Origin of the sequence: Companilactobacillus keshanensis (assembly GCF_003946205.1) — a bacterium.
Taxonomy (GTDB): domain Bacteria; phylum Bacillota; class Bacilli; order Lactobacillales; family Lactobacillaceae; genus Companilactobacillus; species Companilactobacillus keshanensis.
Genome location: NZ_RHOS01000010.1, coordinates 1 through 57671 on the forward strand (window position 1 = coordinate 1; position 57671 = coordinate 57671).

At 35.1% G+C, this 57671-nt stretch carries 58 protein-coding genes (1 of these 58 running past the window's edge); 14 read left to right on the forward strand and 44 right to left on the reverse strand.

Annotated features, from left to right (window positions below; all coding sequences use genetic code 11):
- The first annotated feature begins 225 nt into the window (after positions 1-225).
- Together EKM64_RS06695 and EKM64_RS06700 are read left to right on the forward strand one after the other, a co-directional pair.
- On the forward strand, positions 226-966 hold the full coding sequence (locus EKM64_RS06695) for a CPBP family intramembrane glutamic endopeptidase (protein WP_125676890.1): 741 nt from the start codon (positions 226-228) through the stop codon (positions 964-966).
- Between the two features lie 54 nt (positions 967-1020).
- On the forward strand, positions 1021-1104 hold the full coding sequence (locus EKM64_RS06700) for a type I toxin-antitoxin system Fst family toxin (RefSeq protein WP_125677051.1): 84 nt from the start codon (positions 1021-1023) through the stop codon (positions 1102-1104).
- Positions 1105-1281: 177 nt separating this feature from the next.
- Here EKM64_RS06700 and EKM64_RS06705 read toward each other — a convergent pair whose 3' ends face one another.
- From EKM64_RS06705 to EKM64_RS06795, 19 genes are all read right to left on the reverse strand, one after another.
- A complete protein-coding gene (locus EKM64_RS06705) occupies positions 1282-2025 on the reverse strand; it encodes an SDR family oxidoreductase (protein ID WP_125676892.1) in 744 nt (247 codons plus the stop codon).
- 12 nt (positions 2026-2037) lie between these two features.
- Positions 2038-2454, reverse strand: coding sequence for a cupin domain-containing protein (locus tag EKM64_RS06710; RefSeq protein WP_125676894.1), 417 nt, complete (start codon positions 2452-2454; stop codon positions 2038-2040).
- A gap of 162 nt (positions 2455-2616) precedes the next feature.
- Complete coding sequence (locus EKM64_RS06715) at positions 2617-3051, reverse strand: MerR family transcriptional regulator (protein WP_125676896.1); 435 nt, start codon at positions 3049-3051, stop codon at positions 2617-2619.
- Between the two features lie 44 nt (positions 3052-3095).
- The gene (locus EKM64_RS06720) at positions 3096-3797 is read right to left on the reverse strand and encodes an SDR family oxidoreductase (RefSeq protein WP_125676898.1); all 702 of its coding nucleotides are present in this window, start codon (positions 3795-3797) and stop codon (positions 3096-3098) included.
- Positions 3798-3861: 64 nt separating this feature from the next.
- Positions 3862-6426, reverse strand: coding sequence for an ABC transporter permease (locus EKM64_RS06725; protein ID WP_125676901.1), 2565 nt, complete (start codon positions 6424-6426; stop codon positions 3862-3864).
- A gap of 9 nt (positions 6427-6435) precedes the next feature.
- Positions 6436-7137, reverse strand: coding sequence for an ABC transporter ATP-binding protein (locus tag EKM64_RS06730; RefSeq protein ID WP_125676903.1), 702 nt, complete (start codon positions 7135-7137; stop codon positions 6436-6438).
- A gap of 81 nt (positions 7138-7218) precedes the next feature.
- Positions 7219-8490: an MFS transporter gene (locus EKM64_RS06735; RefSeq protein ID WP_125676905.1), complete on the reverse strand. Its 1272-nt coding sequence runs from the start codon at positions 8488-8490 to the stop codon at positions 7219-7221.
- 232 nt (positions 8491-8722) lie between these two features.
- Positions 8723-10666: a M13 family metallopeptidase gene (locus EKM64_RS06740; protein ID WP_125676907.1), complete on the reverse strand. Its 1944-nt coding sequence runs from the start codon at positions 10664-10666 to the stop codon at positions 8723-8725.
- Between the two features lie 198 nt (positions 10667-10864).
- The gene (locus tag EKM64_RS06745; RefSeq protein ID WP_125676909.1) at positions 10865-11329 is read right to left on the reverse strand and encodes a universal stress protein; all 465 of its coding nucleotides are present in this window, start codon (positions 11327-11329) and stop codon (positions 10865-10867) included.
- A 13-nt stretch (positions 11330-11342) separates the two neighbouring features.
- Complete coding sequence (locus tag EKM64_RS06750) at positions 11343-12566, reverse strand: carboxylate--amine ligase (RefSeq protein ID WP_191988524.1); 1224 nt, start codon at positions 12564-12566, stop codon at positions 11343-11345.
- A gap of 224 nt (positions 12567-12790) precedes the next feature.
- Entirely contained in the window at positions 12791-14689 is a 1899-nt protein-coding gene (gene asnB / locus EKM64_RS06755; protein WP_125676913.1) for an asparagine synthase (glutamine-hydrolyzing), read from the reverse strand.
- Between the two features lie 11 nt (positions 14690-14700).
- A complete protein-coding gene (locus tag EKM64_RS06760; RefSeq protein WP_125676915.1) occupies positions 14701-15870 on the reverse strand; it encodes a metallophosphoesterase family protein in 1170 nt (389 codons plus the stop codon).
- Positions 15871-15970: 100 nt separating this feature from the next.
- Complete coding sequence (locus EKM64_RS06765) at positions 15971-16495, reverse strand: GNAT family N-acetyltransferase (RefSeq protein WP_125676917.1); 525 nt, start codon at positions 16493-16495, stop codon at positions 15971-15973.
- A 65-nt stretch (positions 16496-16560) separates the two neighbouring features.
- Positions 16561-17211: a hypothetical protein gene (locus tag EKM64_RS06770; RefSeq protein ID WP_125676919.1), complete on the reverse strand. Its 651-nt coding sequence runs from the start codon at positions 17209-17211 to the stop codon at positions 16561-16563.
- A complete protein-coding gene (locus EKM64_RS06775; protein WP_125676921.1) occupies positions 17201-18025 on the reverse strand; it encodes an ATP-binding cassette domain-containing protein in 825 nt (274 codons plus the stop codon). The genes EKM64_RS06770 and EKM64_RS06775 overlap by 11 nt, the downstream gene beginning before the upstream one ends.
- 3 nt (positions 18026-18028) lie before the next feature.
- The gene (locus tag EKM64_RS06780; protein ID WP_125676923.1) at positions 18029-18517 is read right to left on the reverse strand and encodes a hypothetical protein; all 489 of its coding nucleotides are present in this window, start codon (positions 18515-18517) and stop codon (positions 18029-18031) included.
- Positions 18518-18563: 46 nt separating this feature from the next.
- Positions 18564-19109 (reverse strand): DNA-3-methyladenine glycosylase I, encoded by a 546-nt coding sequence (locus EKM64_RS06785; protein WP_125676925.1) that lies wholly within the window; start codon positions 19107-19109, stop codon positions 18564-18566.
- 69 nt (positions 19110-19178) lie between these two features.
- Entirely contained in the window at positions 19179-19652 is a 474-nt protein-coding gene (locus EKM64_RS06790) for a universal stress protein (RefSeq protein ID WP_125676927.1), read from the reverse strand.
- Between the two features lie 80 nt (positions 19653-19732).
- The gene (locus EKM64_RS06795; RefSeq protein ID WP_125676929.1) at positions 19733-20854 is read right to left on the reverse strand and encodes a glycerate kinase; all 1122 of its coding nucleotides are present in this window, start codon (positions 20852-20854) and stop codon (positions 19733-19735) included.
- A gap of 57 nt (positions 20855-20911) precedes the next feature.
- Between EKM64_RS06795 and EKM64_RS06800 the strand changes: the two genes are divergently transcribed.
- Positions 20912-21712, forward strand: a complete 801-nt coding sequence (locus EKM64_RS06800; protein ID WP_125676931.1) for a tyrosine-protein phosphatase — start codon at positions 20912-20914, stop codon at positions 21710-21712.
- Between the two features lie 322 nt (positions 21713-22034).
- Here the strand turns inward: EKM64_RS06800 and EKM64_RS06805 are convergent, their stop codons facing one another.
- The 5 genes from EKM64_RS06805 to EKM64_RS06825 form a co-directional block, all read right to left on the reverse strand.
- Positions 22035-22223 (reverse strand): hypothetical protein, encoded by a 189-nt coding sequence (locus tag EKM64_RS06805; protein ID WP_125676933.1) that lies wholly within the window; start codon positions 22221-22223, stop codon positions 22035-22037.
- A 268-nt stretch (positions 22224-22491) separates the two neighbouring features.
- A complete protein-coding gene (locus EKM64_RS06810; protein WP_125676935.1) occupies positions 22492-24162 on the reverse strand; it encodes an SLAP domain-containing protein in 1671 nt (556 codons plus the stop codon).
- 108 nt (positions 24163-24270) lie between these two features.
- Complete coding sequence (locus EKM64_RS06815; RefSeq protein ID WP_125676937.1) at positions 24271-26628, reverse strand: phosphoketolase family protein; 2358 nt, start codon at positions 26626-26628, stop codon at positions 24271-24273.
- A gap of 102 nt (positions 26629-26730) precedes the next feature.
- Positions 26731-27459, reverse strand: coding sequence for a GntR family transcriptional regulator (locus tag EKM64_RS06820; RefSeq protein ID WP_125676939.1), 729 nt, complete (start codon positions 27457-27459; stop codon positions 26731-26733).
- A gap of 395 nt (positions 27460-27854) precedes the next feature.
- Positions 27855-28841, reverse strand: coding sequence for a choloylglycine hydrolase family protein (locus EKM64_RS06825; protein WP_125676940.1), 987 nt, complete (start codon positions 28839-28841; stop codon positions 27855-27857).
- A gap of 162 nt (positions 28842-29003) precedes the next feature.
- On the opposite strand from EKM64_RS06825, the gene EKM64_RS06830 reads away from it, so the two are divergent.
- A complete protein-coding gene (locus EKM64_RS06830; RefSeq protein WP_125676941.1) occupies positions 29004-29948 on the forward strand; it encodes a Dyp-type peroxidase in 945 nt (314 codons plus the stop codon).
- 534 nt (positions 29949-30482) lie between these two features.
- Entirely contained in the window at positions 30483-31766 is a 1284-nt protein-coding gene (locus tag EKM64_RS06835; protein ID WP_125676942.1) for an O-acetylhomoserine aminocarboxypropyltransferase/cysteine synthase family protein, read from the forward strand.
- Between the two features lie 123 nt (positions 31767-31889).
- On the opposite strand, the gene EKM64_RS06840 is transcribed toward EKM64_RS06835, so the two are convergent.
- Genes EKM64_RS06840 through EKM64_RS06850 form a run of 3 tightly spaced genes read right to left on the reverse strand, consistent with a single transcriptional unit; the run spans position 31890 to position 34062 of the window.
- The gene (locus tag EKM64_RS06840; protein WP_125676943.1) at positions 31890-33326 is read right to left on the reverse strand and encodes a PH domain-containing protein; all 1437 of its coding nucleotides are present in this window, start codon (positions 33324-33326) and stop codon (positions 31890-31892) included.
- On the reverse strand, positions 33316-33801 hold the full coding sequence (locus tag EKM64_RS06845; protein ID WP_125676945.1) for a PH domain-containing protein: 486 nt from the start codon (positions 33799-33801) through the stop codon (positions 33316-33318). The genes EKM64_RS06840 and EKM64_RS06845 overlap by 11 nt, the downstream gene beginning before the upstream one ends.
- A gap of 60 nt (positions 33802-33861) precedes the next feature.
- Complete coding sequence (locus tag EKM64_RS06850; RefSeq protein ID WP_125676947.1) at positions 33862-34062, reverse strand: hypothetical protein; 201 nt, start codon at positions 34060-34062, stop codon at positions 33862-33864.
- Positions 34063-34469: 407 nt separating this feature from the next.
- Here EKM64_RS06850 and EKM64_RS06855 point away from each other — a divergent pair, with 407 nt between their 5' ends.
- Positions 34470-35579, forward strand: coding sequence for an SLC13 family permease (locus tag EKM64_RS06855; protein WP_125676949.1), 1110 nt, complete (start codon positions 34470-34472; stop codon positions 35577-35579).
- Between the two features lie 225 nt (positions 35580-35804).
- Here the strand turns inward: EKM64_RS06855 and EKM64_RS06860 are convergent, their stop codons facing one another.
- The 4 genes from EKM64_RS06860 to EKM64_RS06875 form a co-directional block, all read right to left on the reverse strand.
- The gene (locus tag EKM64_RS06860) at positions 35805-36344 is read right to left on the reverse strand and encodes a ClbS/DfsB family four-helix bundle protein (RefSeq protein WP_125676951.1); all 540 of its coding nucleotides are present in this window, start codon (positions 36342-36344) and stop codon (positions 35805-35807) included.
- Between the two features lie 226 nt (positions 36345-36570).
- On the reverse strand, positions 36571-37437 hold the full coding sequence (gene sdaAA / locus EKM64_RS06865) for an L-serine ammonia-lyase, iron-sulfur-dependent, subunit alpha (RefSeq protein ID WP_125676953.1): 867 nt from the start codon (positions 37435-37437) through the stop codon (positions 36571-36573).
- 11 nt (positions 37438-37448) lie between these two features.
- A complete protein-coding gene (gene sdaAB, locus EKM64_RS06870) occupies positions 37449-38120 on the reverse strand; it encodes an L-serine ammonia-lyase, iron-sulfur-dependent subunit beta (RefSeq protein WP_125676955.1) in 672 nt (223 codons plus the stop codon).
- 662 nt (positions 38121-38782) lie between these two features.
- Positions 38783-40210, reverse strand: coding sequence for a C69 family dipeptidase (locus EKM64_RS06875; protein ID WP_125676957.1), 1428 nt, complete (start codon positions 40208-40210; stop codon positions 38783-38785).
- A 131-nt stretch (positions 40211-40341) separates the two neighbouring features.
- Between EKM64_RS06875 and EKM64_RS06880 the strand changes: the two genes are divergently transcribed.
- Both EKM64_RS06880 and EKM64_RS06885 read left to right on the forward strand, forming a co-directional pair.
- The gene (locus tag EKM64_RS06880; RefSeq protein ID WP_125676959.1) at positions 40342-41370 is read left to right on the forward strand and encodes a lipoate--protein ligase; all 1029 of its coding nucleotides are present in this window, start codon (positions 40342-40344) and stop codon (positions 41368-41370) included.
- 87 nt (positions 41371-41457) lie between these two features.
- Positions 41458-42024 (forward strand): LOG family protein, encoded by a 567-nt coding sequence (locus tag EKM64_RS06885; protein WP_125676961.1) that lies wholly within the window; start codon positions 41458-41460, stop codon positions 42022-42024.
- Between the two features lie 123 nt (positions 42025-42147).
- Here EKM64_RS06885 and EKM64_RS06890 read toward each other — a convergent pair whose 3' ends face one another.
- Together EKM64_RS06890 and EKM64_RS06895 are read right to left on the reverse strand one after the other, a co-directional pair.
- Positions 42148-42924: an ABC transporter permease gene (locus tag EKM64_RS06890; protein WP_125676963.1), complete on the reverse strand. Its 777-nt coding sequence runs from the start codon at positions 42922-42924 to the stop codon at positions 42148-42150.
- A gap of 18 nt (positions 42925-42942) precedes the next feature.
- A complete protein-coding gene (locus tag EKM64_RS06895; RefSeq protein WP_125676965.1) occupies positions 42943-43878 on the reverse strand; it encodes an ATP-binding cassette domain-containing protein in 936 nt (311 codons plus the stop codon).
- 153 nt (positions 43879-44031) lie between these two features.
- Here EKM64_RS06895 and EKM64_RS06900 point away from each other — a divergent pair, with 153 nt between their 5' ends.
- A complete protein-coding gene (locus EKM64_RS06900; RefSeq protein ID WP_125676967.1) occupies positions 44032-44550 on the forward strand; it encodes a MarR family winged helix-turn-helix transcriptional regulator in 519 nt (172 codons plus the stop codon).
- 93 nt (positions 44551-44643) lie between these two features.
- Here the strand turns inward: EKM64_RS06900 and EKM64_RS06905 are convergent, their stop codons facing one another.
- The 4 genes from EKM64_RS06905 to arsC all read right to left on the reverse strand — a co-directional run bounded on the left by EKM64_RS06905 (position 44644) and on the right by arsC (position 49758).
- Positions 44644-47313 carry an HAD-IC family P-type ATPase gene (locus EKM64_RS06905; RefSeq protein WP_125676969.1) on the reverse strand — a complete coding sequence of 890 codons (2670 nt, stop codon included), beginning with the start codon at positions 47311-47313 and terminating at the stop codon, positions 44644-44646.
- Between the two features lie 139 nt (positions 47314-47452).
- Positions 47453-48796, reverse strand: a complete 1344-nt coding sequence (locus tag EKM64_RS06910; protein WP_125676971.1) for a M20/M25/M40 family metallo-hydrolase — start codon at positions 48794-48796, stop codon at positions 47453-47455.
- Between the two features lie 74 nt (positions 48797-48870).
- A complete protein-coding gene (locus tag EKM64_RS06915) occupies positions 48871-49359 on the reverse strand; it encodes a cysteine hydrolase family protein (protein ID WP_125676973.1) in 489 nt (162 codons plus the stop codon).
- Positions 49360-49758 (reverse strand): arsenate reductase (thioredoxin), encoded by a 399-nt coding sequence (arsC, locus tag EKM64_RS06920; protein ID WP_125676975.1) that lies wholly within the window; start codon positions 49756-49758, stop codon positions 49360-49362. It lies immediately after the preceding gene.
- A gap of 135 nt (positions 49759-49893) precedes the next feature.
- Between arsC and EKM64_RS06925 the strand changes: the two genes are divergently transcribed.
- Complete coding sequence (locus EKM64_RS06925) at positions 49894-50916, forward strand: LCP family glycopolymer transferase (RefSeq protein ID WP_125676977.1); 1023 nt, start codon at positions 49894-49896, stop codon at positions 50914-50916.
- A 63-nt stretch (positions 50917-50979) separates the two neighbouring features.
- Here the strand turns inward: EKM64_RS06925 and EKM64_RS06930 are convergent, their stop codons facing one another.
- Positions 50980-51303 carry a thioredoxin family protein gene (locus EKM64_RS06930; RefSeq protein WP_125676979.1) on the reverse strand — a complete coding sequence of 108 codons (324 nt, stop codon included), beginning with the start codon at positions 51301-51303 and terminating at the stop codon, positions 50980-50982.
- 173 nt (positions 51304-51476) lie between these two features.
- Here EKM64_RS06930 and EKM64_RS06935 point away from each other — a divergent pair, with 173 nt between their 5' ends.
- On the forward strand, positions 51477-51746 hold the full coding sequence (locus EKM64_RS06935) for a metal-sensing transcriptional repressor (protein WP_125676981.1): 270 nt from the start codon (positions 51477-51479) through the stop codon (positions 51744-51746).
- Between the two features lie 68 nt (positions 51747-51814).
- Here the strand turns inward: EKM64_RS06935 and EKM64_RS06940 are convergent, their stop codons facing one another.
- The 3 genes from EKM64_RS06940 to EKM64_RS06950 form a co-directional block, all read right to left on the reverse strand.
- On the reverse strand, positions 51815-52648 hold the full coding sequence (locus tag EKM64_RS06940) for a putative RNA methyltransferase (RefSeq protein WP_125676983.1): 834 nt from the start codon (positions 52646-52648) through the stop codon (positions 51815-51817).
- A gap of 401 nt (positions 52649-53049) precedes the next feature.
- Complete coding sequence (locus tag EKM64_RS06945) at positions 53050-53754, reverse strand: VIT1/CCC1 transporter family protein (protein WP_377769747.1); 705 nt, start codon at positions 53752-53754, stop codon at positions 53050-53052.
- A gap of 13 nt (positions 53755-53767) precedes the next feature.
- On the reverse strand, positions 53768-54457 hold the full coding sequence (locus tag EKM64_RS06950) for a VIT1/CCC1 transporter family protein (RefSeq protein WP_125676985.1): 690 nt from the start codon (positions 54455-54457) through the stop codon (positions 53768-53770).
- A gap of 207 nt (positions 54458-54664) precedes the next feature.
- On the opposite strand from EKM64_RS06950, the gene EKM64_RS06955 reads away from it, so the two are divergent.
- Positions 54665-55129 carry a Fur family transcriptional regulator gene (locus EKM64_RS06955; RefSeq protein WP_125676987.1) on the forward strand — a complete coding sequence of 155 codons (465 nt, stop codon included), beginning with the start codon at positions 54665-54667 and terminating at the stop codon, positions 55127-55129.
- A 32-nt stretch (positions 55130-55161) separates the two neighbouring features.
- On the opposite strand, the gene EKM64_RS06960 is transcribed toward EKM64_RS06955, so the two are convergent.
- A complete protein-coding gene (locus EKM64_RS06960) occupies positions 55162-55458 on the reverse strand; it encodes a LasU family protein (RefSeq protein WP_125676988.1) in 297 nt (98 codons plus the stop codon).
- 171 nt (positions 55459-55629) lie between these two features.
- Between EKM64_RS06960 and EKM64_RS06965 the strand changes: the two genes are divergently transcribed.
- On the forward strand, positions 55630-55854 hold the full coding sequence (locus tag EKM64_RS06965; RefSeq protein ID WP_125676991.1) for a DUF3923 family protein: 225 nt from the start codon (positions 55630-55632) through the stop codon (positions 55852-55854).
- A gap of 20 nt (positions 55855-55874) precedes the next feature.
- Here the strand turns inward: EKM64_RS06965 and EKM64_RS06970 are convergent, their stop codons facing one another.
- Positions 55875-56387 (reverse strand): helix-turn-helix domain-containing protein, encoded by a 513-nt coding sequence (locus EKM64_RS06970; protein ID WP_164505316.1) that lies wholly within the window; start codon positions 56385-56387, stop codon positions 55875-55877.
- Positions 56388-56617: 230 nt separating this feature from the next.
- Here EKM64_RS06970 and EKM64_RS06975 point away from each other — a divergent pair, with 230 nt between their 5' ends.
- A complete protein-coding gene (locus EKM64_RS06975; protein WP_125676995.1) occupies positions 56618-57355 on the forward strand; it encodes a sugar phosphate isomerase/epimerase family protein in 738 nt (245 codons plus the stop codon).
- 192 nt (positions 57356-57547) lie between these two features.
- On the opposite strand, the gene EKM64_RS06980 is transcribed toward EKM64_RS06975, so the two are convergent.
- Positions 57548-57671: the 3' end of a GRP family sugar transporter gene (locus EKM64_RS06980; protein WP_125676997.1), read on the reverse strand. It continues 734 nt past the right edge of the window; the window shows 124 of its 858 coding nt (coding positions 735-858); its start codon lies off the right edge, out of view — the gene reads right to left on this strand; the stop codon is at positions 57548-57550.

The window sequence follows — 57671 nt, forward strand, 5'->3', positions numbered from 1 at the left end:
AGTCAAAGCAAAAGCACCTCCAAGATTTATTTTCTCAGAAGTGCTCTTATTTATCTGTATCAAATTATATACTCAGTACCAATCAGGTGTGATAAATCTCTTTTTTTTGTGACAAATATATGAATTTATTAATACTCTCTGATCCTTTTGACGTTATGCCAAAAAGGAACTAAATCAAAATATTTCAGCATATAATATGAGTAATAATTTCAAGGAGATTTCATCATGTTAAAACCTGCTAAGAAAGATCATCTTGTTGTCGATCTAACGTATCTATTATTGATCTACATCGTTTTGTCTCTTGCCTCTGGTTTTATTTTACGAGTTATTTTAAAGATACAGGATTTTTATATTCCTAAAGAAATCATTGTCTCTTTAGGAATATTATTTTTTCTGTCTGTTAAAGAAAAGGTTGAATTTCTTGATCAAAATAACTCTAAATATGGTCTGTACACCATTCTGATAACATTTATTTTAACAATATCCTTGAATTTTCAACCACAGATTCCTGGTTTTAAAACCCTGGGAACATTACTTTTTAGACCATTAGGAACCGGTATCTTTGAAGAAACAATTTTTCGAGTATTAATGATCTGGTTGATCAGTCGCTTTAGTAAAAACATCTACTTACAAGTTTACTTAAGTACAATACTCTTTGGAATAGCACATATATTGAATATGTTTAGTCTACAACAAAGTACGATCCAGACTGCGATTCAAATCGGATATGCATTAGGACTCGGATCTATCTTTGCCATTTCTTATCTGATAACTAGAAATATTATCTTTTCGATGATATCTCATTCTTTGGCCGACTTCATGGCTGGATTAAACGGTTTATCATTAAGGACAAATATAAATTTTGATACTATCTCGGTCATACTAATGATCTTTTTTGTCATCACAAGTATTTATTGTAATTATTGGTTTTTGAAAAAGGGGCATAAATTAATAGTCAATATTTAACCTATTTTATATAGTCACTCTTTTCCTATGTGATAGTGAGGAGGACTATATTGTATGATAACTTTTCTTGCCCAAATTATAGCTGGGTGTTTGATTGCTCTGTTCAGTTACTGGTTAGATAACCGAAAAAAAAAATAAATACATCTTCTTCTAACTCACCACATCTTAGTATGTAAAAAAGGCCTTAGCGGATGCAACCGCTAAGGCCTTTGGTAATTCTACATATGATAACTTTTCTTAATTGCAAATCTATTATAACATCTTAAATCAAAAGCCAATATTATTTAACAATATATAAAAATAACAAATTACTAATTAAGCCTGTTTAGTAGGATAAATTGTAAATTCATTAATGTTAACTTCTTCTGGTTGATCAATTGCAAAGTTTACCACTCTAGCAATTGAGATTGGGGCAATACCGACTTGATCATACAAAGCATCCATGCCTTTTTTGGCATCCTTATCAGTGATCGTATTTAACAATTCTGTATTGATCGCAGCAGGATAAAGTGTTGAAGTCCTAATATTTGTACCTTCCTGTGCGCTTTCTGTCCTGATTACTTCCATCAGATTTCTGACTGCAAACTTAGTAGCACCGTAAACCCCAGCTCCTGGGAAACTCTTAATTCCAGCTACTGAAGATGTCGTAATAATATGTCCATGTTTTTGCGCAACAAAATCAGGCATTACTGCAGCAACTCCGTTTAAAACTCCTTTCAAATTAATATCGATCATGTCGTTCCATTCATCAGTATGTAGAGCACTGATTGATGATGTTGGCATAATACCAGCGTTATTAAAGATAACATCCAAAGCACCAAATTTATCTTTAGCTAATTGAACTAGTGACTTTACCTCTTTTGGATCACGTACATCTGTAACTTGATAAGCGGCCTCTCCACCATCGGTTTCGATGTCCTTAACAATTTTACTTAGTTTTGCTTCACGACGAGCACCGAGAACGACCTTAGCACCATTACTTGCTAAAAGTTTTGCTGTAGCTTCGCCAATTCCTGAAGATGCACCTGTAATTACTACTACTTTATTTTTAACTGACATTTAAATTTCTCCTTATTTACCTAATTTTTCGTAATCTTCGTCTGTAACTGATTCTAACCATTCTGATGTACCTTTTGTAATAGCAACATGACTAAACCAACTATCTTTAGTAGCTCCATGCCAATGCTTTACACCATCGTGAATTGCGACTACATCACCTTTTTTCAACAATTGAGCAGGTTTGCCTTCTTCTTGATACCATCCTTCGCCGCCGGTTACCAAAAGAATTTGAAATCCATCGTGATGAATATGCCAATCATTACGGCATCCTGGTTCAAATGTAACATTGCCAACATTAATATCGATATTATCATCTGAGGGTACTAAATTTTTTAAATAACTTTGTCCAATAAAGTATTTGGCATAAGCTTCATTCTTATCTCCAACTGGAAATACACCCTCATTTTTTAATTCTTCAAATTTTGACATTATTTATATACTTCCCTTTTTCATTCGTTTGATTACGAGATTCATTAAACACCTTAAAGTTAACTTCAAGGCAAGGGTTTATTTAAAAAAAATCTCTTAAATCTACAAATTCAATAATAAATTTGTAGATCTAAGAGATTTTTATATACGCTCAAAAACAGATTATTCTTCATGGTTCAATCGTCTTAAATATTCGGTAAAGCTTTCACTATCCTCAATATGACCATTTTCCTTGCCCTTATACCAATCCAACTTATCATTTAAAATGGTCCAACTCTTTTGAAGATTTTCAAATTCCGCTTCAAAGTTACCTCTGACTTCTTCTAAAAGTGCAATTCGTTTATCTATCGTAATATCCCCTTCGGCACGCCAGTCTACGTATTGTTTCAACTGTTCAATCGTCATACCGGTACTCTTGAGATGTAGCAGGAATTTTATCCAATTAGTATCTTGATCAGTATAATAACGCAATCCATTTTCGGTTCTATGAGGGTTGATCAACCCCTCTTTTTCATAATATCTTAATGTCGGACTACTCAATCCAGTTACTTTGGCAAAATCACCGATCCGATATCTCTTTTCTATTTTTTCATCCATATTTATCACCTTTTTATTCAAGTTAACTTTAAGTTTAACATCAATTATAAATCGACTCCACCGTCAACCCTTAGCACCTGACCCGTCACGAAATCATTTTGCATCAAATAAATATAGGCACTGGCGACTTCTTTAACTGTCGAAACTCTTTTTAATGGCACCCCTTTAGAAAAATCATTTTTCTGTTGTTCTATTTGTTCATTAGACATATCACGCCATAATCCTGTTGGTGTCCATGTCGGTGAAACCGCATTGGCCCTTTTATCTGGAGCGAGTTCAACACCAAGTCCTGCGATAAGTGTATTAATAGCTTGATTACCAATAATTGCACCAGATGCATCGTAGGGATGACCACCAGATCCAGACGTCAAAATTAATGAACCGGATTCATTTAAATGTTTGACCGCTATTTTTGCCAATTGCAAATTAGCAAAAAATTTATCTTCGATCGTCCTACGTAAAAGTTCCATTGAACTGTCTAAAAAACCTCCACCCATGGCACCACCTAGTGTAGAAATAATATGATCAAATTTCTTATCTTCAAAAAAGTTTTCTAGTTCTGATTTATCTTGTGCGTTTAAAGCAATGCCTTTAATACTAGTCTCTTCAGTAAATTTCTTAGTTCTGTCAAAATCATGACCAATAACTGTCACTTTGGCACCTAAACTTTGAACATCTAGGGCCACTTGTTTGCCAAAGCCTGAGGTTCCACCAACTATGAGAATTTTTTTATTAGTTAATTCCATTTAAATTTCCTCCTATTAAAAAAGAACTGACATATGCGTTCAGCTCTTTTGCTTTAATGAATATTTATTCTGATGACTTGAGGGCACCGATCATATCAATATATTTCAACTTATGATGAGTTATCAACATAACTATTACTGTGAAGATAATCATTAATATTGTTGCAACCAAATATCCCGTTAAATGAATTGTTAATGGGAAAATGACTAGTGCCGTTGAGGCTTGATTTAAAATATAGGCAGTTAATAAATTGCCTACACCATATCCAACAATTATTCCTAGAATTGTCAAAACTATATTCTCGCGCACGATATACATTGTAACTTCTTTATCATAGAACCCTAAAACTTTAATAGTCGATAACTCTCTAATTCTTTCAGAAACATTAATATTAGTTAAATTATATAAAACAACAAATGACAATATTCCTGACAATAAGATAAAAATCAATATAATTGGATTTAGTGATGAAGTCATTTTGGATATCGTCGATTGTTGATCGTAAGTATAGCTTGTTCCTAAAGCTCGGCCATTCTTTAATAATTGATTAGCCAAATTATTTCGCTGATTAGAAGTTTGCCTATCTAAATGGAGTAACAAGGTATTTGACTTTGGTTGTTTACCAAACAATTTTTGATAAGTTGTCTTATTCAAATACATGAAATGGCCTACAAAATTCTGAGTTACTGCTGAAACTTTAACTCTATGAGTTTTACCAACCGTTTTTAACTTGATGATGTCGCCAGCCTTAACATCTAGAATAGTCGCCATTTTTTTTGTTAAAATAACTTGGTTATTTTTTAGATTTAAGGACTTTTTACTATTAATATCTTTTAAATGAATATATTTAGAAAAATCTCTGTTCTCAGGAGTATAGAAATTTACATCATTCACTTGATGGCCAGAGTGATAAATCTTACCTGTTGTGGCATGTATAGCCGCACTATTTTTATACTGCTGATCTTTCTTCAAAACTTTCAAGGTGTCACCAAGATGATTAGTTTTAACTACCGCCTGATAATCAAAAATTTCACCATATTGACGACTGCCACTGGCCCCAATCGAATTTTGAATTCCAAATCCCGTCAAAATCAAAGCCGTCCCACCGGCAATACCGATAATAGTCATAAACATTCGTGACTTAAATCTGAAGAGATTTCGATAACTGACTTTACGATTAAAACTAAGTCGATTCCAAAATGGTTTTATGCGTTCCAAGAGGATTTTCTTAGCCGATTTAGGTGCTTTGGGACGCATCAATTCCGCCGGACCCTCTGATAATTCACGACTAACAACGATCATTGCTGCACCAACTGTTGAAATTAAAGAGAATAACAAAGCTAACAAGACGATCAGCCATTGAAATTTAACATCCCAGGTCAGGGGGATATATTGCTTATACAGTGCCAAAACAATTCTAGGCAAGGTTTCATTCCCAATAACTGCTCCTAATACTGTTCCAATTAGCCCCGCAGTCAATGCATAGTAGAAATAATTTTGAGCTATTTCCCACTTTGTATATCCTAAAGCTTTAAAAGTACCAATTTGTCCTCTAGCTTCTTCGATCATTCTTGTAACAGTTGTAAATGTTATCAACGCAGCAATTAGAAAGAAGAACACTGGGAAAACATTAGCTATCGCAGCAATTCGATCAGAACTCTCTCCATAAGCAGAAAATCCTGGTAAATCTGCCCTGGTTTGCCAAATATAACTAGTCTTAGTCTGTTTTCTTAATTCTTTAGTGGCCGAATCTAACTCTTTTTGTTGCGAATTCAATTTTTCAAGTTGTGAACTTACATTCATGCCGGCAGCTTGGGACATAATTAATTTGTTCTTATAAGAATCCAGTTTAACCTGTTGTTGTGCCAAGACATTTTTGGAAGTCTTATAAAGACTAGTGCTTCTTTGATCTGCTCGCTTTTTAAATTTAGTTTCTAATATATCAACTTTTGAAGAAACAGCGTCTTTATAACTGTCGCTAAAAGTATCTTTTGACTGCAAATTTTTAAAACGGATATTAAGTTGTGTTGCTGCTTTAAGATTCATTTGATCATCCGGAATATATGCAAAAAGCCGAACAGTCCCATCACCCACATTACTGGAGCCACGAGATTCATTATCAATATATTGAGGCGAACTGGCAAAGCCAACAATTTTATAAGACCGATTTTTCAAATTAGCATTTTTACTAAAGGAAAATTTCTGACCTAATTTATAACCATATTTAGTTTGGGCTACTTGATCCAAAATTATTTCATTGTTATTTCTTGGTAAATGACCACTACGTACAATTAAGGAGTTCTGATTATTATTCTTATCATATCCGTACAAAGAAACGGCCAATCCTTTACCACCAACAGCTTGTTTATATTTAACAGCCTCAACTTTACCCCCTTTGATAGATGCCTTTTTGAGGTCACTTTTAGTGAATCCAGTTGTTGAAGTAACCTGAATATCAGATAATTTATTTTCAACCACCGTTCTATTTAATGAATCATTCAAACTAGGGCCGGTGGCTTTAACGCCAACAAAAATCAATACTCCTAACATGATAATTAGAATAATAGCAATAAAACGTCCTTTAGATTTGCCGATATCTCGCCACATATTTTTAGTCAAAGGTTTCAATTTTTCCACCTACCATTCTATATCTTGAACAGGTTTAGGATCTTGATTATCTTCAACTGAACGAACTTTAGCATCATTTATTCGAATAATTCGATCAGCCATACTGGCTAAAGCCGAGTTATGAGTAATAATGATAACTGTTTTGTCATCTTTATGGCTGGCATTTTGAAGTAGAGTTAAAACTTGCTTACCAGTTTCATAATCAAGTGCTCCGGTTGGTTCATCACAAAGTAATAATTTAGGATTCTTAGCCAATGCACGGGCAATCGCTACACGTTGCTGTTCACCACCTGATAGTTGTGAAGGAAAGTTATCAATTCGCTGACTCAAGCCAACTTGTTTCAATACTTCGGTTGGATCTAACGCATCATCAACAATTGCCGAAGCCAATTCAACATTTTCTTTAGTCGTCAAATTAGGAATCAAATTATAAAATTGAAAGACAAAACCTACATCATTACGACGATACTCCGTCAACTGGCGTTCAGTAAATTTTCCAATATCAGTACCATCAATGATAATTTCACCGTCACTAGGTGAATCCATACCGCCTAAGATATTTAAAACTGTCGATTTACCTGCACCGCTAGGACCTAAAATTACAGTCAATTTTCCCCTCTCAACTTCAAAAGACAAATCGTTATTGGCGATAATTTCAGTTTCGCCCATTTGGTATCGTTTATACTCGTGTTTCACTTCAATATATGCCATCTCATCCACCTGACTTAACAAAAAAAGGCCGGACTATCGTCTCAACCTTCATTTAAAATATTATATTTATTATATCATTTTTCAATCTTTTACTTCTGATTCAGATTTAATTTTCTCTTGGAGTAGAATATCGATATTTCTCGTTGCAGGCATCAAGAACGCAAACAATCCACATGCCAAAGTCCCTAATCCACCAATTATAAATAAACTATTTACACCAATTTTATCGGCCAAAGGACCAGCAAATATCAAACCTACTGGTCCAGCAATACTCATTAATGAATTCAAGATTCCCAAAATGCGGCCAAGATTTTCAGGAGGATAACTTTGCTGGATCATAGCCATCAACAAAGTGTTGAAAAAAGGTGTAGCGATGCCAGCAATTGCATTTAAAACGGCAAACAAGATAAATCCCTTTTGATTACCAGGTAAAAATCCACTAGCACCAAATCCGATCCCCATAACCAGCATGGACATCAAAATCGGTTTCATTCGATCAGACCAGTTTCCCAAAAATCCGATCACTGCGCCTCCGGCAAGCATTCCCACTGAATAAATCACTTCAATAATACCTGCTTGTGCAACCGTACCTTTAAAATAAGACATTGTCATTAATGGGTATAAACTGGCAGCGGGCATGAACAAAAGTGTAAAAACCATCCCCATTAAAGTTATATACCAGAGCCCCTTATTATCTTTTAATTGAGTTAACCCAAACTTCATATCAGACAAGATCTTAATTTTCTCATCAAAAACTGGATGTTCAGGAATTTTAACAAAAAGAATCACTGTAACCCCGATTACAGCACCAATAACGTCCAATAAAATCAGCATAGTTATTGGAACAATTGAAAATAAAAACGCTCCTAATGCCGGTGCAATAATCATATTAGCTGATTGAATCATTCCCAACTGACCGTTCATCTTCGTAAGTTCTTTACCTGGAACCATTGTTGGTATGATCGATTGAATTGTTGGCATTTGAAATGTTTGTGCGATAGACCGCATCAATAACGATACAAAAATCAACCACAATGGAAAATCCTTATTAACAATTCCAACAACTGCCAAAATAATTGCAATCACGGCCGCAACTATGTCTGGAACAATTAATAAAACTTTCTTATTAGTTCGATCAACAAACGGTCCGATCAATGGGCTTAATAAAACCATTGGTAGCATACCCAATAAAGTAGCAAAACTAAGAATAGTTGCAGATCCAGTTTGTTTAGTTAAATACCAAATAATTGAATACTGCACCACCATACTAGTGATACCTGAGAAAAATTGCCCCACCAAAAAAATATTTATATTACGACGCCAATTAGGTATAGTAAATGTTTCTTCTATCATAAAATCCCCTCCTAATCCCATTCAAAACACAGGAATTAGATTCTCTCATGACGAATAATTTTAGTCAAGATAAATTTATTTTGAAAATTATGACATTTTTATTAATTTTTTTCGGAAAACTACAAGGATTATGATAGTGAATTCAAACAAAAAAGTCCTCAAGTATACAATATTTAATATACTTGAGGACTTCCAAAATAACTATTATAAATTTAAAACTCTTATCCGGAAATTACCAGATAGTTACTCTCTTAGAAGGATCCAACCACATTCCATCATCAGATGTGATCTCAAAAGCATCATAGAACTCATCCATATTTTGTGCCTGAACATTGGCGCGTAATGGACCTGGTGCATGGACATCAGTCGAAAGTAATAGTTCATTAAATTGTTTAGTAGCTTTTAATCTCCAAACTCTCGCCCAATTAATAAAGAACTTTTTAGCATCATAATCATCTTCTGATTTGGCAGCTTCCAGAGCACAGCGAAGTCCACCATCATCAGCAACATTTTCACTGACTACTAACTTACCATTAACCTTGCTTCCGGCGTATGGAATATCATCGAACTGATCGATAACTTTTTGAGTAAGTCCTTGAAACTTCTCATAATCTTCCTTAGTCCACCAATTATTCATATTCCCGTATTCATCGAATTGTGCACCATTGTTATCAAAGGCATGAGAAATTTCATGCGCAATGACGGCTCCAATACCACCATAATTTTCACTACTCAACTGATCCAAACTATAGAATGGAGCTTGCAAGATAGCGGCTGGGAAAGTTATGTCATTTCTTGAAGGATCATAACAAGCATTGACCATATGCCCAGGCATAAGCCATTTCTTACGATCGACTGGTTTACTATATTGATCCAAGGAATTTTGTCTAAAGATCTTTCTAATGGCAATTATATTTTCATACAATGATTCATTCTCATTAATACTGATTTTCTTATAAATATCATCAATCTTATCTGGATATCCAACCTTAACTTCGATCTTATCCAATTTAACGATAGCTTTTTGTTTTGTGGCTTCGCTCAACCAGCTATTATCACTAATACGTTGCTCATAAATAGCAATCATTTTCTTGATCATATTAGCAACGTCTTTTTTAGCAGCTTCACCGAAATATTTATTACCATAATAAACTCCGACTACCTGACTAAAGATACCTGAAGCCTTGTGGTAAGCGTATTTAGTTCTATTTTGTAATTCTTTGGCACCACTTAAAGCAAGATTGTATTCTCCAATTGTTTGACGGAATTCTTCATCTAAGTTAGAAGCATTTCCAGTCAAATAATCTACCAACATCCAAGCTTTAAGATTATCAAAGGTATCATCATTAACCAATTTATTTAGATTATCTAAATAACGTGGTTCAGTAATGATAACTTTGTCTGGTGTGTCATTTATAAGATCTTCAACTTGTTGTTTCAAATCAAGGTTATCTGACTTCTTGATATACTCTGAAAAGTCCATTGGATTATAAATCTTAGTATAATCGGCCCATTCTTCAGAACTTTTAACGATCGGAACTAATGCCTTATCAAAAACCAAAGCCTTTTCAACAATTTTCTTGGCTTCTTCAAGATCATAGCCAATCATTGAAAGCAGACGCGTTGCTACTTCGGCAAACCTAGTCAGAAGTTGCTTACCTGATTCATTCTTTTCATCATAATAAGTCTTGTCTGGAAGAATCAAGCCTGCTCCACCAACATAAACAACATTTTTAGAAGTGTCCTTCATATCTGCATCAACATCAATGTCAATTGGTAATGAGAATCCATCTCTTGAAAAGTCAGCCAAATGTTCACTGAGTTCCTTAACATTATTTAAATCAGTGATCCTCTGAATGTCCTTTAGAATAGGTTGATGATGAAACTTATTCAAATGTTCAACATTATTTGTTAAACGATATAATTTAACGGCTTGTAATAACAAGTCGTTATTTATTTTTTTCTCATCATTAGCAAACTCATGAAAATCTTTCATTAATGATTTCTCAACACCCTCGTCGAGATCCATGAATCCACCAGTTCTTGGTTTGTCTGATGGTATTTCGGCTTTCTCTTGCCAAGCACCATTAACAGCCAAGTACAAATTTTCTTTATAATCAGTCGGTTTAGCGTCGATCATGTCGCCAGATCCACCGATAATCTTACTAGTAAACATATATACACCACCATGCAATTTTATAACTACTATATCACTATTTTATTTTCATTAGAAAAATTATGAGCCGTAGGGCTACTGAAAGGAATTTTATCATACGTTTTATATAGTCCATATTTTCTGAAATTGAATTGGGGTCAAAAAAAGGATACCCAATTAAGATATCCTAACAAATTCATTATTTTCAATTCTATTCTACTATCTAATGACACTGACCGAAACGCGAGCATTATTAACGATCTTTGCAGCTTGTGAACCAATAGTATTACGATAACGATTCTTTTCCTCAACTCCAACAATAACAAGATCCGGAGTAAACTTAGGAATAACCTTTTCAACGATAGATTGACCAGGGCTACCTTCAGTAACCATCAAGTGGACGTTATTTACACCAAAGGTTTCAGCTTTCTTGCCATATGTCTCAAGTAATTCTTTGATCTGATTACGACGTTCAGATAAAATACCAGGATCAAGCGATTGGAAAATATTCAAATCACCGATTTCCAGAACGGAAACGATCCCTAATTCGGCATTGTAATGTTTGGCTAATGAACAAGCATAATTAAAAGCATTCTTAGATGATGCGAAATCATCAGAATCTACACAAATCAGAATCTTTTCATATTCAATTTTTTTAACTTTATAATCACGTACTTCATCCATTAAATTGAGCCTCCTATTTTTCGAAATCTCGGCCTTTATTTGCTTCAAAGTATGTATCAAAGCGTTTGACATAATTATGGAACATATATGTTAGTAACAACCAACGCTTGAACGACTTATCTTTGTCATAAAAGACCGTTGTACCGGTACGTTCTTGTTTGATAAGTTCTTCAGCATAACGACTGGCATCATTGTCAGAAGCATACTTTCTGAAGACCTTGATCGGAACACCTAACCAAAGTTTATGTTGGGCTTTATTCTTATTAGCATAAATTGTAGGTTCATTTTCTAAGCTGCCTTCAACATAATCATCAACTAGGTATTTAGCTAAATTATAACCGTTTAGGGTAACAAAGAAACTACTTCTTCCTTGTCTTAAATTAATTTCAAAAAACTTGAAGGTTTGGTCACGTGCATCGTACTTCATATCAAAGTTAGCAAATCCAGTGAATTCAATATCCTCAAGAAATTTTTGAACTAGGTCATACACATCCTGATTAAATTCAGGCACGATAGCTACATAATTACCAATAGCTTGTGGAGTTGGGTCTTCCAAAAGCGGATGTCCCAAACACATCATTTTGACGTGATGATTGTGATCAACATAAGCATTTAACACACGCATGTTGGAATCATCCCCAGGAATAAAATCTTGTAGGATCAAGTCAGAATTATAACCATTGTCATAAATCTTAGCGACAACATCATTAAACTCATCATCTGAATGAACTGTAAAAGCCTTCTTTCGACCTTCAAAGTGAATATCCAACCATTCCACACTATTGGCTGGTTTTAAAGCCACCGGATAGTCAAATGGCACATTCATGTCAGATTTTTCTTGATACATTTTTTTAGTAATAATTTTTGTCTTTGGATGTGGAAGGTCATGTTTATCAGCAATCTGATAGAAACTTTCCTTATTATTCAATGACTTCAACTTATCATAATCAACATATGGACAAACGAAAGTTTTTGACAACTCTTCTTTATGCTTACTGATAAGTTCTGCGTAGCCATCACCACAGGCAATCAAGATAACTGGTTCTTCATGATTTTCATAAACCTTAGCAATTTCGCGCATCTTTTCGATAAATACTGGATCTTCAGAAAAACCTTGAGTAATACTTAAATTAACAATTTTAGTAAAACGAGTAGGTGCCAATTGCGCACCCGCATAGGCTTGCACTGCTCCACCATAAACTTCATGGAAAGCACGTGCCATACCATAAACATTCATATCACTACCTAAAATTATCGGAGTGAATTTCTTTCCTGATTTAGTTTCGATAAGGATCAACCTCTTACTTTTATGAGTTCATATTTAAAATTTTACACACATTTCAAACAAAATTATAACATATTCAAACAATACTTCGATATTACGCCATTTAATTATCATTTTCTAAATATTCTTATACTAAACATTAAAAGCGTCCCCATTAATAAGGACGCTTTCATTTATTAGCTGACGATCTTAACTTTCGGATCAACATTGGGTTTTTTACCATCATCGATAAAGAACACTTTGTACCAAATTAAGAAAGTATAAATCGTCCAAATCTTACGACGATCATCATTCTTATTATTATAAAATTCATCTAGCATTTCTATGATCTTATCTTGGTCAAAAAAATCACCAGCAAAATCTTCACTGAACAATTCTCTAAACCGTTGATAGACTTCTTTTGAACGGATCCAGTCACGGATCGGTACTGGAAATCCTAGTTTTTTACGCTTGGCCCATTCTTTTGGCAATGCACGTTTGGAAGCGACTCTCAATGCATATTTGCTATCCTTTTTATTCAAAAGATATTTCGTAGGAATCCCGGCAGCAACCTTGGCAACTTCTTTATCTAAGAACGGTACACGCAATTCCATAGAATTGGCCATACTCATTCTATCAGCCTTTAATAAAATATCGTTAGACATAAACTGATGCAGATCCAAATACTGCATCTTCTTCACTTCGTCGTCAAAATTAGCGACTTTACGATAGCTTCTCATCACGATATCTTTTACTGAACGAGCCTTTTCAAAATCAGATTGAACGATATCAGCTGCCTCATCTTCACTAAAGACCTTAGCTTCACCAATAAAGAATTCTTCTGCCTTGGCAGTAGATTCATACAAGTGCAAACGTCCTGGAAAATTAGGTAATCTCTCAAATCCATGAGCTAGCTTATAGCGCACACCCTTAGGTAGTTTCTTCAGATCTTGAGCAAACGCACGAATAACTTTAGATTTGGAATGATCGCCATAATTAGCATAACCGGCAAATAACTCATCCGCACCCTCTCCAGAAAGAATAACAGTGACATCTTTACTAGCCAGTTTCGTCAAAAAATAAAGTGGAACACACGAAGGATTTGAATCTGGTTCATCCATATAATATTGGATCAAAGGCATAGCCTTGATGGCTTCATCCCTTGTTACGATTCCACGGGTATTTTTCAATCCCAAGTGATCGGCCAATTCTTTAGCCGCACTGCCTTCTTCATAAGTATTCGTGTCAAAATCGATCGAATAAGTGTGTTCAGGTTTCAAGATTGCAGTTATATAACTAGAATCGACCCCACTCGACAACAATGAGCCCACCGAAACATCACTGATCGAATGTGCTTTTACCGAATCATGTAATGAATCGTCGATTTCTTTAACAGTTTCTTCAAAGCTCAATTGGTTCTCTTTAAAATGCATATCCCAATATTTCTTGATACTCAATTTTCCACCTTTGTAGGTAAAATAGTGACCTTCAGGAATTCGGAAAACATTTTTAAAAAATGTTTCATTTAAAGCTGAGTATTGGAAAGTTAAATAAGGTTTCAAAGCCGCTTTATTCAGTTCCTTTTTAAAATTAGGCTGTTTCAAAAACGATTTGATCTCAGAACCAAAAATGAAAGTTCCTTGACGATTGTAATAGTACAACGGTTTGATACCAAAGAAATCTCTAGCACCCGTTATATCGCCAGTTTCCAGATCATAGATAACAAAGGCAAACATTCCACGGATCTTTTTGAGTAGTTCAACGATGCCCCACTCTTCAAAACCGTGTAATAGAACTTCTGTATCCGTATTCGTCTTAAATTTATGGCCGCCTTTTTTTAGCTCTTCTCTAATAATTTGATAATTATAAATTTCACCATTGAAGATTATAGCTTTACTATTATCTTCATTATAGATTGGCTGCATACCGCCCTTGATATCTATAATACTCAAGCGACGAAAGCCCAGTGCAACGTTGCCGTTGATCAGTTCACCTGAACTGTTAGGACCACGATGCTTAATTGCATCCATCATAGATTCGATCACTGGTTTTTTCTCAGCAATATTCTTATCTACGAATCCGACAATTCCACACATATTTATTTCTCCTATATCTCAAAACTTACATATCTAGTTGCTGCTCCGTAACCAAATATTTGTAGTCGCAATTTATCAGGATCAATATTAACAAAATATCCAGCTAATTCAGATATTTCATTGTAACGTCGATCCCACTTCTTGTTGTAATCAGTTGTTAATCCATGTTTCTTCCCCATTAAAGCAGAACAATTTAATATTATATGATTAATTCCAGCAACTTTATAGTATTTTTCATAATGCATATGTCCACAAATATAGGTTGTAACCTTAGAGATCCCTGTTGATGAGAAGTCATATCTTAAATTAACGCCAAAATCACCCGTGAGTTCATTTTTAACTTGACCGCGTGCCTTGTTATTGAACGCCACAAAAAGCTGCTGGATAAGGTCGCCATTGAAATTTAAAGCACTTCTGCCGCTAGGACTAATAATATTGGCGTGTCCCATCACCACAACGTGCTTATCGACCGTATTTTCCAACACAGTTATCAAATCTTCTAATTGTTGTTCTCTTACACCACGTACTTTTTTGAAGTCATATTTTTTAGAACCATTGTTCAGAATATAAGGAATATCACTAGTATTCACAAAGATAACTCGGATATCACCTTTATCAAACCAACCAATTTTAGAAACTGGATTAAGTCTAAAAATTTTGGGTTGATCAAAGTCAGAATTCGTTACTAAACTATCATAATCATCCCGTCTGAATGAAGCCGAGCTGACAAAGCGATGCTCATCATATTTGTCATTCTCATCATGATTACCTTCAGCAATAAAAAATGGCGATTTACTGTTTTGATAATTCTCCACAGCAAATCGTAACAAACCACGACTGATTTCTGGTTTATCACTACCATCGATCATATCACCTAGATGTACATTCAGATCAACACCAGTTGCATCACTGACCGCATTGCTCTCAATAATATGACGCACGCCATTGATCCCATAATAAGATGCACTAGCAATTGCCTTAGCATGAGTATCAGTCAGAACAGAAATTGTCATAGTATTATCAGTTATATGTGGTTTAACATTATTTTTAAAAACATTATTTATATAATCAACTGAAAAAGGTCTAGGTTTCAATTTTCTGAGAAAATTATCAGTTTGTGTAGAGATAAATTCAGACGGTCTTGGACGTAAAACCTTTTTCGCAAAATTTTTAATATTCAATGTTTTGTTCTCCTAATACTTCTCATACTAACATTTTTTTAGTGAAAAGAATCAAAAAAACCATCTGTCATGATGGCTTATCTTAGGTCTGATTTAACTGTTATTTTAGTAGGATCTGGTAGGCTTTTCGGTCACCTTTATCCTCGTCCATAGTAATAATACCCTTTTCGTTGAATCCATTAGCTTTGATAACATGTTGCATAACTAGGTTTTCTGGATGAGTATCGATTCTGACATCTTGATAACCAAGATAATAAGACATTGTCATAAGTTGTTGGATCAAAGCAGCAGACAGATGTTGACCCTGATGACCAGGTTCAACTGCAATTCGATGAATGATCGAATATGTTACATCTGAGTCTCCATCCCATTTACCATTTGTTATATCTTGATAGTTTTTGTCGTAGCCTTGTTGAAGAGCAGCTGTTCCCACAACTTCACCGTCCAACAATAAAACATAGTTAATACCCTCTTCAAGATCCTGTTTTAAGATTTCTTCGTTAGGATAACCACGTTGCCACTGGTCGACACCACGATCGCGTAAGGTCTTTTTAGCGCCTTTAATAATTTCTATAACTTTTGGCAAATCGTCTTGTTTTGCACGACGTAAATAAATATTGCTCATTATAGGCCTCCTTGTTCATCAGGCAATTAAAGCAGAAATAGACAGTAAATAGCAATACTTTTATCTCATTTTTCGAATTTTTTTTGATAAAAAACACCGCTAATAGCAAATAGAATGATTCCGTAGACAAATTGTTGCCCAGCAATTGGTAGTAATGCTTGTATTGAATGACCATCTTGCAAGCTTACTATCATTTTGGAGATCGGTGGTAAGATCCAATTTACATAGTAAAGTAGGCCACTAGAACTGTCAGCCAAGGATAAATATAACAGGATCAAGATTCCTATTTGCCCTACAATAGAATGTTTTTCAAACCGTGGTTTCAAAATCATTGCTATCGTCGTGCCAACAAAACCCGATGTTGTAAATAATATGATTAATATCCAATTTTTAGTACTAGCAAATGCCAGTAATGCTGTTAACAGGTCCAGCAGCAATAAAATAATTGCTTGAGTGGTAATATACAGCCAATAATTACTGACTCTTTGCTTTACATACCGATTATACAACTGATCATTCTTAAAAAAGCCCAATCCTGAGATTAATCCGATCAAAAACGTCGCAATGATCAAAATTATCACTTGTTGGGTATTACTTAACGCTAATTTGGAATACATTGTAAATTCCACAACGCCTAACATAAATAGTAATGATAAATATAGGTAATCTCGAAAAATAGTTTTAAAAAAATTATTAGCCAAAAATTTAATTTTCAAGGACTCGTGCCCCCTCAAAATTATAATTCAATTCCAACATCTCTTTAATGATGGAATCTTTGATCTTCATTGGTACTTTTAATTCAATTAAATTATCAATATTCACGGATAAATAACGACTGATATCACCAGGTAGTGCCATCGTTTTTTTCGTAACTGTAAAAATAAGCATGTAATGAACTGACATATTCCGATCAGTGATTTTAGTTAGTTTATTATCTTTTAACAGATAATTACTATCAAAATAGTTAACAACACTATCATCCTGAACCGTACTGGCGATCACGACTCCTGAATTGTTATCACGAAGATCTTTGATAATATCCAACATATTAGTGATTATTTCACTATTTTGAAACGAAAACGGCTCATCTAGTAATAATATATTGGGATGTCCCACCACTGCCGCTAAAAACCCCACGCGCTGTTTTAATCCTAAAGAAAGCTGTCGCACTGAACGGTCCAAATATGGTGCCATACCCATATAAGTGATCAATTCTTTTAACTGTGAGTCTCTAACCGCCAGATCACCACTCAATTTCTGTATATCACGTAAATATTTTTTAACGGGTTTAGTAATTATCTCTGGGTCAATTTGTGGTAAGTATCCAAATCTAGCTTTAGGTGCAATTTCTAATTTTCCGCTGTCAGGTGATTTCAGACTGGCCAGGGTATCTAAAAACTGTGTTTTACCACTGCCGTTGTCTCCTAAAATATAGGCGATCTCATTTTGATACAAAGAAAAGGTTACATGCTTGAACGCAAAGTAACCTTCATTTTGGAGTGACAGATCTTTAGCTGTCAATAATTCCATAAGCTATTGCCATTCCTCAATTGCTTTGGCAGCTAGTCCAATCGACAAAACTGCATCATTTGAAAGAGCATTTCTGACATCAGAAACAATTGTATTATCGTACACAGCACCAATCACTGTAAAAGCATATTCAATCAAGTGTATATCCGTTTTAGCCTTATATTCGCCATCTGCATAAGGATCTTCGTGATTATATGTAAAGTTGATATCGTGGCCTGAAAGAGAACCGTCAACGTGGTTTACTTGAACACGATCATGCAATTCGTTTAATTTGCTAGTGGGATTTTGTAAAGTTAGTCGATGATCAGACTCATTTTGATAGTAGTCTTCTTCAGTCATATCAAAATATTCTTTGATGGGCTTTCTTAAAATTGCCAAATTATCGATCAACTCGTAAACTTTTTCAACGTCTAATTTAGCAGCCTTTTTTTCAACATCTTTACTATTTTTGTAGATCCAGTCAGCAAATTCACTAATAGTCTCAGAATTCATAAATTTTCCTCCGTTATTACGTTCCTATTATACTTAAAAAACTCGATTATTTAAAATCACAGCCATCTAAATGATCATTAATAACTCCAATTGCTTGTAAGAATGAATAAACAATCGTTGGGCCAATGAATTTGAAGCCGTTTTTTTTCAGATCCTTACTTATTTTTTGTGACAATTCATCTTGAGCTGGAAGTTCATCCATAGTCTGATAATGACTGATTATCTGCTTATTGTCGACAAAACTCCAAATATAATCACCGAATTTTTTATTATTATCATGCATTATCTTGATCTGCTTGGCATTATTAACGATAGCATTAACTTTTAATTTATTCCGAATGATTTTAGGATCTTGCAGTAGCTCCGCAATCTTTTCATTAGAATAATCAGCTACTTTGTTCACGTCAAAATCATCAAAGACTTCTTTATAACCTGAACGTCTCTTTAAAATGGTCGACCAAGAAAGACCAGCCTGTGATAATTCCAAACTCAGCATTTCAAACAAGTAACGTTCATCCTTATCAATTTTACCCCATTCAGTATCATGATATAATCGCATTTCTTCTGAATCATCAGCCCATGAACATCTCATTTTCTTCACCAATAAAAAAAGGCCGGGATATGACTCATCTCAGTCTTTTTTCTCCTATATTATGGATTACTATTTAATTGCACTGTTATCAGTTGTGGTTCTAACAATGATAACATCAGTTCTAGCATTACGTGTAACGTATTCAGATACTGAACCAACTAATAATCGAGTAACAGCGTTCATACCGGTAGAACCGATCATAATTAAGTCATTTTTGTATTCTTCAACGAACTCTTGAGAAATAACAGTCTTTGGTTCCCCAAAACGTACGTGAATGTCGATATTATCAGCATTAGCACCATTGGCAACTGCTTCGTCTTTTAATTCGTTTAAATATTTTTGAGCATCTTCAGATAGTTGATAAATAACGTCTCCATTCAACATACCACCATGTAAACCGATGAACTGTTTAGTATCAAGAACCGTTAAAACATCAAGATGCCCTTTGTTCATTTGTGCAACCTTGACAGCCTTTCTAAAGGCCATTTCAGCTTCCTTTGATCCGTCGACTGGTACTAAAATCTTTTCATAATCTTGTTCCATAATCTGATCCTCCAATGCTCTTAATGAAAACTCTTTAATGTAAGATTAATGCATTAATGAGTTTTATTCAATAAATAATACTAAGAAAATGCCGTTAATGTACGAGCTAACTGGTTTGCCGCCGATTCATACTTCCCAAAAATCATCTTTTCATCTTCATCATCCATTTGTCGATTAACCATCTGGGTTGAAAAAATACCTGTAAACAATTGTTCATAGTCTTCAAAGTCATCAACAAAATTATTGCATAAAGCAAAAGTAGGGATTCTGACCGTTCCAGCAATTTTACTCAGATGATAAAGAATCTCATCATGCATCGCATCTGCTGAAATAATATCAGTAGCGGTTACTAAAACATCAGTCGAACGAATCGTCTGATCCATACCAGTTACATTTGCCACCCACTCAAACGAGGAACGAAAAATATGAGCGTTGATCATCGCAAAAGCTCCTGCCAAAGTTTTGATCGAATCCGAATGCGGCATCGGGTGTATATCTAAATTATACTTCTGATTTACTTTTTCAGTAACATAAACGAGATTATCTTCTAAAAAACTTACTTGAGTTTTATTCAAAAACTCATAATTTCCCTCAGGTTCAAAATTTGCAGAATAATTCAATAAAACGGTGATTTTGGTACGTTTAGGCAAGACACGAGCTATGCCTTCCAAGTTCATCCGATAAGCATTGATCAATGGATTTTCACCTTCCGGTATAAGCTCATCGTTTTCATCATATATTTTAGCCCCTAAAGCTTGCAAAGCTCCAAAGCCACCATCGGCAACAGCCGTTCTGCCTAAGCAGATAACGACATTCTTATGCCCACTTGACACTGCGTCTAGAATAAATTCTCCTAAACCGTGACTAGTCGCATGAAACAGGTCTTTTCTCTTTTTGTTGGCCGCCAGATCAAGACCTACTATTTGTTCTGAATCTATAATTGCGGTATCCTGACTATCAATGCTTGTCACCAAATAGCGTCCCGTTTTACTTTGCCAAAAGGCATCGAAAAATGGTAATTCGGCCCATTTTCCGCCGATTGTATGCTTAATTAACGCCGGCATACCGTATTCGCTATCTGTGACCGGCATAGTGACAATTTCTGCATCTGGCAATGCACGCGAAATACCGCTATAAATAGCTTGACCTATTTTTCGAGAGCTAACGTGGCGATATTTTCCGGGGGCAATGATAAATTTCATGACAAATCTTCCTTTTGTTATAATTGAAAATAGACTAAACGATAAAGGGGTACACATATGGATAACGCTACACAACAAACACATCGTATCTTAAATCTTGAAGAGGGCATTAACTTTCGTGAATTAGGTGGTTATGAAACTGCTAGTGGTAAGCAAGTTAAGTATCACAAAATTCTGCGTTCAGCAGGTCTAAATAAATTAACAGATAATGATTTAAAATTTTTAAGTGACTATGGTCTCAAAACAGACGTTGACTTCCGCTCTCAAAGTGAGATTGACAAGAGTCCTGATAGATTACCTAGTGGTACAAAATACATTTCTCTACCGGTATTTCGTGAAGATTTAACGGAAGCTTCAAAGATCCAAGAATCAGTCATTCCTGAAATCGACTTTGACCCAAGAAATGGTTATGAACATATGCTGGGCGTCTACAAGGAAATGATAACTGAAGATCAATCAAAGAAAGCCTATCGAAACTTTTTCGATGAATTATTAGGTAATTCTAATGATCGTGACGTATTACTATTCCATTGTAGTGCTGGTAAGGACCGTACTGGTATGGGAGCTGTTTTCTTCTTATATAGTTTAGGAATTCCCTTGCCAACTATTAAACAAGATTATCTACTAACTAATCAAGCAAGTAAATTCTACGTAGCAGATATCCTTAAGGAAGTTGAAAAGCGTGATGCGTCACTAGTTGAATCGATCCGTGCTCTGATGACAGTTAATGAAAACTACTTATCAGTAGCCGAAAAGGCCATCAAGGAAACTTCAGGCAGTCTAGCTAATTATATCAGAAATGAATTACATGTAAGTGATAATCAAGTTTCTGACCTGCAAAAAATTTATTTACAGTAAATAAATTTAATTTTTTCGAATTTGCATCACACTTTCTTCACATTTACTGGCTATTATATAAATATAAGCTAAAGGAAAGCGAAGAGCTCCTTAACTTATGATTCTCCCTGATGTATTCTTCATATAAAAAAGCATTAATCCTCAAAATACAACAAAAAACCCAACCTTCCCCCCTGATAATTGGGTCACAAAAAAGCTGAGAACTACTTTCTCAGCTATGAACACCGCAAAGTCCTTGCGGTGTTTTTATTTTGCTATCATTTACTGAAACTAAAAAGGATGTGGAATTCACCACATCCTTTTTAGTTCGTATGATCCTTATCTAGTCATGAAGGATAAACGTATGATTCTTACCGAATACGTTTTGAGCATAAACTGCTAAAACGATTGCCACAATAGCGGCAGCTAATACAGCATATCCCGCTTGTATCATAAATAGTAACATTAATATTACTACCCCTACTGCCATTAATGCCATTAATCCTAATTTATTTACAACTTGATTTGTCATAATATCCACCCACCTTGTAATTTTTCAAACTCTCTACGTGTCGAGAGTACCATGTGAAATTTTCTTTTTCAAGCCCTTACAACTATTGTTTTTTAGTGTCTGGTAATCGGTTACATCAAAGGATTACAACGGTTCATTGGCACTAGACACTATTAAAGCCTCTAATTTTCACAGGCCTCATTTTCAGGCCTTTTCACTTCATTTATTATTCTTATATGAACCAATTCTTAAAATCGGTTTAAATAATTAATTTTTGGTTCATTTTGATTTAAATAATAAGAACCTTAGCTAATTCAATAAATTCATCCGTTGAAACTCGATAATATTTTTTATCTTTTATAGAAGCAATTAAATCAGTTTTCCACTCACTCAATGGTCTCAAATCTCTGTCTAAGTCTGTACCTAAGTGATCGACCAAATTATTGCCCTGACTGGATTTTACTTTAATTTTAGAAGTATCTGTATCCGTGTAGACATATACATCCTTAGATTTAACATATTCATCAGCAGATATTTGATAACATAGCTCCTTATTTATATAAATCCCTAAAACATTTTTCCATTTAGTATTACTACTTAGCTCTCGATTAGTGATCAATTTCCCATTTTTGTCATATAGTCTGACGTTTTGTGTTGCTGTCGCAATATTTTTAATTATCTCGATCGGTTTGTTTGTAACCGGCGATGGTTTAGGCTTAACGCTCTGGTTTGAATCATCTTCTAGATATATATTATATTCGATTCTTTCATCAGACAATTCTTCTGGAACTATATTTCCAAGATACATGTTTTTTATTATCTGACTAATAACACTTTTCAAACTAAGATCTTCAGCAAATTTATAGTTAAGTTGTGAGAGGTACATTTCTCCAATCTCTCCCTCTGAAGAAAAAATTCTGTAAAAAGTTTTGTCTAAAATAACTTTCCTATTGAGAAATAATTTACTGAAAAATTTATCATTTATATCGATCTTACTATTAGCCTTAACTGTAATTTTAAAATTCTTAAGAGGCTTTCCATTTTTATCAAGCTCATTAAAAACAAATGATGCATCCTTCACAGGTGGAACTTTGTATGTCAAAATCTTTCTTTTTCGATTATATGAAATATCATCCTGATCGACATTTTCGGTAGAATATCCTGAGACAGCGTCCTTTACTCCAATACCACTAGCATTAACTGTAGGATATGTATTTACTTTATCAACAAATATTAATTGGCCATCTAAATACCCACCCTTGGCTATATAGTGTTCTTCATGAGGGGTATCAAGTGGTAAATAGTTAAAAACGACTTCTGCAATATGATCATTATTTGATAAGTCTTCATTATTTCCTTGTTCATCAAAAATCTTCTGAAATATTTCTTCAGCAGTATCATCTTCCATACCCTTCAAATATGGCAAGTCATTAAATCCTACATTACCAACCCACGAATTTACAAATGAAATTCTTCTTCCTCGCTGAAGTTTATTCAAATTTTCAGCTATAATTTTTTGGTTATCAGGATCGTTAGCTTTAATATCAAATTTTGTACGCTTAATATCATCTTCATTTGCTTCCCGTTCCAAAAGTATAAAATGAGTATCTGCGACTGCCTTCATAGTCACAGTTATTGTCTGCTCGTTTTCATTAGTTAGCTTAAATACATTATTTTCGGAAAATTTACTCGAATAACCTGCAACCTTGATTTCTGGAATAGTAACAAAGGATCCAACCGCAGCATTCCCCGTACGACTGCCAATAACTTTCTTAGTATCAGCATCTAAGTAATTTATAGTATAGTTAGCCTGTTTCTCAATCACTGCACTATTTACAGAATCGGATGCCCGCACATTTATCAGCATACTTCCTGGCAAAATAAGCCCACCGACCATTGTTAAAATTGAAACAAGAATCCATTCACTATTAATTCTATGAGTAAAATATTTTAAGTTCATAGTTCCCTCCCCACACACTTTACTCATAATCATATATTAATATTTGAAAAATATGATCAAAAAAGAGCTATTTGGCAGTATGCCAAATAGCTCTTTTTAATTTAATTATTATTTTACATCCCATTTCCAGTTTTCAACTTCTGGAAGATCTGTACCATATTCACGGATGTATTTATTATGTTTATCAATTTCTGCTTCCATTTCGTCAGCAAATTTATCAGTCTTATCACCATAAACGGCAGTAGCTGCTTCTTCTGCTAAGTGGAAACGATCCATTTCATTTACAACACGCATATCGAAAGGTGTAGTGATATCACCATTTTCACGGTAACCATGAACAAATAGATTATGATTATCACGATCAAAGAAGATATCTTTGATAATATCTTCAAAACCATGGAAAGCAAACAATACTGGCTTGTCGGCCGTAAAGATCTTATTAAATTCTTCATCAGATAATCCACGGGGATCAACTTCTGGTGATCTCAACTTCAATAGGTCAACAACGTTAACGAATCTTATTTTAAGATCTGGAATCTCTTTACGTAAGATGCTGATAGCAGCAAGCGATTCAAGGTTTGGTTCTGTTCCGGCGGCAGCAAAAACAATATCAGGACTTCCATTATCATTTGAAGCCCAGTCAATAACTTTAAGACCCTTATCGGCTAATTCTTGTCCCTCTTCAATTGAATAGAATTGTGGACGTGGTTGTTTTGAAGTAACCAATAGATTGATTTTCTCTTGGTCATCAAGAATCTTAGGCATTACTGGCAACAATGAATTTGTGTCAGCTGGGAAATATTCACGGATAAATGCAGGTTTCTTCTCAGCCAAATGTGTAATGATACCTGGATCTTGATGAGTATAACCATTGTGATCTTGTTGGAAAGCAGTTGATGTAGCAATTATGTTAAGTGATGGATACTTATTTCTCCATGACAATTCATCAGCTTTTCTCAACCACTTGAAGTGTTGTGTCAACATTGAATCGACAACTCTTAAGAATGCTTCGTAACTGGCAAAAATACCGTGACGACCTGTCAAAGCATATCCTTCTAAGAATCCTTCAGCTTGATGTTCTGAAAGTTGTGAATCAATAATACGACCAACTGGTGCTTCATATTGATCATTTGGTTCTTTAACTTCTTCCATCCATTGACGTGGCGAAGCTTCAAACATATGATTCAAGCGGTTTGACATTGTTTCATCAGGTCCAAATAATCTGAAGTTATCTTGATTATTCAAAATAACATCCTTGAGATATTTACCTAACTCAATCATATCTTGAGCAGTCTTTTCACCTGGTTTGTCGAACTTCAAAGCATAGTTCTTATAGTCTGGCAATTTAAGAGGTTTAGGATCTATACCACCATTAACGATAGGGTTCATGGCCATTCTCTTGTTACCCTTAGGTGCCATTTCGGCAATTTCAGACTTCAAACTACCATCTTCGTTAAATAATTCCTCAGGCTTGTATGATTTTAACCAATCCACTAAGGCATCAGCATGTTGCATATCATTTTGGTCTACAGGAATTGGAATTTGGTGAGATCTGAATGAACCCTCGATCGGTTCGCCATCCCACTCCTTAGGACCAGTCCAGCCCTTAGGTGCACGAAAGATGATCATTGGCCATCTTGGCATTGTAGCTTCTGAAGCCGGGTGTTTTCTAGCTTCTGTTTGAATATCTTTGATTCTTGAGATAGCAACATCTAAAGTTTTAGCCATCGCTGGATGCATTTCATCAGGGTCATCCCCTTCAACAAAGAGAGGTTCCCAGCCAAGGCCACTATAATACTCTCTCAAGTCTTCATCGTTTTTACGCGAAAGAATCGTTGGGTTAGAGATCTTGAATCCATTTAAGTTAACAATAGGCAAAACCGCACCATCATTTACAGGGTTAATGAACACATTTGAGAACCATGAACCGGCCAATGGACCAGTTTCCGATTCACCATCACCAATAACAACAGCAGCAATTTGATCAGGGTTATCTAAAATAGCACCAACACCATGTGATAGTGAGTAACCTAGTTCGCCACCTTCATGCATTGAACCTGGTGTTTCAGGAGCAGCATGAGAAGCAATTCCACCTGGGAAGGAGAATTGTTTAAAGAGTTTTTGCATACCCGATTCGTCTTGAGTGATCTTAGGATAAATTTCAGTATAGCTTCCATCAAGATATGAGTTTGAAACCATAACTTGACCACCATGACCTGGTCCTTCGATATAGAACATATTTACGCCGTATTCATTAATAACACGGTTTAGATGAGCATAGATGAAGTTTTGACCTGCAATAGTACCCCAATGTCCGATTGGGTGAACTTTAACATCTTCGGGTTTAAGAGAACGTTTTAATAATGGGTTATCTTTTAAATATAATTGACCAACAGAAACATAGTTTGCTGCACGCCAATATTTGTCGACTAAGTTTAAATATTCTTTTGATGAATAGTTTGTCATAACGGCACACTCCTTAGGTTTTACATGTATATAATAACCAGTATTATAATTAAAGTCAACCAGTTAACTAATTGGGCCGTCCCAATTTTTCAAAATAATTTACTAATGGTTATCTAGATCAACGAATGAATCATATTTGAAATATTTATAGTGCAGCTTCATGGTTGAAAACTCAAACGGCGTTCCATCATTTAGGAAAAAAATACCTTCCATGATCCCCAATGGCTCGTTAGATTTTAAATTCAATAACTTTTTTCCTTCTTCATCAGATGGGGCAGCTGAAATTGCTAAATATGTTTTATTAACTTCCTTGCCTAATTCAGATTCTACATAATTAAAAATCGAATCAGATGCAATTTCTTCAGTCAATTCGGGAGCTAATTTGATTGGAATATAACCTCTTTCGATCATAAATGGTTTGTCATCTAATAAGCGCAATCGCTTAAATGAATAAACGAATTCACTCGCCTGCAAGAATAAATTATCCTGCATATCTTTATCTGGTCTGATAACATCAAAATCTAAAACTTTGATTCCGGGCTTTTGCCCATTAGATTTGAAGCTATCCGTAATACCCAAATTACTGCCGCTATAATTAAAATATGAATCTTGTTTTAAGTACAATGGATTAACAAATGTTCCTGACCCACGCTTTTTAAAGATAATCCCTTGTTCCGACATATTGCTCAAAGCACGTTTGATCGAACTTCTACTGACATCATATTGTTCTGCCAATGAACGTTCGTCTGGTAAGCGCATATCGGGGTATACATTTGCATCTATCTTTTCTTTTAGTGAACTAATAACTCGCTGATAAACTAAGTCTGCCATAGTTTCTCCTTTTGGAACGCACCAATTTTATATAAGGTAGCTATCATTTATATTTATTATATCTCATTTTAGTTGCAGTTTACATACCACAAAAAAAGGCACCAAATATACAAGTATATTGATCCTTTCTCCAGTCTTGCTAGAGAAAGAACCATAAATCATATATCTGGAACCTATTATTATTTATTATCAAGGATACTAATATTCGATTACGGGTAATGGAACCAGTAGCGACAATGGTATTGGACGGTTATTTGCCGTCCTTACACCATGGACAATTCTGAGATTTGCGAAAGCAAAGTTCAAAATCGAGCCTTTAGACCTTGGCTGAAGGCGGCCTTGCAACAGGTGGAATTACTCGAAATAAGATGCGGCATAAAAGCATAAACTGTCGTCTAATTCAACTCTTTAAACTCTTGAGTCATATTAACAGGAAATTCCTTGGGAGTTTTTTGCGCATTGATCATTTCATCTGTCATAGAAACTTTAAAAGTATTTCTATTAGCGTACGGAATATAATACATAATTCTATTAGTCATATCATGAATAGATTGATATTGGGTATAGCTTGAACCATCTGGTTTAGTATTAGCCCCCTTTGGAACATCAACACTATCCAAGATATGCATAATTGTATTAACCGCTTCTTTCGCATCAACTGGCTTTTCGATAACTTCACGGTTAAAAGCAGTTCTAATAAAACGATCAACCGCCGTGTAGCCGCCTGGTAAACGAAAGGTTCCATTTTGTCCTAACGGCTCAACTTCCAAATCGCCAAATTTCTTGGCACCGAAATTATTAGGTTGTGCACCTAAATAGTTAGCTAAATTGGTTTCATGCCATGAATAGTCCGGCGTGTTAGTCATAACACCAGTCTTATCTTCTTGTAAAATCAAACCATCACCTTCTGGCTCTAAAACATAAGTTGCACCACTTAAATCACTAAAAATCCAGTGTAATGGTTGATTTTTACCCATCACACCACTGTCGGATTCAATAATATGAACATTTTTAATATTTTCTTTTAATTCAGCGATAGATTTATTATTACCTAAGGCCCATAACAGAAACTCTTCAGAAACCAAATTAATACTTCCGGGTGTGGGTTCAGTATCATATTTAGCCTTGTGTGCAAAGTATAATTCGGCTGCTGATAATCCATATTCATTGAATCCATCAGCTACCATATAGTTACTTCCATATTTGGCACCTGTTCCTAGAATCGCATAATCAGCCTGATAAGTTTTCTTATCAAACGATGAGATCCATTCATATTCTCGAGGTAAAAATGTTGGTACACCATTTAATTCAAAAGCAAAGTCCATCGTTCTTGATAAAAACTTAGCTCCATCTAAGGCTTCATAACTTATGCTTGTGCACATTGTATTGCTCCCTTTCGGATCAATTATTAATTTTTTCATTCAATGATTAATTATTATCCTAAATTAACAACAAAATCAACAATTTAAATTTACGAATTTTAAATCAAAAAGATATCGATCCATATGTTACTATTTGTTTAAATAAGCCTTGGAGGTAAACAGATGACTATTGATATTAAAAAAGCTCAAGACGTTTATAAGGACGCTGGAGAAAGTGTTATTTTTACAACTTTGATGTTAAAACATGAAGATCAAAGCGGCGAAAAAGATACCATTGCAGAATTTTCCGACATGTCCAACTCTATCATTAACAGTATGCGAGTTCGTGATCCTGAGGCCCAAGTACATGTGGCCTGGGGGTTTGGCTCAAACGCCTGGGATTACCTTTTCCCAGATGCACCAAAGCCTAAGGAATTAGCACCTTTCAAAGAAATCAAAGGTCCTAAATATACTGCCGTTTCTACACCCGGAGATCTATTTATTCATGTTCGCGCTTCTAAAATGTCAGTTTGTTACGAAATCATCGACCAATTCATGGGTATCTTAAGACCAATCACCACCGTTGAAGACGAAACACATGGTTTCAGATATTTTGAAGGCCGTGCCATCGTTGGTTTCATTGATGGAACTGAAAATCCCGCTGGTATTGAATCCATGGATTACACCTTGATAGATGAAAAACAGGATCCAGAATTTGTTAACGGATCTTATGCCTTTGCTCAAAAATACACTCACAATATGGAAGCCTGGAATGCTCTAAAAACTGAGGACCAAGAAAAATCAATTGGTCGCCACAAGTTCTCTGATCGTGAATTAGATGATGGTGAGAAATTACCAAATGCCCATAATATTGCCTCTAAAGACGAAAAAGACGGTGTAGAACATAAAATTGTTAGAATGAATGTGCCTTTTTCAGACCCTGCCAAAGATATCACTGGAACTTACTTTATTGGCTATTCCAAAGACTTCGCTATAACTAATAGAATGCTGACAAATATGTTTACTAAGAGCGATCGCCTATTGGATTTCAGTACACCAATAACCGGTAATTTATTCTTCATTCCTTCAAAAGAAACCTTAGATAAAATTACTGAAGGCGAATATTAATTTTTAAACTGAGCTTGACTTTTATAATTCGACGCCTATAATAATCACTAATTTAATTAAAGAAAATTTAATTCAGACGTTGATAAGAAGAGTAAATCACCGAGTAGCTTGCATAGTGACCGCTAGATAGTGAAAAGGCGGAACGAAAAATTGATTGAAGATGAGCTTGGAGTCTTACCTAGGTGAAAGCTGACGGTACGCAAGGATGCGATATCATCCCGAACTTACTATATTTATATATAATGAGTTGTTGAGGTAGAGTCTCTCTACGAATTGGGGTGGTACCACGACCACATCGTCCCCATGTTGACATTAGTCGGCATGGGGACTTTTTTTATACTTTTTTAATTTAACGGAGGTGATTTTGATGTCAAAAAGAAGTACAAATAAATTTTGCCATTATACATTTAGGAGTGATTTTCGAATGCCGCGGTTGCAAATTGGCGGCGTTGACAGAAGAATCATCCAACATAACTAACAAATTTAAAAAATAACAAATACTAATTAATTACAATTTTTGGAGGAATTACAATTATGAGTGAACAAGAATATAGCTTTGAGACATTACAAGTACATGCAGGACAAACTGTTGATGAAACTGGAGCACGTGCCGTTCCTATCTATCAAACAACTTCATACGTTTTCAAAGATCCACAACAAGCAGCTGATCGTTTTGCATTAAAAGATCCAGGTAACATTTACACTCGTTTAACTAATCCAACAACCGATGTCTTAGAAAAACGTGTTGCTAAACTAGAAGGCGGTACTTCCGGTGTTGCTTTGGCAACTGGTGCTGCTGCTATCGCTGCTGCTATTCAAAATATTGCGGGCACTGGTGACGAAATCGTATCAGCAAGTACCCTTTATGGTGGCACTTACAATTTATTCAACGTTACTTTTCCAAAGTTAGGTATCAAAACACACTTTGTTAACTCAGATGATCCAGAAAACTTTGAAAAGGAAATCAATGAACACACAAAAGCTCTTTATCTAGAAAGTATTGGTAACCCTGATATCAACTTATCTGACCTCCCTGCTATTGCAAAGATCGCCCATAAACACGGACTACTATTGATCGTTGATAATACCTTTGCTTCACCATATCTATATAAACCACTAGAATTAGGTGCTGATATCGTCGTTGAATCAGCTACTAAATTTATCGGTGGTCACGGTACTAGCATGGGCGGTGTCATTGCTGAAAACGGCAAATTTGATTATCGAAAATCTGATCGTTATCCAGAATTCGTCACACCAAATCCACAATATAGTGGTTTAGTTTTCGCTGATCTAAAGGGCGGAGCTTTTACAACTAAGGTTCGTTCTGAAGTTCTCCGTGATGTCGGTGGTGCTATCAGTCCCTTCAACTCATTTTTATTGATCCAAGGATTAGAAACATTGTCACTTAGGATCGAGCGCCACGTTTCAAACACTCGTAAAATTATCAAGTTCCTCCAAGATTCTCCTAAAGTCGCATGGATCAAGTATCCTGAACAAGAAGACAGTCCCTACTACGACTTAGCTAAAAGAGACTTCAAAAAGGGTGTCGGTTCAATCTTTACAATAGGTTTAACTGGCGGTGAAAAAGCTGGTAAGGAACTTATTTCTAACTTGAATATCTTCTCCCTACTAGCAAATGTCGGTGATGCTAAATCATTGATCATTCACCCAGCTTCAACAACTCATGCTCAATTGAATGAAAAAGAGCTATTAGCGACCGGTATAACACCAGATTTAATCAGAATTTCAATTGGTATTGAAAACGCTGATGACTTGATTGCTGACCTTAAACAAGGATTGGATAAGGTTAGTGACTAGACAGTTTATTGCGGGACAACTTACTGTCACCGCTTGATATTACGTTTAAAAACTCAAATACCCCTCAAATATACTAATTTGTATACTCGAGGGGTATTTTTCTATTTATTAATAACAACTTACCTAACTCTTATACCAACCAACAACCTCATCAATCCAATCAACAGATAAATACTTAACCATAATGACTCGTTCCCCAACACCGGAGCGGCAACTGATCCTTAAATGAGCAAAGAAATTTTTTTCTAACCAGATACTTTGTCGTCTTTCAACTATTTGAATACTGCTCTTAGGGACAAAATAGGTATTTTTGGTAAATAAATGATTATTTGTTAAATATAAATACTTATTATCTATAATGGAAAGATTTGATCTTCTAGCCTTCAAATATGCTGATGCCATAAAGAACACTAGAGATACTAAAGCAAAAATTATTACTAACCAAAAAATTTTATAAAATAACATCCCAAAAATAATATTCAAGATAACTGTAAATATAAGCGTATTGCGTAAATCATAATAGTAAGTTTTGGGTGAAGGTTCTTTAATTTTCACCTTATATGTCGAAATATCAGGAAAAAATCTATTTAGAAACTTATCTATCTGCGCGGATTCAATTACTGGCATAATAATGATATCTTTTTCAGTATCTTCTTTTTTAGAATTAGAAATAATTACCAGCTTAACTGTGGCAATTTTCAGAAGTCTACGCAATAACGTCTGCTTTATAACTATTGCCTGTACACGACCAGTCGAAATAGAAGTCTTTTTTGTTTTAAATAATCCATATTTCATCTGCAATTTATTGTCATACTTAACTAAGTTAAAATGGTAATACTTAGCAATCAATACCACTACTGAAACAATATAGAAAATCAACATTACGAGAAATAATCCCACTATGGTCAAAATAATTCCTAAATGCTGCATCTTATTCGCGGCTAATTCATAGAATTTCTTACTAATACCATTTTGAATTTTTCCATAAACTGCCAAAACAGCTAAAAGTCCTGATAAAAATGCTGGTGACGTTAACGAAAATTTGAGCAGCTCTCTCCAAGTGATCGAATACGATTCACCTGAAAAAGTTTCCCGTGAAACATTTTTAGGTTTATCTTCCGTATCAACTTCTGACCGATACCTATTTAGTTCGTCCTTTAATTTCACAGAAACGGCGGCCAAACTAACCTCTGGACCTTCAGAATGCCCCGCAGTTTCTATTTCCAGCTCCTCTAAACCAAATGGTTTTAGAAAGAACCATTGATTAGAAGTAATATTTTGAATTCGATCATACGGAACATGATTAACCTTCTTAACGAAAATTCCACTCCTGACTAAAATTTCATGGTCCAACAATTGATAATTGAAAGTAAAATATTTTAATAAGCAATGTGTGATAACGATCATTATCAAACCTATTATTGTCAGTAACATTATTATTACTGAACCATTCAATAAAGCAATTAACATAAAAAATAACGGTAAAATAATAGATTTAAGTTCTTTATATAGGTAAAACAAAATAGCTGCTGGATGAAGTCTGTGTGCCTTAGATATCATTTTTGGCCTCCTGAGCTAACTTCATCAGTAACTCTTTTAAAGCTTCGGCCTGGTCAGATTTGATACCCTCGATCTCACTTTTGCCAGCAGCAGTCACCACGATAACCTTTTGTAGGCTTTTGATCCGCAGAATTGGTCCTTGCTTCAAGGTGACATTTTGAATTCTTGCAATCGGAATAATAATTTGTTTTCTAAAGAAGAATCCTTTATGTAATTCAACTTGTCTTTCATCAATATAATATGTCCAAAAATTCCAACGATAAGGTATCAAAATAAGTTTTCCAGCCAATATAGCAATTGCTATAACACCCACTACGATTTGAACTATTTCGATAAAATTTTGCCCTTTTTCTGGGAGGAATATTGAAAGGATTACCAACGCCAATAAAATTATTAAATACAAAAAGCCATCTATAAGTACATTTATTCGCCAAATTGTTTTTATATCCTCAGGTAATTTCTCTACTTTGTCCATGAAACTCCCCTTATATAAAAGGCCACGTGCTTGTATATACAAATACGTGACCTTTTTAATTTATTCTGGATCAGGTAAATCGTCATCTTCTTTATTAAATCGCCAATTTGCTTTTATAAAACTAAACCCTGCAAAAAATGCAACCGCTACTGAAAACGCCAAAAAAATTCTTCCTAAGTAGAACATCGGATTAATTGTCATTTCAGTAATTGTTATGAGCATTGATACTAAAATTAAAAGCGCTATGCGTATTTTCATCATAAGCGTTTCCCCCACATTTAAATTAAGAGAATTATACCAAGATGAATTTAAAAACGCACTACTTTTATTGAGGAATCACCATATAAATTCCTAAAAAGAACATCATTGTCCCTGTCTATAGAAGAAGGTAATATAATGATTCTTTCTTAGCTTTGAATGATACTGTGGCAATGGCAATTCCAACAATAAACGTTAAGAGTATTAATAATAGATACATTTTATCTACCTCCTTGTTATTGCTATCTAGTATAACTAAGTTACAATGAATAAGGTTTTTAATAGGGAATATTTTCTTAAAATTTAAGATTTAAGCAGTAAAATATTAAAAAGTTACATATTTACCTTTTTCAAACAACAAATATTCTTTATACTAGTTAGAGGTATTTCTTTTATTAGGGGAAACGTTAATGTCAGTTTTGAAACGAGTATTTTCAGATAAGGTGCTGTGGATCGCCGGTACTGCGGCGATCCTTACCTCAATTTTCATCAGTCCACCGCGACTAATGGATATAAATTGGAAGACGATTGCGTCTTTGCTTTCAATGATGATAATCATTCAAATTTATGATTATCTAGATTTCTTGAAGTATTATGCGTCTTACTTAACTAACAAAGCTAAGACCACACAACAAATGATGCTAACTTTGGCATCACTGGCATTCTTCGGAGCTATGTTCTTAACAAATGATGTTACTATTTTGACATTAGTACCATTATTCTACGAACTATCTAAGCACATAAAGATAAATCCGATCTATCCAGTCATAATCATAGCTATGGCAGCCAACCTAGGAAGTATTTTCACTCCTTTTGGTAACACACATAACCTATTCTTATTGACTCACTATAATTTAGGGATCATGCAATTCTTCGTTATGTCGGCACCAATAACTATTGTCAACTTTCTAGCAATTTTTGGACTAACTCGTTTCTTTCCAAAGGATAAAATCGAGTTATCAGAATTGACTCCAGTTGAATTGAATATCCCTAGTTTGGCTCTTTCGGCCTTCGTTACAATAATTATTTTCCTAGGAATTTTCTCAGTTATCCCTATGTGGGGATCATTGATAGCAGCTTTATTGCTAGTAGTATTTATAAATCCAAATATTCTAAAATCGGTTGACTACTCCATCGTGTTGATTTTCATGTGCTTCTTCGTCGCGGTTGGAAATATTAACCGTGATCCGCAGATCGTAAGCCATTTGTCCGGATTCATTCAAACAAGAACGAGTGCTTATCTAACTTCGATCATTACCAGTCAATTTATCAGTAACGTTCCAACTACTATCTTAGTTTCCAAGTTTTCTACTTATGTTCATGCCATTTTCTTAGGTACAAATATTGGTGGCTTGGGAACTGTCGTTGCTTCATTGGCTAACTTATTAGCTTTCAAACAATACAAATTCTTCTTTAAAAAGAATCCTGGTAAGTATTTACTTGCATTCTCAATCATTAACTTTACAATGTTGATAATTATCGGAACTATCGGTTACTTTATGATCGACCTATTCCAATAAAATTTACGCCATCAAACCTTTGGGTTTGGTGGTTTTTTGGTTTTGCCACCAAAGGACGAGGGTAATTCCACTTTCACAATTGCTTCCATTACTCTCATCCTTTGGCTAGATTTCATTTTATATTTTGAAAACAAAAAATCCCCACAGTATTCAGATAAAAATCCGATTACCATGGAGATATTATTTTGTATACATATAAACAAAGAGATTTCGGAAACACAACAACTATGCTCTTTGTCTTAAATTATAATTTTTCCATTTTCTAACCTGACGGCTATAGTTAGTAAATGGTGAAATGGTATTGATCCTGATCCATTTAGCAACTGGCCACATTGCCTTTGTTGTAGCCCATTTTCTTTCCCCAGGTTTAAACAATTCGTCAGAAGACATATGATCTACCCAAGCGATCAATTCTGTAACGACCTTTTTGAGTTCTTCTTCTTCATTGTTCAAACCATCAGAACCGTATTTTAAATTAAAATCATGGTACAACTCACGCATTTGATCCCACTTATATCCAGGTGTTGGAGTTGTGATTTCTCCACCGCCTTCTTCCATCTTTTCCCAAGAAAGAATCATATTAATCCACCCGACTTGATAAGAGAGCATTTCTCGTGGTGTCTTCTCAACTTGTTCTATTCTGTCATCTGCAACACCATCTGTAATGCCCTGATATTCATCAATGAATTTATGATAACTCTCTTTTATTTGGTCAATTAATTCTTCTGAATTTTTATATCCCCGCATACCTTCGCTACCTTTCATTGATTTTGAGCCCTACTCGGGACTTCTCCAATATTCATTATAGACCTCAAAATGTCACAAGAGTTATAAAAGAACTTATGAAAAATTTCACGAAAGATTTTTGTAAAGTGCTTTTCTTCCTATATATGCTGGTATGACAAGCTTAAATGACAAATTGTCATGGCAATAAAAAAAGGAATATACCGATTTATATTTTTCGGCATATTCCTGGTTAAATTATCTATTATTAATCTCCAAAAATTTCTTTCTTCAATTTCAAAGCCGTTGGTGTAGTTGCTAACCCACCTTCAGCAGTTTCCTTAAAAATCGATGGCATCTGTTGTCCAACTCGATGCATTGCTTCAACGACTTCATCAACTGGGATAACATTCTTAATTCCTGCCAAAGCCATGTCAGCAGAAATCATTGCTTGAGATGATCCCAAAGCATTTCGTTTAACACAAGGAACTTCAACCAATCCAGCTACTGGATCACAGATCAAGCCCATCATATTTTGCAAAGTTATTGCAACTGCATATCCTGCTTGATCTGCAGTACCACCCTTAGCGCAAACTAAGGCTGCTGCAGCCATTGCACTAGCTGACCCTACTTCTGCCTGACAACCGCCTTCAGCGCCGGCAATTGATGAATTATTGGCAATAGCAAGACCAAATGCACCGGCGACGAACAAGAAATCTACTTGTTCATCTCTGGTCATCTTTAAACGATCACGCACTGCCATTAAAACACCGGCCAAAACTCCGGCGCTACCAGCAGTTGGCGTTGCACAGATCAAGCCCATTTTGGCATTAACTTCATTAACCGCAATGGCATTTCTAACAGCTTCAAGAATCGGTTTACCACTCAAGAAATCACCGTCATCTATATATGCATCCATTCTTTTGGCATCCCCGCCCGTCAAACCAGTAACCGATTTCACTCCTGCTATTCCTTGTTTAACAGAATGCTCCATAGCTTCAAGATTACGTTCCATCAAAGAACGGATCTTATCCTTACTACGTCCGGTATTTTCAGCCTCGACAGTGATCATTAAATCCGCGATCGAAGGATAGTCATGACTTTGTTCAATTAAATCCTTAACTGTATAAAACATAATATATCCTCCTATTCAAAGAACGTAACATTGTCCATATTTTTTAATGATTTCAACTTCTTCAAAATCTCTTCATGATCTTTACGATCATCAACTTCAATAATCATAATAGCTTTCTCGCCTTTTGACTCACGAGTAACAGTCATTGTACCGATATTTATATCACGACTAGAAAAAACATCTGTTACCTTGGCAATCATTCCCGCAACATCTTGGTGAATCGTTATATAAGTTGGTGTACCCATGCTTAGAGAAATTTTGAAACCATTGATCTCAGAAATTTGAATATTACCACCACCGATTGAAACACCTGTAACAGTCAGTTTACGATCTCCTTTGACCATTGTTATTTTGGTTGTATTAGGATGATCAACTTTATCGCTCTTAGGTACAAAGGCAACTTTTATTCCTTTGTCATAAGCTATTTTTAGGGAATCAGCCAATCGTTCATCATCTGGTTCCATGCCTAATAAGCCTCCGACGATTGCCACATCCGTTCCATGACCACGATAGGTCTTAGCAAACGATTCATAGAGGTCGATCGTTATTCTTTCAGGCTCTTCACCAAAAATACTGCGTACTACTTTACCAATTCTAGCCGCACCAGCTGTATGCGAACTGCTTGGTCCCACCATGACAGGACCTATAATGTCAAAAACACTATTAAAACGTAAATCTTTCATAATTTACTCCCTTATTTCATATTTCTGGCAAATCATTTCCCCATTTTAGATAAATTTATTAGACATATGTTCACTCAAAATAGCCTTTGAATTTACCGCTCCTTAGTCATATTACCGCTTGGTTGAGCCGAAAACAACAGAATGTGTGAAAAAAATCACAGATATTTATATCGACGTTTTAAGACTGTTTTTTCACTATTATTTGACAAAAAAAGAACGTATCTAATTAAAGATACATTCAATTTATTTATAATGCTTAAGTGTGTAACTAATATTCTAATGCTCAGAAGCTAAGCGCCTACCGACTTTCTTAAACGAGCTACTCGAGGCAACTCCCTGCGCTTACTACGAATAGCAATAATGGTTAAACCCACCATTCTCGCTATCCTAAGTAATGCTCAGAAGCTGATCGCCTACCTACCTTCTTAAACGAGCTACTCGAGGCAACTCCCTGCGCTTACTACGAATAGCAATAATGGTTAAACCCACCATTCTCGCTATCCTAAGTAATGCTCAGAAGCTGATCGCCTACCTACCTTCTTAAACGAGCTACTCGAGGCAACTCCCTGCGCTTACTACGAATAGCAATAATGGTTAAACCCACCATTCTCGCTATCCTTAAGTAATGCTCAGAAGCTGATCGCCTCGTTCCGCTCTCTGTTTTATAGCCATTGTCCGCTAACAAACTGTAACTTAGATAACTCTGTTCCTTTAGTTACAAGGCTTGCCATTAATTCTTTAGTCTTATCGTTGTAGTGCTTTACGATTTCTTTATTTTGCTTTGTTAAGTAACTTGTTAATTCGTCACCTGACATTGTAACGGCTTTTTTATCGACTTCGTCGATCTTTCTATGTGCCCACTCTGATAATTCTTTTCTATAGTCGATGTCATCTTGAATAAATTCTTTATAATGTGATTCAACTAACATTGCTAATGTTTCATATATCCAATAGGCACTCTTGAGATCCAATTTTTCTGGAACGTCTTTGTATGATGAATCAATATCAGTAACATTTCCAAAGACTGGCACATATGGGCAAAATGATGGAACACCTAATGAAACCCATTCAACGGCTGCGGCACCATTCTTATTTGAATCGCGCATTTGTAATACATGTGATTGAGCTGTACGTGCTAGAGAAATTGAACGATAGATATGCTTGTCCTTTTCACAGCCTGTACCTAGTGGATCGAATTTTGTTTCATTGTAATGTGATCCTAAAATAAATTGAATATCCTCTGGTGTGATCTTGAATTCTGCCTTACGAATAAATGGCATATCTGATGATTCAGGATCTTGTTCGATTGATGGATTAAAGTATTTTTGTGCATACCAAACTCTTGGTGTGTTGTAGTGACGGTCAAATTCTGTGTCTGTACCAAAAATACGACGGAAGTTGAAACCTTCAAAATCGGGGTTCAAGTTGTTGTCTTTAACAAACTCTTGAATTCCATCGGCCCACATATAATTAGCGGAGTCATTGAAATCAATATTCTGAATTGATGTTTGATTGCCTGTAACGGCGTAACAATCATCAGGGATACGTACGGCTACCCATTGATGTCCAGTTACGATTTCCATATACCAAACTTCATCTTTATCATTAAATTGAACTCCGTTACCTTCAGCTGAACCGTATTTCTTAACCAATTCACCTAAGTAACGAACGCCATCTCTTGCGGAATCAATAAATGGCAATACTAATGTTAATAGGGAATCTTCGGCTAAACCGTTTTTAATAAACGGATCTAGTGCCAATACATGTTCGTTAGCAAAAATACTTTCAGTTGCACTTTCACCAACATTTTTCTCGTTAAAACCATTCTCCTCATTAGGTCCTGCAGTTTGATCTAAGTTAGGCATAGAAATATATCTGTAGCCGTTTTCTGGCATTGGAACTGTTAACTTATTATAAGGTGAAACATAGGTTTCCTTACGACCTGAAACAGCAGGTTGAGCAATAAGTCTTTTGCCTTCAATTGCGGCATGTCTATCTTCATTTCTTGCAATCAAGGTAGAGCCATCCATACTTGCCTTTTTGCCAACTAAAATTGACGTGCATGCAGATGCTTCCAAACGATCAGTCATATCTTCTCTCCTCCAATTCAGTTTTCAAGTTAAGGGTAACAGAATCCATATCAAATTAAAACACGTTTTCTTTTAACTTGTTAAGGCTTACAATTGAAACGTGTCATAATTTTTAAAGGGAGTGTGATTAGATGTTCTTCATTGATACATCCAAAAATAAGAAACCTGTTTACAACGCTATTGTTAATCAATCATTAGATAACTATTTAGTAAATGACTTGAAACTAAAAGGTCACGGTTTAATTATGTATATCAACAATCCTTCAGTTATCGTTGGTGTGAACCAAAACGCCTATGCTGAAGTAAACTTTCCCTATTTAAAAGAGAAGAATATTCAATTGGTTAGACGTACTTCTGGTGGTGGTGCTGTCTATCATGATTATGGAAATATGATTTTTGAAAACATTATTATTGGTAACGACGATCACTTTGGTGATTACAATTTCTTTGCTCAACCTATTATTGATGCTTTACACGACATGGGTGCAACTGGTGCTGAAATGCGTGGTAGAAATGACATTGTTATCGATGGTAAAAAGTTCTCCGGAATGACTATGTTTAAAGTTGGCGATTCATATGCTGCTGGTGGTACATTGATGTTCGATCTTGATATGCAAACAGCCAGTGAAGTTCTAACACCTGAAAAAGATAAGCTTGAATCAAAGGGTGTTAAATCAGTTAATAGTCGTATCACTAATATCAAAGAATACTTAGATGAACCATTTAAGAGTATGGATGCTGATCATTTCAAACTTGAATTATTGAAACGTATTTTCAAGGCTGACTCGTTAGACGATATTGAAACTTACACTTTGACCGATCACGATTGGGAGATTATTGATTCTCGTCTAGCCGCAAAATATGATACTGATGAATGGAATTACGGTAAGAATCCAGGATTTACAAACTATGTTTCAAAACATTTTGATATCGGTACTGTTGCCTTCAACTTCTCATTAAATGACAACAATGAAATTTCAAATATTAAAATCTATGGTGACTTCATTACTGGTGGTAAACCTTCAGTTCTTGAAGATGCCTTGATCAATACTAAATTCGACAAAGATTCCTTGATTGCCAGCCTTAACAGTGTCGATATTGCTGCTAACTTAGGTAAAATTGATGCCGAACCTTTAGTAGATTTATTACTTTCTAAATAATTAATTGTGATTGCATATACATTTTCACTATTTTGACATCATATGCTAAAATACCTTCACAACAGTTTTCATAAAGGAGATCATAACGTGAAACGAATTGCAGTTTATTGTGGTGCAGCAAGTGGAAATGAAAAAATCTATCAAGACGCAACTTTAGAGTTAGCCGACTGGCTAGTTTCAAATAACTTAGAACTAATTTATGGCGGTGGCAGAGTTGGTTTGATGGGAATGTTAGCCACCGAAGTTCGTTCAGAAGGCGGTTATGTTCATGGAATTATCACTCAAGAATTATTTGACCGCGGAACTGCTTTTGAAGATTGTGAACTACAAATTGTCTCAGATATGTCAGTTAGAAAGAAAAGAATGTTAGATCTTTCTGATGGTTGCATCGCCCTCCCCGGCGGACCAGGAACATTGGAAGAAATCATCGAGGCCTTTTCTTGGGCACGTCTCGGTGATAACGAAAATCCCAGTGCATTCTTTAATGTAAATGGTTATTACGATCCATTAAAGAATATGTTTGATCAAATGACAAATAAAGGCTTTTTAAGTTCTGAAGATAGAGAAAAATTACTTTTCTCAGATTCATTAGATCAGATCCATAGTTTTATGGAAAGCTATGTTCCACCTAAGATAAGAACTTATACAAAGTAGTCAGTCATAGACCACTACTTGTTAAAATATTTTATTATTTTCAGTGTACAAAAATGGTTCTAAGTAGAATTTAAGATTTCTACTTAGAACCATTTTTAGGTTACTTTTGTTCCAACATTAAATCTAATTATTACGATCGTACGCCCAAACTGTTAATGGAGCAAATATCATAACGATTCCAAATCCAAATATAAGTACTAACAGTGCTTCATGCGTCAAACTACCTGTTGCCAAAATTTGTCTAATTGCAGTAATGACATAAGTTATAGGATTCATATATGCGATAACTTGCATTGTTTTTGAAAGAGTTTTGATGGGAATAAAGGCATTTGATAAAAAAGACAAGGACATCATAGTTATCAATGAAAAACTTTGGACAGTCGTTGCATTCTTTGCCAGCAATCCTAATAATGCAAAGATCCAAGATATAGCCCATCCAGTAAATATGGCAAGTAAACCACTTACGACGATCCATCCGAATCCAGCAACTGGACGCCATCCCATTAAATATCCAGTTGTTAAACACGTTACGGTGGCAATTACCAAGCGCAAAATATCAGCGAAAAGTTGCCCAGCCAAAGGTGCAATATGTGCCATCGGTAACGACTTAAATCTATCAAATACGCCTGAATCCAGATCTTCCCTTATTTGCGATCCGGAACCAGAAGCAGCGGAGAGCATTGTTTGAATCAATATCCCGGGAACTATTGTAGGTAAATAATTTTTGACATTGCCAGCAATTGCTCCTCCAAATAAATATCCAAACATTAGCATAAACATAATTGGTTGAATTATAACGTCCATAAATCTATCCGGATCATGAATTGTTTTTAGTAAATTACGATAAGCCATAGTTGTTGTATTCATTATTAAATTTCCACGATGTGTTTGTACATCCATAATTGATCATCTGCTTTCTTAATTTTTCCCTACAGTCAAATCCATAAAAACATCATCTAAAGATGGTTCTTGAACTGTTAAGTTACTTATGGTTATTTTTGCCCGTTGTAAACTAACCAATAATGGTGTCAGTTGGTCGATTTTTTTCAATTTAATATTTATTTGTTGATCGTTCTGATGAATAGATGTATCAAATTCATCTTTAACTAACTTAACCGCTGTATCTACTTGATCAATTTCTTTTACAGTGAAGTTCAAGCTGGTACCACCTACTTGTTGCTTAAGTTCTGTAGGTGTTCCAATTTTTATTAATTTACCGTGATCAATAACTGCGATTCTATCTGCCAATTGGTCGGCCTCATCGAGATACTGAGTCGTTAGTAAAACAGTTGACCCTTGAGCTACTAATTTTTTGATCGTATCCCACATTTGTGTTCTAGTACGAGGATCTAGTCCAGTAGTCGGCTCATCCAAAAAAATCAAGGCCGGACGGGTGATAAGACTAACAGCTAGATCCAATCTTCGCCGCATCCCACCTGAGAAATTTTTAAGTGCTTTATCCGCAGAAGTGACTAATGAAAATTCTTCCAGCAGTTCATTTGTTCGCCGTTTAGAATTAGATCGAGACAGTCCATTTAATCGAGAAAAGATCATTAAATTTTCTCGAGCAGAAATGTCTTCATCGATCGAAGCATATTGTCCGGTCAATCCAAACATTGAACGTGCAAGTCTTCCTTCTTTCAACGTATCGTGACCAAAAATTTTTACATTACCACTATTAGACCTCAGTAATGTTGTCATCATTCGTAAAATTGTGGTCTTACCGGCTCCATTGGGTCCTAATAATCCAAATACCTCACCTTGTTTAACGTTAAAGGAAACATCATCTACTACGGTTTTAATACCAAACTTTTTTGTTAAATGACTAACTTCAATTGCATTAATGACTGACATTATTTGTTGCCTCGTTATTTTCGATTTTTAATCAGGTTACCTGATTGATTTTATTGTAAGGGCACCTGATTAAATTTGCAAGAATTTTATTCAGGCTACCTGACTATCTTTTTTTAAATCAACCAGTATAATAATGTTTGGAGGTTAAATCATATGCCAAATTTACTCAAACAAAAGAATGCTGCTGGTAAGCTAATCGAGTTCGGCATGGTCCGCCATGTCGCGGATAACATTGCCCATAGAGATTCTGATAATGTCGAAAGACAATCTATGTTTCAGGGACAAGGTAAAATTTTAATAGCTTTGTCGCAAAATGATGGCCTTTCACAAAAAGAATTAGCCACAAGACTTGATTTAACCGCACAATCAACCGCAGAATTCGTAAATAAACTTGTTAAAAAGAATCTAGTCACAAAAGAGAAATCTACTAAAGATCGGCGAATGACAATTATTAGATTAACTGATTCAGGACGTAAAATGGCTACAACTGAATCGTCAAAAGTTCCTGAATTTTTAAATGTATTATCTGATGAAGAATTGGATCAACTTACTAGTATACTTACCAAAATTAATTCCAGTCTTTATGATGAAATAAATAATTCAGATCAGCCCACGTTATTCGAAAAATCCCAGCAAGTTATTAAAGATCACATTCGTGATTGGTTTCTATAATCAAAAAGGTGTCATACAATTATTAGATAATAATCTAACGAATGTATGACACCTTTTTAAATTATGATTTGACCAGAAATACTAATATTAGTTCTAATCTAGAACTTGAAATTGGTTTCTAAGTTTCAAATTACGAATATACTTATCAAATTCGGCAACAATCAACACTATAAATCCACCAATTATCGCCAAGCCCCATTCCATTATTCCAAGTGAACCTGTATAGAAAATTCCTTGCATAAATGGAACATAAGTCAGAATAACCTGTAGTACCAACATCAAGCCTACAAAATAGAAAGCCTTCGGATTTGAAAAGAAGTTCTTTGAAAAGGCTGATTTCTGGGAGCGAATATTGAATAAGTAAAATATTTTGCCCATGATCAACACGTTGACCATCGTCGTGCTTGAAATCACTGCACTGACACCATTGCCACGTAATAAAGCATCTATCACTAAACTAACTACTGCCATCAAAATAGAAATATAGGTTACTTGGAATAAGTCATGTCGACTCATCAATTTCGAACCAGTCTTTCTGGGCGGACGTTTCATGATCCCAGATTCAGCTGGTTCAAACGTCAAGGCAAATTGAATCGTAACTGCTGATACCATGTTTATCCATAATAACTGTGTTGGATGTAAGGGAATATCACTTTTTGTCATTATTGCATAGGCAATGATCAACCCTTCTGAAAAGGAGATCGGTAGAAGATATAAAATACTCTTCTTGATATTATCAAAAATTCTTCTACCTTCTCTAATAGCTTTAGAAATCGTCGCAAAATTATCATCTGTCAAAATCATGTCAGCAGAATCTTTGGCAACATCAGTTCCTTTGATACCCATTGCCACCCCGATATCAGCACGTTTCAGAGCTGGCGCGTCATTTACACCATCCCCAGTCATAGCTGTTACCTTATTATTTTTCTGTAAAGCTTCAATTATTTCGATCTTATTTCCCGGAGTTGTTCTGGCAAATACTTGATTCTCGTCAGCCGCAATAATTTGTTCTTCTTCTGACAACTTATCCCATTGTGGACCTGTAATTGCACTAATTTTATCAGCCAAACCGAGTTTTTCGCCAATAGCAGACGCCGTGATCGGACTGTCACCAGTGATCATTTTAACTTCAACACCAGCGGAACGAATTTCTTTCAATGCATCAATAACTTCCTCTCTTGGAGGATCAATGATAGCTGCGAGTCCTAAGAAGTTCAATCCGTTATTTATGAGGTCATGCGTTATGTTTGTCGTTTCATTTGAAACTTTTTTATAACCGACGGCAATCACACGTTTACCATCTTTTGAAAAACCTTTCACTCGATTCGACCACATTTCTTGATTAAAACCTTCATCTAAATTTTTGGCCATTTGGAATAATTTATCTGGAGAACCTTTTACAAATAAATAGTTTTGATTATCTTTTTGTACTAGTCGAGCAATATATCTGAAATCAGAATCAAATGGCAATACATCAATTTTTTTATAGTTAGTCGTTTCACCATGCGGAAAAACTTTATGATAAAGCGCTAGGAAGGCTCCATCGGTTGGCTCACCAGCAATATTCCACTTACCATCTTCATTATTTAAATGTGTGTCATTTGCCTGATAACCTGACTCTAAAAACAATTGCATCTGTTCATTTATTTCAACTGATTGATCGTTCTGAACAATATCACCTTTAGGTTCATAACCAATACCAGTTACTTGAAATTCTTCATCATCAACTACAATATCCGTTACTGTCATTTCATTTTTAGTCAGCGTACCTGTCTTATCCGTTGCAATAACATCAACTGAACCTAACGTTTCTACGGCTGGTAAAGTTTTAATGATGGTATTTTGATTTTTTGCCATATCGTTAACGCCTTTAGCCAAAATAACCGAAGTTGTTGCAGGCAATCCTTCAGGGATAGTTCCTACAACCATTGATACCACTGCCATTGACAGAACGGAGATCGAATATACATCAAAGAATAGGCCCATAAAGAAAATTACAATCGCTGCAAATACAATAAAGTAAGATACATTCGTACCAAGTTTATCGATAACTTGCATTAGGGGTGTCTTACGTTTCTTTACTGAGCTTACTTCTGAAGAAATTTTCCCAATTTCAGTATCTTCAGCCGTAGCTACAACTGATCCTAAACCACTACCTTTAGTAACCGCCGTCGATGCAAATGCCATATTAGTCTGCTCTGCTAAAGGTGCATCATTAAAAATAACTTCAGCAGTTTTCTCAACCGAATTAGTTTCACCTGTTAAAGAAGACTCTTGAACCCTCAAGTTATCAGAATTGATTATTCTGAGGTCCCCTGGAACATTGTCGCCCGCCTCAAGAAAAACCGTATCCCCTACAACCAGATCTTCAGCCGAAATTTCTTTTCTCTGACCATCACGATATACCGTCGCATTGATCGATAGCATTTCCTTGATTCTTTCCAAAGCATTGGAAGCACTGGCCTCTTGGAAATATCCGATCAACGAATTAATGATAACTACCAATCCGATTATGATCGAATCAGAGTAATGTCCCAACACCAATGTGATGATCGCAGCGATTATCAACACATAAATCACCATATTATTGAATTGTCTAAAGAACATTTTCCATTTAGGAGTCCTCTCTGACTCCAGTTTGTTTGGTCCAAATTCTTCTAGACGGTTATTAGCTTCCTTAGTCGAAAGACCCTGTTCAAAATCTTGAATCTTATTTTTTTGTTTTAATTCTTGTAAGTATATTTGATAGTTTTTTCTGTCCATCAAAGACCTCGCTTTCTTAAAGTGGGTTCGGTGGATCTAACCGTGTATATAAACGATAACAAATATTTTTATTTAAGTAAAGACTTATACCTATATATACTTATATCTAATATATAAAAAAAGAGTCGCAACAGCGACTCTACAAACGTTCTAGCAACTCGTAAGAAATTTTAATTCCATCATAAAAGGCTTTTTCAGTGATATTTTCGTTAGGTGCATGATTGCACTGATCAAAGTTAGCATATGGAATGGTAAACACAGGTACTTTCAAAATATCTGACCATACGTAATTTGGAACCGTTCCCGGCATTGTAGGTTCAATCAATCCTGAACCAGTTGCTTCTTTAATGGCATTAACCAGTGGTTCAATATTTTTATCATCAGAAGCAGTCTTGCATGGAGGTACTTGGACCAAGTAGTGAACCTTGATATCCCCGTTGTTTATCTCATCTTGAAGGAAATTATTGATACCAATCTGGATCTCTTTTATATCCTGTTTGCCGACCAATCGTGTTTCAACTTTCATAACAGCGGTATGGGGAATAATTGACTTCATTCCTTTAGCCGTATAACCTGCCCTGATTCCTGAAATATTAAATGTTGGTCTAAACATCAACTTCTGATAATATTCCAAGCCAGTTTCAGGAAGGTCTTTGACGCCGGTCTGTTTAGATATTGACTCTTTATCGTATGGCAATTGTTTCATCCAATCGATCTCTGTTTGACTAGGATCTTCAACTCCATCATAAAATTCAGGGATCAAAACTTTGTCATTTTCAAAATCGTAAATCTTTTGTAGTAATTCCATCAATACCAGCACGGGATTCTTCATGATATTTCCCAGATTTCCGGAATGATTATCCTGGGTTCCTGTTTTGGCGGTGACTTGAAATCCTAATGCACCACGATTACCTAATCGCAAAACGTGCTGTCCGGATTGATTAAAGGAACCATCGACTACTATGGCTAAATCGACATCCTTCAATTTGTTATCAGCCAATTCTTTAACAGTGAATGGTAAATTCTTGCTACCTTGTTCTTCTTCGCCTTCAATCAAAAATTTAATATTGAAAGGAAAACTACCATTAACTTGTTTATACACATACAATCCTAAAATTTGTGCTAACAATTGTCCTTTGTTATCGCCAGCTCCTCGACCGTAAAAGCGATGATTTTTTTTGGTCAAAGTAAAAGGATCTGTATCCCAATCAGCATTAATTCCCGGCGTCATAACGTCGTAATGCCCATAAAACAAGACTGTGCGATCACTTTGGCCGTCTATTTCAGCCAAAATGGTAGGTGATCCCGCAGTTTGAATTACTTCTACATGAGCTCCCAGATCCTTTAATTTTTCTTGCAACAATATAATTGTTTCGTTGATACCTTCGCCTGTGGCACTAACACCTTTAAGTCCAATAAGTTTTTTGAACAAACCTTCAAACTCAGATTTATTATCTTCAATGAAACTATCTCTTGAAACCAAAATGTCTCCTCCTCATTAATGGTTCTCTGATTTAGTATCATTGTAGACCTTTTAGACTGTCATAAACGCCTATCTTAAATAAATGAAACGAAACGTTTATTCCAAATGCTCTCATAAAAGGCAATTGTATCCTCGGCACTCAAATAATCGTTATCCATCGTTGTCGTCATATCCGGACGTATGAGAATTTTATAGCCCAATCCATGTGCCATCTTGATCGTCGTGTCACAACAATATTCTGTTTGAGCTCCACAAATTTCAATTGTCTTCAAACTATTTTCTCGCAAAAGATCATTGAGTTCTGTGTGATAAAAAGAATTAGCATGCGTCTTCTCTACTACTAGATCATCGTCTTTCCTATTCAAATCACTTGCAAATTCCCATTCTTCACTACCCTTGATCAAGTCGCTGTCATTATGTTGAATAAAAATTATTGGCAAATTATTTTGACGATAATCATCAATTCGATTATTAATATCGGCCAATAAATCATCAAAAAGATAGCAACCATTTAATTCATTCTGCATATCAATAACCAATAAAACTTGTGCCATTTTACTCATTTAGATTAGCTCCTTAACCTTTATCTCGATCTCATCACGAACTTTTCGAAATACCTTCAATATTTCTTCTTCTGAACCTTTGGCCTGAGCCGGATCAATTAGTCCCCAATGGATGTGTTCCACATTTTTAGGGATAACTGGACACCGATCCCTAGCATCACCACAAAGAGTTACGATCAAGTCACAACTATTGAAGTAGTCCAAGTCAATCAGGTCTGATGTGTGATCTGAAATATCGACACCTTTTTCGACCATAACTTGAACAGCCTTTGGATTTAGACCGTGGGTTTCAACGCCTGCACTCTTAACTTGCCAATTCGTTAAATATTTTTCACCAAATCCCTCTGCCATTTGTGAACGACATGAATTACCAGTACAAATAAAATAAATTTTTTTCATTTCCTCAACCCCTTTATATTATTTCAAAATTTACCATAGAATAGATGATAACAGATAGTCTAATTAACAAATTACCTTGTAATGCTTAGTAATTATATTATAATGTAATACTAAGATTAATTATTGAGGTAATTTATGAAAATTTTTAAACGAATTATGATTGTTATTGTCTCTATCATTGCTTTATTAGCAGTAATTTTAGGGATATACGTTCATCAAAATAAAGAAGCTCTGAAGTCAGTTGATACTGGGAAAAATAGCGTCTCACAAAAAGTCGATCAAGATAAACCTATATCAGTTTTACTATTAGGCGCCGACACCGGAACTGATGGCCGTGTTGACCGCGGTAATTCCGATACTATGATGCTAGTTACTTTGAACCCCAAAACCAAAAAATCTGTTATCTACTCTATTCCAAGAGATTCCGTTGCCGAGATGGTTGGCGATAAAACTAAAAACGTTCAAAAAATCAATGCCGCCTATAATATCGGAAAATCTAAAATGGCTAAAAATACAGTAAGTAAATTGTTAAATGTTCCAGTCGATTACAGTGTTGCAATCAATATGGCAGCACTCAAGAAAACTGTCAACTTTGTTGGTGGTATTACGATAAAGTCTGACATGAAAGTTAGTTTTGACGGTGTAACTGTTCCTAAAGGTACCCATCATCTTAATGGTACTAAGGCCTTGACCTATGTTCGGATGCGTTATCAAGATCCTCGTGGTGATTACGGTCGCCAGATTCGTCAGCAACAGGTTTTAAAAGCTGTTGTAAAAAAGATGGCTCAACCTAAATATTTGATTCATTTACCAAAATTGATCAAAGAATTAGGTCCAGATATAAGCACTGATTTAACCGATAAACAATTAGAGGAATTCCCAATGAAATATCACAATAGTGGTAAAAGTATCAAATCACATCAACTTCAAGGGAAATCCGCCTGGATAAATGGAAGCTCATATCAAGTTCTACCTACTAGTACATTGCAAAAATCTTCTGATGAATTACGCGAGAATCTAGGTTTACCAAAAGATACCGTATCTAATACCGAAACTAAATTAAATAAGCAAAATAAATCCTTCTTTGAAGATGATAGTAATACTGATTACGACACTCACGGATTAGACAAAACTTACTATACAAATAATACCTATTAAAATAAAAACGGCCAGTAATCGAATTTGATTACTGGTCGTTTTGCATTAACGTTAAATTATTTATTACATGTATTGTTCTAAAGCCTTGCGGAACTTAGTTTCTGGTTGATAGCCAACCATTCTGCCAACAACTTCACCATCTTTTTTAACGATGAATGTTGGAATTCCCTGAATTCCGAAGTTATTGGGCGTTTGTGGGTTTTTATCAACATTCATTGATGTGAACTTGATCTTGTCACCCAATTGATCGCTTTCAGATAATTTTTCCAGAATTGGATTCATCATCTTACATGGAGGACACCAGTCAGCATTAAAATCAGTAATTACTAAGCCGGTGCTTGTTTCGTCGTTAAAAGTCTTGTCAGAAATCTCTTTAATTTTGCTCATTTAAAAGTCTCCCCTTTACCTATATCTTACTTCAATTAACAATATACCCCCTAGGGTAAATTATATCAATTAATTTGTTTACTATTGTTTAAAAGAAATATCAGCATATAATTTGATGTACGGTACCCGTCTGGGTATAATATCAATTATATTAATTATTTAAGGAGGCTGATATGTCTCAAGAATCTGAAGAACTTGCAAATAAAAAAATAACTAGCCAAATTAAAAGATCGCGTGGTCAATTAGATGGCATTTTACGTATGATGGATGACGGTCGTCCTTGTAATGAGGTACTAGTTCAATTATCCGCTGTCAAATCTGGTGTCGACAAAGCCATGAAACAGGTTATTGCCCAAAATATTCGCAGCAACGTTAATTGCGTTAACGAACAACAATTATCTAATTTACAAAACTCACTAGATTTATTGCTCAAAACTAAATGATCTGACAAATTGTCAGATTATTTTTTTACTCATGAATTATCCAGTAACTTCAACAATTAAAATCTAAACTATGCCTTACCAATTAAAATTGTAGAGTCAACGGTTATTTCATTAACATTAGTCCAATCAACTTTATCCTTATCAACATTAAATAATAATGGGGTCATATTGATAAAGGCCGACCTCTCATCTTCTGAAACAGGGTAAGTTTTAGTTGCTTTGATCTCGTCAACAGTTTGAAAATGTTCTTCAAAATAACTGAGAACTTTTTGATTAGAGTAACTTTCACTCCTTAAGTATTCACTAGCTTGCTGTCTAAGTTCAGTCAGATGTTTTTCTCCTGGAATAACTTTGATCAAATGACCATTACTCTTCAAGATTCTGTGGAATTCATGATAATTAGCTGGTGAGAAAATATCCAGGATACTATCGACACTATTATCTTGCATCGGCAAATTAGCTAAGTCACCAACAAACCATTTAACGGCATTATTAGTATCATTTCTAGCGGCCAATTGTACAGAATCCTTTGAAATATCAAAAGCCAAAAGAGTTTTATTAAGTTGTTCTTGGATCTCGCGTGAATAATATCCTTCACCACATCCCGCATCTAGAATCGTCTCAATAGGCAAATCTTTAACTATTTCTACTATCTTATCTAAAATATGATCGTACAACCCATCTTTCAGAATCAAACCACGATTCTCAAAATTGGCCTTATCATAATTTTTCTGTTGTTTCATATTCAGTAAGAAATTAACATAACCCTGTTTAGCAATATCAAAATTATGACCATTTGAACAAACTAAACTATTGTTTTCCAAACTAAGGTTTTCATCACAGATGGGACACGTAAAAAAGGCTTCACTGTCATTAAATCTGCGCAATTTTTCTTTATTCATAAGAGTCTCAAGATAAGGAAACCCAGTAGTTCAATGCCGGGAGGAATTATCGTTTTTATGAGACTGCCTTTCTAAAATATAATTTGTGGTACTTCCTTTTTTTACGTAACATATGTTCTGATATTGGTACAATAAGTGAAATTCGTCGCACTAGTTCTTACAAGCTCTCTACTTCCGTTAAGGGTAGTTGACTTAACTAGAATTCTTATATGCCAATTTAAGTTTATCATAAATAGTATTAGCCATTTGAACACAAATCAAAGGAGCTATTTCTACTTCAACTATGAAGTTGTAAATAACTCCTTTTTACTCTTATAAAAGAATCTAACTACTAATAGTTAAAATACCAGATAACCTATAGTTTTGAATAATTTCTTTTGTTGTGATATCAGCAAAATGATCTATAACATTAAACCAACAGAATAGTGAATGATCATAGTAATAATGCCGACAATAACATTTCTAATGATGGCTGTTTTAACAAGCCCGTCACCCAATTTAGCACTCAAAAATCCTGTTAAAGCAACGGATAAAGTAACGGCTAAAATTGTACCTGGCCACTGCAATGAAACTGGCAAGAGTGTCATTGCTGCTAATGGGAAAATACCACCTGATGATGCAGCAACTAGTGAAGAAAAAGCCGCATCCCACGGATTCATGTAGTGTCCCAGATCCAAATCGTACTTAACTTTTACAACTGTTCCTAAGGCATCTTTTTTCATCAATTCACCGGCGATCTCTAGAGAAGTTGCTTTAGAAACACCACGATCAACATAATAATCAGCTACAACATTTAACTCTGATTGATAATCTGTCTCAATTAATTCACGTTCTTTTTCAATAGCTGCTTTTTCTGTATCCTTTTGGGAGCTAACTGATGCATATTCGCCAGAAGCCATTGAAAAAGCACATGCAATAAGATCAGACAAGCCGGCAATAAAAATTGTAAATTGATTTGTTGTTGCAACGGCAACTGAAAATAGAACACCAACAACTGTAAGGATTCCATCATTTGAACCTAAAACCCCGGCACGTAAAGTGTTTGAACGTTCGGCCATTGTCTTCTTACTCTTTTTTTGTTTGGGAAAGTTTATTGCTTTCATCATTCTTATCACTCCTTTAATGTGCGAATAACGTACCGATTAGGTATGTCACAATCATTGTTAATAACCCTGAAACCACATTTCTAAAGACCGCCTTTAACCTGTTGGCATTGCCAAGATATGCGGCAGTATAACCAGTTATGACCAATGCGATCACAACTGCAATTACCGTAGCAACAACACGCATTTGAGCTGGAAATAAAGTAATAGAAACTAATGGTAAAATCGATCCAGTTGGAAATGAGATCATTGAAGCAATAGCAGCCGCAATAGCACTAGTTTCTTCTTTAGGGTTAAATCCAAAACGTTCACGTACAGCAACATCTAATGGATCGTCGCTCATCATTTCTTTAGTAGCCTTTAAGGAAAGCTCCTCTGAAATTCCTGTATCTTGATACTTATTCTGAATAAATTCAAATTCACCATCGTAATTACCATCTAAAGCAGCTGATTCTTTCTCAATGGCTCGTTTTTCACTATCACGTTGGGTACTAACAGAAACCCATTCACCCATTGCCATAGAAATAGTTCCTGCTAGCATACCAGCGATACCGGCTAGAAAAATAGCATAATTATTACTTCCAGCACCTGCAACACCAATAACGATACCGGCTACTGAAATGATTCCATCATTGGCACCCATGACACTGGCACGCATGACGTTGATTTTTTCAGCTAGACTTCTAGTTTTTTTAGATTTTTGCATTCCATTCACCTCTTACTTTGTAATCATTTCTATATTGGAATTATTCTCATCTGCTAACGAATTCATAATAATTCATTTTTAAGTGAAAGTAAACATTTAAAACCAAATTCCTAACTTTATTCCAATAAGAATCAATAATTGATATTTTTATTAGATAGGTATTATAATTAACTTGTAATGATTCCAAATTAGAAAGGAAGACTGCTTATGACAAATAGTTCTGTCATGGAGGACACTTTGAAACTGTTAAAGGACCATAAGTTACGTGTCACTCCACAGCGCCACATTATTCTGGCCTATCTTGCCAGTCATCATAATCATCCTACAGTTGAAACTATCCGTGACGCTCTAAGCAAAGAGCTTCCGAATATGGGTTCTTCTACGATTTATAACACTCTTAATACCTTTGTAGATCATCGTTTAGTTGTTGAATTGCAAAATGGCGATGGCAGTACCCACTATGATTACTTTGGGACACCGCATTATCACGCTATCTGTACTAATTGTGGAAAAATTGTTGATGTAACATATCCAGGTTTTGACAAAGATGAAAAAACTCTAGAAGAAAAAACCGCTGAAATTTCTGGATATATGATTTCTGGAAATCACATGGAAGTTTACGGACTATGTCCAGAATGCCAAGTAAAACTAGGAATTACACAAAAAAAATAAAGCCGAGGAATTATTTCCCTCAGCTTTATTTTTTAGTTATGCGTCATAAAATACATTGCAATAATTATATCTACTACCCAGATTCCCGCCAGATACAGATAATATACTTTAAGTTTAGTAGAGATTTGTTTCCATTTAACAAAGTCTCCTGAACCTTCTGAAGCAATCCCACTTATGAAAAGCGCCACCGGGGTATAGATAAAGGTTCCCGCAACGCTGACCACCAAGTAGTTGATCGCCAATTTTTGGTTGGTACTGTACATAAAAATCCCCATTATAAATATAACAATTAAGACAAGAGTTGGAAAAATTGCCAATATTTTCTTCATGATTAAACTCCCAATAGTTTAATGGTCACATTGTTACACCATCCACTTTTTTTGGCAAAGGATAACCATTACAAATTTGATTTAAAATTTTATAAAAATTATGAATTACTTGTTTTTTTGCTGTTAGACCCTACAATTTAACTATTAAATAAAATCAGTAGAGGGATATTTATGTCAAAATGGCGTACGTTAAGTCTAAGTTGGATTGTTATTTTTGCTATCGGAGTTGTGGTTATCTTTGTTCATTCCATAAATTCTGCTGGAACAAGTAATACGTCGACATTGAAATTAGGCAGTTTGGTTATCTGGGTAGGGATTTTTATTCTCATAGCGATTGTACAAACGGTGGCCTACACAGTTTATAACTTGTTATCAAATAATAAGACACCTCATTAGATAACGTTTCTAAGCCCTTATTAGCCCGCATTCCATCCTGACACAAAACCGGCGATAAAATCATAAAATGCCGGCCACAATAATAGTGTCAACCAAAGAATACCAAATAACATTGTCCATTTAGTAATGGACTTTTCTAATTCTTTCCATTTGATACTGAACATCAAACAAATGAAACTAGCCATAATTGGTAAAAATAAAACATTTTCCAGTGTTACTTGTGAGATTGAATAAATGCTAGTTGATACCGCATACGCTATAACGGATAAGGTAACGCTTGTAACGACGATTATATAAGCTTTATTTAGTTTTGTGCTGTGTTCTAATCGATCCATAAGTTGTGAATCTCCTTTGATTAATTCGTCTAAAGAGACTTCAAATAGTTCACTGATCGCAACGACATTAGCAAAACTTGGCAGTGACGTTCCATTTTCCCATTTGGAAATAGATTGTCTTGAAATATGTAAATGCTTTGCCAAATTTTCTTGAGACATTCCATGTTCTTTTCTATGTCTTTGTAATTGTTCCCCCATTTGCATAATAATCCCCTTTAACTACTCACAGTTTAGATACCGCCATCATAAAATAATAGTACCTGCTGGTTGCATTAAACAATGTAAAGCAAAAATTGCCTGAAAAAGTTTATTAATGAGAAACTTTTCACGAAAACTAAACCGATTTAATAGAAAGCGTTTACATAAAAGTTTTCTTGGTATAAAGTTAGTCTATTAACTTTTTATCAAGCAACTTGGAGGGAATTACAATGACAAAACTTTTGGTTAATACAGCCGTATTTGAAAATGATGTAAAGAATGGTGCATCACAATTAGACATGATCAAGAAAATCACTGACTTGGGTATCGATGGTGTTGAAGTTCGTGGAGAATTCTTCGGTGATGACCGCGACCAAGAACTATCAGACTTAAAAGATCTTGCACAAGCACAAAACTGGGTATTGTACTTCTCAATTCCTGAACAATTATTTGTAGAAAATAAAGTCAACGAAAACTTAATTAGTTATCTTGATCTAGCAACAAAATATTCAATTGGATCACTGAAAATCAGCTTGGGAGAAATTAACACTTTAACAGATGAATTAATTGCTGAATTAAAGAATATTCTAAAGCCATATTCAGTTCAATTAACAATTGAAAACGAACAAAACGACCACGGGCATATGGATCATGTACTAGCTATCAACAAAGAGATCCAACAGGCGAACTTGCCTATCGGATATACTTTTGACGCTGGTAACTGGTATTGGATCGATGAAGATCCTGAAAAAGCTATGGCAAAATTAAGTAGCTACGTTACTATTCTTCATCTAAAGAATATTCAAAACAAAGGTACAGTTCTCCTAGATAAAGGTGCTACAAACTGGAAGAATCTAATCAATGCTGTTACACCTGACATTCCAGTTGCTATTGAATATCCAATGACACTTGACGAGTTGAAGAGCGAATTTAAATTAGTCCAAGATGCAATTGAGGAACATGCATAAGTTTTACTTTTATCGCTTCCGATCTTGAGTAATTATTATAGAAAATTTAAAATCCCTGAATATGCAGAATTTATAATCAATTCTGTATATTCAGGGATTTTTTCTACACATTATTAATATACTAAAATCAAAACGAGCCGAAGAACGAAATGGCAAAAAAACAAACCCTTTTCAGGATTTGTCTGTTATTTTTTATAAAAATGCTGTCATAACACTACCTACAACGATTAATACTAATCCTGATAGTGTAAATTTAAGTTCCCTCGGTGTCTTAGTCTCATGTAAGATCAACAAGCCACCCAAAGTTGCAACGACT

Bases quoted from the DNA above. Each gene is read 5' to 3' on its own strand.
- EKM64_RS06845 (WP_125676945.1), bottom strand. From the start codon at position 33,801: ATGGACAAAGTAGAGAAATTACCTGAGGATATAAAAACAATTTGGCGA.
- EKM64_RS06790 (WP_125676927.1), bottom strand. From the start codon at position 19,652: ATGGAACAAGATTATGAAAAGATTTTAGTACCAGTCGACGGATCAAAG.
- EKM64_RS06835 (WP_125676942.1), top strand. From the start codon at position 30,483: ATGAGTGAACAAGAATATAGCTTTGAGACATTACAAGTACATGCAGGA.
- EKM64_RS06735 (WP_125676905.1), bottom strand. From the start codon at position 8,490: ATGATAGAAGAAACATTTACTATACCTAATTGGCGTCGTAATATAAAT.
- EKM64_RS06705 (WP_125676892.1), bottom strand. From the start codon at position 2,025: ATGTCAGTTAAAAATAAAGTAGTAGTAATTACAGGTGCATCTTCAGGA.
- sdaAB (WP_125676955.1), bottom strand. From the start codon at position 38,120: ATGAAAGATTTACGTTTTAATAGTGTTTTTGACATTATAGGTCCTGTC.
- sdaAA (WP_125676953.1), bottom strand. From the start codon at position 37,437: ATGTTTTATACAGTTAAGGATTTAATTGAACAAAGTCATGACTATCCT.
- EKM64_RS06945 (WP_377769747.1), bottom strand. From the start codon at position 53,754: ATGATGAAAGCAATAAACTTTCCCAAACAAAAAAAGAGTAAGAAGACA.
- EKM64_RS06950 (WP_125676985.1), bottom strand. From the start codon at position 54,457: ATGCAAAAATCTAAAAAAACTAGAAGTCTAGCTGAAAAAATCAACGTC.
- EKM64_RS06750 (WP_191988524.1), bottom strand. From the start codon at position 12,566: ATGAATGTTTATGGTATGGCACGTGCTTTCCATGAAGTTTATGGTGGA.
- EKM64_RS06895 (WP_125676965.1), bottom strand. From the start codon at position 43,878: ATGTCAGTCATTAATGCAATTGAAGTTAGTCATTTAACAAAAAAGTTT.
- EKM64_RS06960 (WP_125676988.1), bottom strand. From the start codon at position 55,458: ATGAAGAAAATATTGGCAATTTTTCCAACTCTTGTCTTAATTGTTATA.
- EKM64_RS06915 (WP_125676973.1), bottom strand. From the start codon at position 49,359: ATGAGTAAAATGGCACAAGTTTTATTGGTTATTGATATGCAGAATGAA.
- EKM64_RS06825 (WP_125676940.1), bottom strand. From the start codon at position 28,841: ATGTGCACAAGCATAAGTTATGAAGCCTTAGATGGAGCTAAGTTTTTA.
- EKM64_RS06780 (WP_125676923.1), bottom strand. From the start codon at position 18,517: ATGAATTCTGAGACTATTAGTGAATTTGCTGACTGGATCTACAAAAAT.
- EKM64_RS06700 (WP_125677051.1), top strand. From the start codon at position 1,021: ATGATAACTTTTCTTGCCCAAATTATAGCTGGGTGTTTGATTGCTCTG.
- EKM64_RS06965 (WP_125676991.1), top strand. From the start codon at position 55,630: ATGTCAAAATGGCGTACGTTAAGTCTAAGTTGGATTGTTATTTTTGCT.
- EKM64_RS06795 (WP_125676929.1), bottom strand. From the start codon at position 20,854: ATGAAATTTATCATTGCCCCCGGAAAATATCGCCACGTTAGCTCTCGA.
- EKM64_RS06925 (WP_125676977.1), top strand. From the start codon at position 49,894: ATGAAAATTTTTAAACGAATTATGATTGTTATTGTCTCTATCATTGCT.
- EKM64_RS06710 (WP_125676894.1), bottom strand. From the start codon at position 2,454: ATGTCAAAATTTGAAGAATTAAAAAATGAGGGTGTATTTCCAGTTGGA.
- EKM64_RS06975 (WP_125676995.1), top strand. From the start codon at position 56,618: ATGACAAAACTTTTGGTTAATACAGCCGTATTTGAAAATGATGTAAAG.
- EKM64_RS06930 (WP_125676979.1), bottom strand. From the start codon at position 51,303: ATGAGCAAAATTAAAGAGATTTCTGACAAGACTTTTAACGACGAAACA.
- EKM64_RS06955 (WP_125676987.1), top strand. From the start codon at position 54,665: ATGACAAATAGTTCTGTCATGGAGGACACTTTGAAACTGTTAAAGGAC.
- EKM64_RS06830 (WP_125676941.1), top strand. From the start codon at position 29,004: ATGACTATTGATATTAAAAAAGCTCAAGACGTTTATAAGGACGCTGGA.
- EKM64_RS06730 (WP_125676903.1), bottom strand. From the start codon at position 7,137: ATGGCATATATTGAAGTGAAACACGAGTATAAACGATACCAAATGGGC.
- EKM64_RS06775 (WP_125676921.1), bottom strand. From the start codon at position 18,025: ATGGAATTATTGACAGCTAAAGATCTGTCACTCCAAAATGAAGGTTAC.
- EKM64_RS06800 (WP_125676931.1), top strand. From the start codon at position 20,912: ATGGATAACGCTACACAACAAACACATCGTATCTTAAATCTTGAAGAG.
- EKM64_RS06765 (WP_125676917.1), bottom strand. From the start codon at position 16,495: ATGAGCAATATTTATTTACGTCGTGCAAAACAAGACGATTTGCCAAAA.
- EKM64_RS06740 (WP_125676907.1), bottom strand. From the start codon at position 10,666: ATGTTTACTAGTAAGATTATCGGTGGATCTGGCGACATGATCGACGCT.
- EKM64_RS06805 (WP_125676933.1), bottom strand. From the start codon at position 22,223: ATGACAAATCAAGTTGTAAATAAATTAGGATTAATGGCATTAATGGCA.
- arsC (WP_125676975.1), bottom strand. From the start codon at position 49,758: ATGAAAAAAATTTATTTTATTTGTACTGGTAATTCATGTCGTTCACAA.
- EKM64_RS06695 (WP_125676890.1), top strand. From the start codon at position 226: ATGTTAAAACCTGCTAAGAAAGATCATCTTGTTGTCGATCTAACGTAT.
- EKM64_RS06715 (WP_125676896.1), bottom strand. From the start codon at position 3,051: ATGGATGAAAAAATAGAAAAGAGATATCGGATCGGTGATTTTGCCAAA.
- EKM64_RS06905 (WP_125676969.1), bottom strand. From the start codon at position 47,313: ATGGACAGAAAAAACTATCAAATATACTTACAAGAATTAAAACAAAAA.
- EKM64_RS06820 (WP_125676939.1), bottom strand. From the start codon at position 27,459: ATGGCAGACTTAGTTTATCAGCGAGTTATTAGTTCACTAAAAGAAAAG.
- EKM64_RS06855 (WP_125676949.1), top strand. From the start codon at position 34,470: ATGTCAGTTTTGAAACGAGTATTTTCAGATAAGGTGCTGTGGATCGCC.
- EKM64_RS06720 (WP_125676898.1), bottom strand. From the start codon at position 3,797: ATGGAATTAACTAATAAAAAAATTCTCATAGTTGGTGGAACCTCAGGC.
- EKM64_RS06860 (WP_125676951.1), bottom strand. From the start codon at position 36,344: ATGAAAGGTAGCGAAGGTATGCGGGGATATAAAAATTCAGAAGAATTA.
- asnB (WP_125676913.1), bottom strand. From the start codon at position 14,689: ATGTGTGGAATTGTCGGATTCGTAGATAAGAATATTGCTGAGAAAAAA.
- EKM64_RS06815 (WP_125676937.1), bottom strand. From the start codon at position 26,628: ATGACAAACTATTCATCAAAAGAATATTTAAACTTAGTCGACAAATAT.
- EKM64_RS06850 (WP_125676947.1), bottom strand. From the start codon at position 34,062: ATGATGAAAATACGCATAGCGCTTTTAATTTTAGTATCAATGCTCATA.
- EKM64_RS06890 (WP_125676963.1), bottom strand. From the start codon at position 42,924: ATGGATGTACAAACACATCGTGGAAATTTAATAATGAATACAACAACT.
- EKM64_RS06900 (WP_125676967.1), top strand. From the start codon at position 44,032: ATGCCAAATTTACTCAAACAAAAGAATGCTGCTGGTAAGCTAATCGAG.
- EKM64_RS06745 (WP_125676909.1), bottom strand. From the start codon at position 11,329: ATGGATGAAGTACGTGATTATAAAGTTAAAAAAATTGAATATGAAAAG.
- EKM64_RS06935 (WP_125676981.1), top strand. From the start codon at position 51,477: ATGTCTCAAGAATCTGAAGAACTTGCAAATAAAAAAATAACTAGCCAA.
- EKM64_RS06880 (WP_125676959.1), top strand. From the start codon at position 40,342: ATGTTCTTCATTGATACATCCAAAAATAAGAAACCTGTTTACAACGCT.
- EKM64_RS06840 (WP_125676943.1), bottom strand. From the start codon at position 33,326: ATGATATCTAAGGCACACAGACTTCATCCAGCAGCTATTTTGTTTTAC.
- EKM64_RS06875 (WP_125676957.1), bottom strand. From the start codon at position 40,210: ATGACTGATCGTTTGGAAGCATCTGCATGCACGTCAATTTTAGTTGGC.
- EKM64_RS06785 (WP_125676925.1), bottom strand. From the start codon at position 19,109: ATGAGATGTTCATGGGCTGATGATTCAGAAGAAATGCGATTATATCAT.
- EKM64_RS06970 (WP_164505316.1), bottom strand. From the start codon at position 56,387: ATGGGGGAACAATTACAAAGACATAGAAAAGAACATGGAATGTCTCAA.
- EKM64_RS06940 (WP_125676983.1), bottom strand. From the start codon at position 52,648: ATGAATAAAGAAAAATTGCGCAGATTTAATGACAGTGAAGCCTTTTTT.
- EKM64_RS06810 (WP_125676935.1), bottom strand. From the start codon at position 24,162: ATGAACTTAAAATATTTTACTCATAGAATTAATAGTGAATGGATTCTT.